Annotated in this window: 54 protein-coding genes and 2 tRNA genes; 35 read left to right on the top strand and 21 right to left on the bottom strand. The window is 70.2% G+C overall.

The window, feature by feature from the left end; genetic code table 11:
• The first annotated feature begins 36 nt into the window (after positions 1–36).
• From IW249_RS01915 to IW249_RS01860, 12 genes are all read left to right on the top strand, one after another.
• Positions 37–1,203 carry an inositol-3-phosphate synthase gene (locus tag IW249_RS01915; protein ID WP_196919226.1) on the top strand — a complete coding sequence of 389 codons (1,167 nt, stop codon included), beginning with the start codon at positions 37–39 and terminating at the stop codon, positions 1,201–1,203.
• Positions 1,187–2,041, top strand: a complete 855-nt coding sequence (locus IW249_RS01910) for an SCO3242 family prenyltransferase (RefSeq protein WP_196919225.1) — start codon at positions 1,187–1,189, stop codon at positions 2,039–2,041. The genes IW249_RS01915 and IW249_RS01910 overlap by 17 nt, the downstream gene beginning before the upstream one ends.
• Positions 2,038–3,006: a sugar phosphate isomerase/epimerase family protein gene (locus IW249_RS01905; RefSeq protein ID WP_231392377.1), complete on the top strand. Its 969-nt coding sequence runs from the start codon at positions 2,038–2,040 to the stop codon at positions 3,004–3,006. The genes IW249_RS01910 and IW249_RS01905 overlap by 4 nt, the downstream gene beginning before the upstream one ends.
• A 55-nt stretch (positions 3,007–3,061) precedes the next feature.
• The gene (locus IW249_RS01900; protein ID WP_196919224.1) at positions 3,062–3,670 is read left to right on the top strand and encodes an EboA domain-containing protein; all 609 of its coding nucleotides are present in this window, start codon (positions 3,062–3,064) and stop codon (positions 3,668–3,670) included.
• Positions 3,671–4,528, top strand: a complete 858-nt coding sequence (locus IW249_RS01895) for a TatD family hydrolase (protein ID WP_196919223.1) — start codon at positions 3,671–3,673, stop codon at positions 4,526–4,528.
• On the top strand, positions 4,528–5,727 hold the full coding sequence (eboE, locus tag IW249_RS01890) for a metabolite traffic protein EboE (protein ID WP_196919222.1): 1,200 nt from the start codon (positions 4,528–4,530) through the stop codon (positions 5,725–5,727). Before IW249_RS01895 ends, eboE begins: the two co-directional genes overlap by 1 nt.
• Positions 5,724–7,139, top strand: a complete 1,416-nt coding sequence (locus IW249_RS01885) for an alkaline phosphatase family protein (RefSeq protein WP_196919221.1) — start codon at positions 5,724–5,726, stop codon at positions 7,137–7,139. Before eboE ends, IW249_RS01885 begins: the two co-directional genes overlap by 4 nt.
• Positions 7,136–8,203: a polyprenyl synthetase family protein gene (locus IW249_RS01880; RefSeq protein ID WP_196919220.1), complete on the top strand. Its 1,068-nt coding sequence runs from the start codon at positions 7,136–7,138 to the stop codon at positions 8,201–8,203. The genes IW249_RS01885 and IW249_RS01880 overlap by 4 nt, the downstream gene beginning before the upstream one ends.
• Positions 8,204–8,422: 219 nt before the next feature.
• Positions 8,423–11,278, top strand: coding sequence for a PQQ-dependent sugar dehydrogenase (locus IW249_RS01875; RefSeq protein ID WP_196919219.1), 2,856 nt, complete (start codon positions 8,423–8,425; stop codon positions 11,276–11,278).
• Positions 11,279–11,353: 75 nt separating this feature from the next.
• Entirely contained in the window at positions 11,354–13,456 is a 2,103-nt protein-coding gene (locus IW249_RS01870; RefSeq protein WP_196919218.1) for a ThuA domain-containing protein, read from the top strand.
• 217 nt (positions 13,457–13,673) lie between these two features.
• Positions 13,674–14,177 (top strand): sensor histidine kinase, encoded by a 504-nt coding sequence (locus tag IW249_RS01865; RefSeq protein ID WP_196919217.1) that lies wholly within the window; start codon positions 13,674–13,676, stop codon positions 14,175–14,177.
• A 212-nt stretch (positions 14,178–14,389) separates the two neighbouring features.
• Positions 14,390–15,397 (top strand): sugar phosphate isomerase/epimerase family protein, encoded by a 1,008-nt coding sequence (locus IW249_RS01860; RefSeq protein WP_030488695.1) that lies wholly within the window; start codon positions 14,390–14,392, stop codon positions 15,395–15,397.
• 64 nt (positions 15,398–15,461) lie between these two features.
• Here the strand turns inward: IW249_RS01860 and IW249_RS01855 are convergent, their stop codons facing one another.
• Positions 15,462–15,869 (bottom strand): hypothetical protein, encoded by a 408-nt coding sequence (locus IW249_RS01855; RefSeq protein ID WP_196919216.1) that lies wholly within the window; start codon positions 15,867–15,869, stop codon positions 15,462–15,464.
• 261 nt (positions 15,870–16,130) lie between these two features.
• Between IW249_RS01855 and IW249_RS01850 the strand changes: the two genes are divergently transcribed.
• The 6 genes from IW249_RS01850 to IW249_RS01825 all read left to right on the top strand — a co-directional run bounded on the left by IW249_RS01850 (position 16,131) and on the right by IW249_RS01825 (position 21,637).
• Positions 16,131–16,203, top strand: a tRNA-Asn gene (locus IW249_RS01850).
• Between the two features lie 157 nt (positions 16,204–16,360).
• Positions 16,361–18,478, top strand: coding sequence for an MMPL family transporter (locus IW249_RS01845; protein ID WP_196919215.1), 2,118 nt, complete (start codon positions 16,361–16,363; stop codon positions 18,476–18,478).
• A complete protein-coding gene (locus tag IW249_RS01840; RefSeq protein WP_196919214.1) occupies positions 18,468–19,706 on the top strand; it encodes an FAD-dependent oxidoreductase in 1,239 nt (412 codons plus the stop codon). The genes IW249_RS01845 and IW249_RS01840 overlap by 11 nt, the downstream gene beginning before the upstream one ends.
• Positions 19,707–19,827: 121 nt before the next feature.
• Positions 19,828–19,904: transfer RNA gene (locus tag IW249_RS01835), tRNA-Ile, on the top strand.
• Between the two features lie 313 nt (positions 19,905–20,217).
• Entirely contained in the window at positions 20,218–20,730 is a 513-nt protein-coding gene (locus tag IW249_RS01830) for a hypothetical protein (protein WP_196919213.1), read from the top strand.
• Between the two features lie 373 nt (positions 20,731–21,103).
• Positions 21,104–21,637, top strand: coding sequence for an SUKH-4 family immunity protein (locus tag IW249_RS01825; protein ID WP_196919212.1), 534 nt, complete (start codon positions 21,104–21,106; stop codon positions 21,635–21,637).
• 551 nt (positions 21,638–22,188) lie between these two features.
• Here the strand turns inward: IW249_RS01825 and IW249_RS01820 are convergent.
• Positions 22,189–22,497, bottom strand: coding sequence for a hypothetical protein (locus tag IW249_RS01820; RefSeq protein ID WP_196919211.1), 309 nt, complete (start codon positions 22,495–22,497; stop codon positions 22,189–22,191).
• Between the two features lie 5 nt (positions 22,498–22,502).
• On the opposite strand from IW249_RS01820, the gene IW249_RS01815 reads away from it, so the two are divergent.
• Positions 22,503–22,769 (top strand): Scr1 family TA system antitoxin-like transcriptional regulator, encoded by a 267-nt coding sequence (locus IW249_RS01815; protein WP_196919210.1) that lies wholly within the window; start codon positions 22,503–22,505, stop codon positions 22,767–22,769.
• A complete protein-coding gene (locus IW249_RS01810; RefSeq protein WP_196919209.1) occupies positions 22,759–22,947 on the top strand; it encodes a DUF397 domain-containing protein in 189 nt (62 codons plus the stop codon). Before IW249_RS01815 ends, IW249_RS01810 begins: the two co-directional genes overlap by 11 nt.
• Positions 22,948–23,346: 399 nt before the next feature.
• Here the strand turns inward: IW249_RS01810 and IW249_RS01805 are convergent, their stop codons facing one another.
• The 3 genes from IW249_RS01805 to IW249_RS01795 are packed head-to-tail and all read right to left on the bottom strand — an operon-like array spanning position 23,347 to position 26,160.
• Positions 23,347–25,260, bottom strand: coding sequence for a GGDEF domain-containing phosphodiesterase (locus IW249_RS01805; RefSeq protein ID WP_196919208.1), 1,914 nt, complete (start codon positions 25,258–25,260; stop codon positions 23,347–23,349).
• Complete coding sequence (locus IW249_RS01800; protein WP_231392867.1) at positions 25,247–25,867, bottom strand: RNA polymerase sigma factor; 621 nt, start codon at positions 25,865–25,867, stop codon at positions 25,247–25,249. The genes IW249_RS01805 and IW249_RS01800 overlap by 14 nt, the downstream gene beginning before the upstream one ends.
• The gene (locus IW249_RS01795) at positions 25,867–26,160 is read right to left on the bottom strand and encodes a hypothetical protein (protein WP_196919206.1); all 294 of its coding nucleotides are present in this window, start codon (positions 26,158–26,160) and stop codon (positions 25,867–25,869) included. The genes IW249_RS01800 and IW249_RS01795 overlap by 1 nt, the downstream gene beginning before the upstream one ends.
• A 446-nt stretch (positions 26,161–26,606) precedes the next feature.
• On the opposite strand from IW249_RS01795, the gene IW249_RS01790 reads away from it, so the two are divergent.
• Positions 26,607–26,864 (top strand): hypothetical protein, encoded by a 258-nt coding sequence (locus IW249_RS01790; protein ID WP_196919205.1) that lies wholly within the window; start codon positions 26,607–26,609, stop codon positions 26,862–26,864.
• A gap of 64 nt (positions 26,865–26,928) precedes the next feature.
• Here the strand turns inward: IW249_RS01790 and IW249_RS01785 are convergent, their stop codons facing one another.
• Positions 26,929–27,741, bottom strand: a complete 813-nt coding sequence (locus tag IW249_RS01785; protein WP_196919204.1) for a DNA ligase-like domain-containing protein — start codon at positions 27,739–27,741, stop codon at positions 26,929–26,931.
• A 220-nt stretch (positions 27,742–27,961) separates the two neighbouring features.
• Complete coding sequence (locus IW249_RS01780) at positions 27,962–28,603, bottom strand: hypothetical protein (protein ID WP_196919203.1); 642 nt, start codon at positions 28,601–28,603, stop codon at positions 27,962–27,964.
• Positions 28,604–28,724: 121 nt separating this feature from the next.
• Here IW249_RS01780 and IW249_RS01775 point away from each other — a divergent pair, with 121 nt between their 5' ends.
• Entirely contained in the window at positions 28,725–29,435 is a 711-nt protein-coding gene (locus IW249_RS01775; RefSeq protein ID WP_196919202.1) for a cytidylate kinase family protein, read from the top strand.
• A gap of 7 nt (positions 29,436–29,442) precedes the next feature.
• Here IW249_RS01775 and IW249_RS01770 read toward each other — a convergent pair whose 3' ends face one another.
• The gene (locus IW249_RS01770; RefSeq protein ID WP_196919201.1) at positions 29,443–29,859 is read right to left on the bottom strand and encodes a hypothetical protein; all 417 of its coding nucleotides are present in this window, start codon (positions 29,857–29,859) and stop codon (positions 29,443–29,445) included.
• Between the two features lie 327 nt (positions 29,860–30,186).
• On the opposite strand from IW249_RS01770, the gene IW249_RS01765 reads away from it, so the two are divergent.
• On the top strand, positions 30,187–31,065 hold the full coding sequence (locus IW249_RS01765; RefSeq protein ID WP_196919200.1) for a nucleoside/nucleotide kinase family protein: 879 nt from the start codon (positions 30,187–30,189) through the stop codon (positions 31,063–31,065).
• Positions 31,066–31,100: 35 nt separating this feature from the next.
• Here the strand turns inward: IW249_RS01765 and IW249_RS01760 are convergent, their stop codons facing one another.
• The 6 genes from IW249_RS01760 to IW249_RS01735 all read right to left on the bottom strand — a co-directional run bounded on the left by IW249_RS01760 (position 31,101) and on the right by IW249_RS01735 (position 35,132).
• On the bottom strand, positions 31,101–31,682 hold the full coding sequence (locus tag IW249_RS01760; RefSeq protein ID WP_196919199.1) for a dihydrofolate reductase family protein: 582 nt from the start codon (positions 31,680–31,682) through the stop codon (positions 31,101–31,103).
• Positions 31,683–31,747: 65 nt separating this feature from the next.
• Positions 31,748–32,587, bottom strand: coding sequence for a helix-turn-helix domain-containing protein (locus IW249_RS01755; protein WP_307788494.1), 840 nt, complete (start codon positions 32,585–32,587; stop codon positions 31,748–31,750).
• Between the two features lie 55 nt (positions 32,588–32,642).
• Positions 32,643–33,347 carry a TMEM175 family protein gene (locus IW249_RS01750; protein ID WP_231392376.1) on the bottom strand — a complete coding sequence of 235 codons (705 nt, stop codon included), beginning with the start codon at positions 33,345–33,347 and terminating at the stop codon, positions 32,643–32,645.
• A 140-nt stretch (positions 33,348–33,487) separates the two neighbouring features.
• On the bottom strand, positions 33,488–33,847 hold the full coding sequence (locus IW249_RS01745; protein WP_307788493.1) for a hypothetical protein: 360 nt from the start codon (positions 33,845–33,847) through the stop codon (positions 33,488–33,490).
• Positions 33,848–34,042: 195 nt separating this feature from the next.
• Positions 34,043–34,495, bottom strand: a complete 453-nt coding sequence (locus IW249_RS01740; RefSeq protein WP_196919196.1) for a hypothetical protein — start codon at positions 34,493–34,495, stop codon at positions 34,043–34,045.
• 16 nt (positions 34,496–34,511) lie between these two features.
• A complete protein-coding gene (locus IW249_RS01735; RefSeq protein ID WP_196919195.1) occupies positions 34,512–35,132 on the bottom strand; it encodes a dihydrofolate reductase family protein in 621 nt (206 codons plus the stop codon).
• A 378-nt stretch (positions 35,133–35,510) separates the two neighbouring features.
• On the opposite strand from IW249_RS01735, the gene IW249_RS01730 reads away from it, so the two are divergent.
• From IW249_RS01730 to IW249_RS01700, 7 genes are all read left to right on the top strand, one after another.
• Complete coding sequence (locus tag IW249_RS01730; RefSeq protein ID WP_196919194.1) at positions 35,511–38,276, top strand: AfsR/SARP family transcriptional regulator; 2,766 nt, start codon at positions 35,511–35,513, stop codon at positions 38,274–38,276.
• A gap of 93 nt (positions 38,277–38,369) precedes the next feature.
• Positions 38,370–39,089 carry a hypothetical protein gene (locus tag IW249_RS01725; protein WP_196919193.1) on the top strand — a complete coding sequence of 240 codons (720 nt, stop codon included), beginning with the start codon at positions 38,370–38,372 and terminating at the stop codon, positions 39,087–39,089.
• A gap of 43 nt (positions 39,090–39,132) precedes the next feature.
• Entirely contained in the window at positions 39,133–40,017 is an 885-nt protein-coding gene (locus tag IW249_RS01720) for a hypothetical protein (protein WP_196919192.1), read from the top strand.
• A 93-nt stretch (positions 40,018–40,110) separates the two neighbouring features.
• Entirely contained in the window at positions 40,111–40,419 is a 309-nt protein-coding gene (locus IW249_RS01715) for a histidine kinase (protein ID WP_196919191.1), read from the top strand.
• A gap of 98 nt (positions 40,420–40,517) precedes the next feature.
• Positions 40,518–41,048 (top strand): SigE family RNA polymerase sigma factor, encoded by a 531-nt coding sequence (locus IW249_RS01710; protein ID WP_196919190.1) that lies wholly within the window; start codon positions 40,518–40,520, stop codon positions 41,046–41,048.
• Positions 41,045–42,472 carry a hypothetical protein gene (locus IW249_RS01705; RefSeq protein ID WP_196919189.1) on the top strand — a complete coding sequence of 476 codons (1,428 nt, stop codon included), beginning with the start codon at positions 41,045–41,047 and terminating at the stop codon, positions 42,470–42,472. The genes IW249_RS01710 and IW249_RS01705 overlap by 4 nt, the downstream gene beginning before the upstream one ends.
• Positions 42,473–42,572: 100 nt before the next feature.
• Positions 42,573–43,790, top strand: coding sequence for an Imm21 family immunity protein (locus tag IW249_RS01700; protein WP_196919188.1), 1,218 nt, complete (start codon positions 42,573–42,575; stop codon positions 43,788–43,790).
• 521 nt (positions 43,791–44,311) lie between these two features.
• Here the strand turns inward: IW249_RS01700 and IW249_RS01695 are convergent.
• Positions 44,312–44,896: a hypothetical protein gene (locus IW249_RS01695; RefSeq protein ID WP_196919187.1), complete on the bottom strand. Its 585-nt coding sequence runs from the start codon at positions 44,894–44,896 to the stop codon at positions 44,312–44,314.
• 70 nt (positions 44,897–44,966) lie between these two features.
• Here IW249_RS01695 and IW249_RS01690 point away from each other — a divergent pair, with 70 nt between their 5' ends.
• Positions 44,967–45,461 (top strand): hypothetical protein, encoded by a 495-nt coding sequence (locus IW249_RS01690; protein ID WP_196919186.1) that lies wholly within the window; start codon positions 44,967–44,969, stop codon positions 45,459–45,461.
• A 26-nt stretch (positions 45,462–45,487) separates the two neighbouring features.
• Here IW249_RS01690 and IW249_RS01685 read toward each other — a convergent pair whose 3' ends face one another.
• Entirely contained in the window at positions 45,488–46,675 is a 1,188-nt protein-coding gene (locus IW249_RS01685; protein WP_196919185.1) for an NAD(P)/FAD-dependent oxidoreductase, read from the bottom strand.
• A gap of 82 nt (positions 46,676–46,757) precedes the next feature.
• Entirely contained in the window at positions 46,758–47,702 is a 945-nt protein-coding gene (locus IW249_RS01680; RefSeq protein ID WP_196919184.1) for an RNA polymerase sigma-70 factor, read from the bottom strand.
• 193 nt (positions 47,703–47,895) lie between these two features.
• On the opposite strand from IW249_RS01680, the gene IW249_RS01675 reads away from it, so the two are divergent.
• Together IW249_RS01675 and IW249_RS01670 are read left to right on the top strand one after the other, a co-directional pair.
• Positions 47,896–51,396 (top strand): S8 family serine peptidase, encoded by a 3,501-nt coding sequence (locus tag IW249_RS01675; RefSeq protein WP_307788492.1) that lies wholly within the window; start codon positions 47,896–47,898, stop codon positions 51,394–51,396.
• Positions 51,397–51,562: 166 nt separating this feature from the next.
• Entirely contained in the window at positions 51,563–52,156 is a 594-nt protein-coding gene (locus IW249_RS01670) for an HD domain-containing protein (RefSeq protein ID WP_196919183.1), read from the top strand.
• A gap of 6 nt (positions 52,157–52,162) precedes the next feature.
• Here the strand turns inward: IW249_RS01670 and IW249_RS01665 are convergent, their stop codons facing one another.
• From IW249_RS01665 to IW249_RS01650, 4 genes are all read right to left on the bottom strand, one after another.
• Positions 52,163–53,383, bottom strand: a complete 1,221-nt coding sequence (locus IW249_RS01665; RefSeq protein WP_196919182.1) for an MFS transporter — start codon at positions 53,381–53,383, stop codon at positions 52,163–52,165.
• A 75-nt stretch (positions 53,384–53,458) separates the two neighbouring features.
• Complete coding sequence (locus tag IW249_RS01660) at positions 53,459–53,938, bottom strand: hypothetical protein (protein ID WP_196919181.1); 480 nt, start codon at positions 53,936–53,938, stop codon at positions 53,459–53,461.
• 9 nt (positions 53,939–53,947) lie between these two features.
• Positions 53,948–54,421, bottom strand: a complete 474-nt coding sequence (locus IW249_RS01655) for a GNAT family N-acetyltransferase (RefSeq protein WP_196919180.1) — start codon at positions 54,419–54,421, stop codon at positions 53,948–53,950.
• A gap of 10 nt (positions 54,422–54,431) precedes the next feature.
• A complete protein-coding gene (locus tag IW249_RS01650) occupies positions 54,432–55,034 on the bottom strand; it encodes a TetR/AcrR family transcriptional regulator (RefSeq protein WP_196919179.1) in 603 nt (200 codons plus the stop codon).
• A 137-nt stretch (positions 55,035–55,171) separates the two neighbouring features.
• Between IW249_RS01650 and IW249_RS01645 the strand changes: the two genes are divergently transcribed.
• Positions 55,172–56,191 (top strand): aldo/keto reductase, encoded by a 1,020-nt coding sequence (locus IW249_RS01645; RefSeq protein WP_196919178.1) that lies wholly within the window; start codon positions 55,172–55,174, stop codon positions 56,189–56,191.
• Positions 56,192–56,247: 56 nt separating this feature from the next.
• Positions 56,248–57,042, top strand: coding sequence for a class I SAM-dependent methyltransferase (locus IW249_RS01640; protein ID WP_196919177.1), 795 nt, complete (start codon positions 56,248–56,250; stop codon positions 57,040–57,042).
• The last annotated feature ends 310 nt before the right edge of the window (positions 57,043–57,352 follow it).

The raw sequence follows: 57,352 nt of genomic DNA, 5'->3' as shown, positions 1-57,352 counted from the left end.
GGTACCGACGGTTCCTCGCGAAGGGGAAGGAGCACCATGCGAACAGGTGTCTGGCTGGTAGGAGCGCGCGGTTCCGTCGCGACCACCAGCATCGTCGGGGGGCTCGCGCTGCGGGCCGGCCTGGCCGGGCCCACCGGCTGCGTCACCGAGCTTCCCGAGCTGCGCGGCCCAGCCCTGCCGGCCTTCGCCGATCTGGTCTTCGGCGGACATGACCTGGCCACCACCCCGCTGTGCAAGCGCGCCGAGGCCCTCGCTGACGCCGGTGTCATCCCCTGGCGGCTGGTCGCCGCGCTCCGCGACGAACTGGGCATGGTCGAGCAGGAGCTGCGCCCCGCGCCGGTCGGCGACACCCAGGCCGACCGGGCAGCCGCCGTGGTCCGCGACCTGACCAGCTTCCGCGAGCGCCACGAACTGGACCGGGTGGTGGTGGTCAACGTCTCCGCCACCGAGCCGGCCCCTCGACCGCACCCCGGGCACGCCGACCCGGCCGCGCTGCGCGCCGCCCTCGACGGGCCGGACGAGGTGCTGCCGGTCAGCTCCCTCTACGCGTACGCGGCAGTGCTCGCCGGCTGCCCGTACGTCGACTTCACCCCGTCCACCGGGCTGCGGCTTCCGGCGCTGGCCGCGCTGGCCGAGGAGGCCCGACTGCCGTACGCCGGGCACGACGGCAAGACCGGGGAGACCCTGGTCAAGTCGGTGCTCGCGCCGATGTTCGCGATGCGCAACCTGGCCGTGGGCTCCTGGTCCGGGGTCAACCTGCTCGGTGGTGGCGACGGCGCCACCCTCGCCGACCCGGCCGCGAACGCGGCGAAGGTGCAGAGCAAGCAGCGGGTGCTCGGCGAGACGCTGGGCTACGTTCCGCAGGGCGGCACCCGGATCGAGTACGTCGAGGAACTGGGCGACTTCAAGACCGCCTGGGATCTGATCACCTTCAGCGGGTTCCTCGGCACCGGCATGCGGATGGAGTTCACCTGGCACGGCTGTGACTCGGCGCTGGCCGCGCCGCTGGTGCTCGACCTGGCCCGACTCACCGCCGCCGCGCACGCCGCCGGGCAGGTGGGTCCGCTGGCCGACCTGGGCTTCTTCTTCAAGGACCCGCTGGGCACGCCCACCCACTCGCTGGGCGAGCAGTGGGCCCGGCTGACCGCCTTCACCAGGCACCTGCACGACGGCGGGGACAGTGACCATGACAACGTTGGCTGATCTCGCCGAGCTGGTCCGTGCGCCGGCCGCGCTCTCGGTGCCCGGTGACGTGATCGCCGGGGCCGCGGCTGCCGGAGCGTTGAGCCCGCGTACCCCCGGCCTGGCCGGCGCCTCGGTGCTGCTCTACTGGGCCGGCATGGCCGCCAACGACTGGGCCGACCGGCGCCTGGACGCCGAGGAACGGCCCGAGCGGCCGATCCCCAGCGGGCGGGTCACCCCGGCCGCCGCTGTCGGTCTCGCGGCGGGCCTCACGGCCGCCGGCGTGGGCCTGGCCGCCGCCGTGGGCGGTCGCCGCGCCGCCGCGCTCGCCGTGCCGCTGGCCGCCACCATCTGGGGGTACGACCTGCTGGCCAAGAACACCGCCGCCGGTCCGGCCGTGATGGCCGCCTGCCGGGGGCTGGACGTGCTGCTCGGCGCGTCCGGTGGCCGGATGACCCGGGCGTTGCCGGCGGCGGCCACCGTCGCCGCGCACACCTGGACGGTCACCGCGCTGTCCCGCCGGGAGGTCACCGGCGCCGACGCCACCCTGCCGATGCGTACCCTCGCCGGCACCGCGTTGGTCGCCGCCAGTGCCGCCGTCGCCGCCCCTCGGCGGGTTGCGGTGCTGCCCGCAGTGCTGGCCGGCTGGTACGCCGCCCGCTACGGCGCGGCCCAGGCCGAGGTGGTCCGGGACCCGTCGGCCGGGCGGGTCCGCGCGGCCGTCGGCGCCGGGATCACCGGGTTGCCGGCCCTCCAGGGGGCCCTCACCGCACGGGGTGGAGCGGGTCTGCTCGGGGTGGCCGTCGCGGCGGCCGCGCCGCTGGGTCGACGGCTGGCCCGGAAGGTCTCCCCGACATGAGCGTCCCCGAGCCCCGGCCCGGTGCGCCGGCCGCCGACGCCACCACGCTGCGCCTCGGGTACGGCACGAACGGCTTCGCCAACCACCGCCTCGACGACGCGCTCGCCGTCATCGCCGACCTCGGCTACGACGGGGTGGCGCTCACCCTGGACCACGACCACCTGGACCCGTTCGCGCCCGGGCTCACCCGCCGGGTCGCCGCTGTCGGTCGACGGTTGGAGTCGCTGGGCCTGGGGGTGGTCATCGAGACCGGGGCCCGCTACCTGCTCGACCCGTGGCAGAAGCACGCACCGACGTTGCTGCACGACGACCCGACCCGGCGGATCGAGTTCCTGCGCCGGGCCGTGCGGATCGGCGCCGACCTGGGCGCGGAGGCGGTCTCGTTCTGGGCCGGTGTCCGACCCGAGGCGGTGTCACCGCAGTGCGCCTGGGACCGGCTGGTGGCCGGCTGCGCCACAGTGGTCGACGCGGCCGACACCGCCGGTGTCACCCTCGGCTTCGAACCGGAGCCCGGCATGCTGGTGCAGGACATCGCGGACTGGCGTCGGCTGCACGCCGCACTCGACAACCCGGCCCGTTTCGGCATCACCCTCGACATCGGCCACTGCCGGTGCCTGGAGCCCTGGCCGGTGCCGCAGTGCGTCGCCGAGGTGGCCGACCACCTGGTCAACGTGCAGATCGACGACATGCGCCGAGGCGTGCACGAGCACCTGGAGTTCGGCGTCGGCGAGATCGACTTCCCGCCGGTGCTGGCCGCCCTGGCGGCGGCCGGCTACCAGGGGCTGGTCGCCGTGGAGCTGCCCCGTGACTCGCACGCCGCACCGGCCGTGGCCGCCCGGTCGATCGAGTTCCTGCGCGCCGCCGCGGCCACCGATCACGACAGTGTCCGCACCCTTTGCTCTGCACCCGCCGAGGCGACACCTGCCGAGGCGACACCCGCCGAAGAGGCCCCGGTGCATATGTAGGTGCAGAGCAAAGGGTGGCGGGGCACCGGGGAGCAGCACCAAGGGAGGAGACGGGATGACACCGGATTCACTACGGGCCGCGCTGCGAGGCGTACCCGATCCCGATTGGCTGGACACGGCGCTGCGCCGGGTCAGCACCGAGCCCACCGCGATCACCCGGCTCTTTCCCGCCGTCGGCCGACGCTGCGGTCGGGGCGCTCTGCCCGACGCCCCCGGCTGGACCGCCGACGACGCGGCCCGGGTGCTGCTGCTCACCAGCCTGCCCGGCGAGCACGCGGAGTACGCCGAGCGCCTCTACCACCACGGTGACGCTGCCGAACGACGAGCCGTGCTGCGCGCACTGCCGCTGCTGCCGATCGGCGCCGACGGGGTTCCGTTGCTGCACGACGCGATCCGGACCAACGACACCCGGCTGGTCGCCGCCGCGCTCGGCCCGTACGCCCGGCACCTCGACCAGGCCGCCTGGCGGCAGGCGGTGCTCAAGTGCGTGTTCAGCGGCGTCCCCCTGGCCGGCGTGGCCGACCTGGACAGCCGGGCCGACAGCGAGCTGACAGCGATGCTGGCCGCGCTGGCCGCCGAACGGCACGCCGCCGGCCGGGACCTGCCCGCCGACGCCACCGACCTGCTCGACCGGCTCACCGCCGCACTGCCCCGGGAGGCGTGAATGCGCATCTTCGACCCCCACATCCACATGACCTCACGCACCACCGACGACTACGAACGGATGGCAGCCGCCGGAGTACGCGCGGTGGTCGAGCCGGCGTTCTGGCTGGGTCAGCCGCGCACCAGCGCCGCCTCGTTCACCGACTACTTCGACTCGCTGATCGGCTGGGAGCCGTTCCGGGCCGGGCAGTTCGGGGTGCGCCACTTCGCCACCATCGCGCTGAACCCGAAGGAGGCCAACGACCCGCGCTGCCGCCCGGTCCTCGACCTGCTGCCCCGCTACCTCGACAAGGACGCGGTGGTCGCGGTCGGCGAGATCGGGTACGACTCGATGACCCCCGAGGAGGACGAGGCGTTCGCGGCGCAGCTCGCCCTCGCCGTGGCGTACGACCTGCCGGCGCTGGTGCACACCCCGCACCGGGACAAGGCGCGCGGCTGCGAGCGGACCCTGGCCGTGGTCGCCGAGTCCGGCATCGACGCGGGACGGGTGGTGGTCGACCACCTCAACGAGGTGACGGTGAAGCTGGTCCGCGACAGCGGCTGCTGGCTGGGTTTCTCCATCTACCCGGACACCAAGATGACCCCGCAGCGGATGGTGGAGTTGCTGCGGGAGTACGGCACGGAACGGATGCTGGTCAACTCGGCGGCCGACTGGGGACGCTCCGACCCGCTGCTGACCCGGGCCACCGGCGAGGCGATGCTCGCGGCCGGCTTCAGCGACGACGACGTCGACAAGGTGCTGTGGCGAAACCCGGTGGAGTTCTACGGGCAGTCGGGGCGGCTCGACCTCAGCGACCTGGACGTCGCCGCCGCCGTGGACCCGCAGACCGGCAACTCGATCCTGCGCGGCGGCAGCTGATGCGGCTGCGACATGCCGGCGGCGAGGCCGTCCACCTCGGCTACTGCACCAACGTGCACCCCGCCGAGGACCTCGCCGGCATCCTCGGTCAACTGGACATCTACGCGGTGCCGGTCCGCGAGGCGCTCGGCAGCGACCTGCTCGGGCTCGGCCTGTGGCTGGCCGCCCCGGTCGCCGCCGAACTGGCCGCCGACCCCACGCTCCGCCGGCGGTTGCGCACCGAGCTGGACGCGCGGGGGCTGGAGGTGGTCACCCTCAACGGCTTCCCGTACGCGGCCTTCCAGGCGCCGGTGGTCAAGCAGGACGTGTACCACCCGGACTGGACCACCGAGCAACGCCTGACGTACACACTGAATCTGGCCCGGGTGCTCGCCGACCTGCTGCCCGACGACGCCGCCCGGGGTTCGATCTCCACCCTGCCGCTGGCCTGGCGTCGACCGTGGGACACCGGCCGGGCCGACGCGGCCCGACGCCGGCTGGACCAGTTGGCCGCCGGCCTTGCCGACGTGCAGCGGGACACCGGGCGTGAGGTGCGGATCGCCTTCGAGCCGGAGCCCGGCTGTGTGGTGGAGAGCACCGGTCAGGCGGCCGCGCTGTTGTCCGGGATGGACACCGATCGGCTGGGTGTCTGCCTCGACCTGGCCCACCTGGCCTGCGCCTGGGAAGAGCCGGCCGAGGCGCTGGAACGACTGCGGGCGGCCGGGCTGCCGGTGGTGAAGGTGCAGGTCTCCGCCGCCGTCGAGGCCGCCGACCCGGAGGGCGGGGCCGAGGCGTTGCGCCGCTGGGTGGAGCCACGCTTCCTGCACCAGACCCGTAGCGCCGGTTGCGCCGGTCTGGCCGACCCGGCCGACCCGGCGTACGCGGCCGACGACCTGGACGAGGCACTGGACCGGGCGCTACCGGGGCCGTGGCGGGTGCACTACCACGTGCCCCTGCACGCTCCACCCGAGGAACCGCTCGGCTCGACGGTGCCGGTGCTCCGCGCGGCCCTGAGAGCGCTCTTCGACGGCCCGACCGCCGGCTGTGACCACCTCGACGTCGAGACGTACACCTGGGGGGTGCTGCCGGCCGCACGACGGCCCGGCACCGACGCGGAGCTGGCCGCCGGCATCGCCGCGGAGCTGGCCTTCGCCCGGGACGAACTGGTCGGCCTCGGCCTGACCACAGAGCGAACCGTGAGCATGGGAGTGACGCGATGAGTCGGCGACTGGTGGTCCTCGACGTGGTGGGGTTGACGCCCCGACTACTGGCGCACATGCCTCGACTGCGGGGGGTCGCCGACGGCGGCTTCCGGGCCGAGCTGGGCACGGTGCTGCCCGCCGTGACCTGCTCGGTGCAGTCGACCTTCCTCACCGGCGAGGCGCCCAGCGGGCACGGGATCGTCGGCAACGGGTGGTATTTCCGGGAGCTGGGCGAGGTGTTGCTGTGGCGGCAGCACAACGCGCTGGTCGGCGGGGACAAGCTCTGGCAGGCCGCCCGTCGGGCCGAACCCGGCTACACAGTGGCAAACGTCTGCTGGTGGTACGCCATGGGCGCGGACGTCAACTGGACGGTGACGCCCCGCCCGGTCTACTACGCCGACGGACGCAAGGAGCCGGACTGCTACACCGACCCGCCGGAGCTGCACGACGCGCTCACCGGGCGGCTGGGCACCTTCCCGCTCTTCACCTACTGGGGGCCGACCGCCGGGTTGCCGTCGTCGCGGTGGATCTGCCAGGCGGCCGAGCAGATCCTCGCCGACGTGTCACCCGACCTGACCCTGGTCTACGTCCCGCACCTGGACTACGACCTGCAACGCTTCGGCCCGTCGTCGGCCCAGGCCGCCGCCGCGGCAGCGGAGCTGGACACGGTGCTCGGTCCACTCCTGGACGCCGCCCGAGCGCGGGACGCCACAGTGGTGGTGTTGTCGGAGTACGGCATCACCGACGTGTCCCGCCCGGTGGACGTCAACCGACTGCTGCGCACCGAGGGCCTGTTGCGGGTGCACACCCAGGCGGGCATGGAGTACCTCGACCCGTGGACGTCGAAGGCGTTCGCGGTCGCCGACCACCAGATCGCGCACGTCTACGTCAAGGATCCGGCCGACGTGCCGGCGGTGGCGAAGCTCTGCGCCGGCCTGCCCGGCGTGGCCGAGGTGCTCGACGCCGAGGGCAAGGCCGCACACGGTCTGGACCATCCGCGCGCCGGTGAGCTGGTGCTGGTGGCCGAGCCGGACGCCTGGTTCACCTACTACTACTGGCTGGACGACGCCCAGGCACCGGATTTCGCCCGGCTGGTGGAAATCCACCGCAAGCCCGGTTACGACCCGGCCGAGCTGTTCTTCGACCCGGCCAACCCCGGTGCCGCGAAGGCCCGCGCCGGGGTGGCGCTGGCCCGCAAGAAGCTCGGCATGCGGTACCTGATGAGCGCTGTCGGCCTGGACGCCGGCGCGCGGGCGGTGCGGGGCTCGCACGGGCGGCTGCCGGACGACCCGGCGGACGGCCCGGTCCTGCTCTGCTCCGACCCGACGGCGGCGCGGGACAAGATCGCGGCGACCGAGGTCAAGGCACTGCTGCTGGAGCTGGCCGGCCTGAGCCCGGGCGGCGCGGTCGGGTCGGGGGAGGGCTCATGACGGTCACCGTCGCGCCCACCGACGCCAGCGGCCTGCGGGCGCGCTTCGACGCGGAGCTGGCCGGGTTTCTCAGCCGGCAGGGCCCGGACTGGCCGGACGGGGCGCCGCGGGGCGTGTTCACCGCGCTGCAACGGTTCGTGCTGGCCGGTGGCAAACGGTTGCGGCCGCTCTTCTGCTACTGGGGCTGGCGCGGCGCGGGGGCGGCCGACGGCACCCCCATCGTGGTGGCCGCGGCGGCCCTGGAGCTGTTCCACGCGTTCGCGCTGATCCACGACGACATCCTGGACGGCAGCGACCGCCGCCGGGGTGAGCCGTCGGTGCACCGGCTCTTCGCCGACCTGCACGCCCGCTCGTCGTGGCGCGGCGACCCCGAGGCGTACGGCCGCAACACCGCGCTGCTCTGCGGGGACCTCTGCGCGGCCTGGTCCGATCAGATGTTCCACGAGTGCGGGCTGAGCACCGAGCAGGTGCACCGGGGCTACGGCGTGTTCGCGCTGATGCGTACCGAGGTGATCGCGGGGGAGTACCTGGACCTGGTCTCGGGCGTGGGTGACGGCTCGGTGGCCAGCGCGCTGACCGTGATCCGGATGAAGGCCGCCCGGTACACGGTGACCCGGCCGTTGCAGATCGGCGCGGCCCTGGCCGGCGCGGGGCCGGAGCTGATCGCCGCGCTCGGCGAGTTCGGTGACCCGCTGGGTGACGCGTTCCAGCTCCGCGACGACGTCCTGGGCGTGTTCGGTGACCCGGCGGTGACCGGGAAGTCGGTCCTGGACGACCTGCGTGAGGGCAAGCCCACTGTCATGATGGCGCTGGCCCGCAGCGAGGCCGACCGGCCGCAGACCCTCCGGCTGCGCGAGCTGTTCGGCAACCCGGCCCTGGACGCCGAGGGCGCGGCGGAGCTGCGCGACATCATCGAGGCGACCGGTGCGCGGGAGCGAATCGAGCAGATGATCCGGGTCCGGACCGAGGCCGCGCTCGCCGCCCTGCAGAACGCCATGGTGGCCGACGAGGCCCGCGCGGCCCTTGTTGCGCTGGCCGGACAGGCGATCGACCGACGCGCCTGACCGGCGACTTTCGATCAAATCGACAAAAGTTGATGCTGAACCGCCGGAAGGTATGGACACATCGACACGTGCGACTTAGTGTCGTGACCAACACGACAATGTTTCGTCGAGGTGAACCGGCGGCGCGGTAACCCATCGACCCCCCCATCACCGCTACGGCATCCGGCGCGACGGCGCGCGCCCGGCCTGGCAGTCACACGTCAGGAAGGGACAGCACAGATGTCCATGAAGGCCGCTCCCAGACAACGGTCCCGACGATGGTTCTCCGCCGGATCAGCGCTGCTGCTGGCGGTCGCCGCCGGCACCGTCACCTTCGCCGCCGGTTCGGCCCCCGCCCAGGCGCACACGATCGTCGCCAGCGACTTCCAGCAGGTCGAGCTGGCCCGCGGCGTGACCGACATGGGTGAGCCGATGTCGCTGGCGGTCCTGCCGGACCGCTCGGTCCTGCACACCGCCCGCAACGGCACCCTGCGCCGCACCGACGCCAACGGCACCACCTCAGTGGTCGGCACCCTGTCGGTCTACACGCACGACGAGGAGGGGTTGCAGGGCGTCGGGGTCGACCCGGGCTTCGCCAGCAACCGCTACATCTACCTCTACTACGCCCCGCCGCTCTCCACCCCCGGCGGCGACGCGCCGGCCACCGGCACCGACTTCTCGGCCTGGAACGGCGTCAACCGGCTCTCCCGGTTCACCCTCAACTCGGACTTCACGCTCAACCAGGCCAGCAAGGTCGACGTGCTCGACGTCCCGGCCAGCCGGGGCGTGTGCTGTCACGTCGGTGGGGACATCGACTTCGACGCCGCCGGCAACCTCTACCTGTCCACCGGCGACGACACCAACCCGTTCGAGTCGTCCGGCTACTCACCGCTGGACGAGCGGACCAACCGCAACCCCGCGTACGACGCGCAGCGCAGCGCCGGCAACACCAACGACCTGCGCGGCAAGATCCTGCGGATCAAGGTGAACGCCAACGGCACGTACTCCATCCCGTCGGGCAACCTGTTCGCCCCCGGCACGGCCAGGACCCGGCCGGAGATCTACGCGATGGGGTTCCGCAACCCGTTCCGGATCAGCGTGGACAAGGCCACCGGGGTGGTCTACGTCGGTGACTACGGGCCGGACGCCGGCTCCACCAGCTCCACCCGCGGGCCGTCCGGCCAGGTGGAGTTCAACCGGGTCGCGGCACCGGGCAACTACGGCTGGCCGTACTGCACCGGCACCAACACCAGCACCGAGACGTACAACGAGTTCGACTTCGCGACCAGCGCCAGCGGCGCGAAGTACAACTGCACCGGCGGGCCGACCAACAACTCGTTCCGCAACACCGGCCTGACCACCCTGCCGCCGGCCCAGCCGGCCTGGATCCGGTACGCCGGCGACGCCGGCACCCCGACCGAGTTCGGCGGTGGCTCCGAGTCGCCGATGGGCGGCCCGGTCTACCGGTACAACGCCTCGTCGACCTCCACCACCAAGTTCCCGCAGTCGTTCGACGGGCAGTTCTTCGCCACCGAGTTCGGCCGGGGCTGGATCAAGCCGATCCACGTCAACTCCGACGGCTCCCGGGGCGCCATCGACACCTTCCCCTGGGTCGGCAAGCAGGTGATGGACTCGGCGTTCGGCCCGGACGGCGCGTACTACGTCCTCGACTACGGCACCGGCTACTTCAACGGTGACGCCAACTCGGCGCTCTACCGCTTCGACTACGTCGGCGGCGGCAACCGGGCGCCCACCGCGAAAGCCAGCGCCAACCGCACCTCCGGGGCGGCCCCGCTCGCGGTGACCTTCTCCTCGGCCGGCTCGTCCGACCCCGAGGGCGGCGCGTTGACCTACTCGTGGGCGTTCGGCGACGGAACCACCTCGACCGCCGCCAACCCGACGAAGACCTACAGCGCCAACGGCACCTACACCGCCACGCTGACGGTGCGCGACCCGCAGGGCGCCACCGGCAGCAGCAGCGTGCAGATCAGCGTCGGCAACACCGCGCCCACGGTCACGATCAACAACCCGGGCAACGGTCAGCTGTTCGGCTTCGGGGACACGGTGCCGTACAGCATCACTGTGACCGACCCGGAGGACGGCACCATCGACTGCACGAAGGTCAAGATGACCTACGTGCTCGGGCACGACCAGCACGGGCACCAGATCACCTCGAAGACCGGCTGCTCGGGCTCGATCACCATCCCGGTCGACGGTGAGCACGACGACGCGGCGAACATCTTCGCGATCTTCGACGCCGAGTACACCGACGCCGGTGGGCTGACCACGCACACCCAGCACACGCTGCCGCCGCGGCACCGCCAGGCCGAGTTCTACGGCACCTCGTCCGGGATCAACGTGTTCAGCAAGACCCCGGCCGAGGGCGGCAAGACCGTCGGCGACATCAACAACGGCGACTGGATCGCGTTCCAGCCCTACCGGTTGGGCAACGTGACCTCGTTCAACGCCCGGGTCTCCTCGGCGGGCGCCGGTGGCACCCTCCAGGTCCGGGCCGGCTCGGCCACCGGCACCTTGCTCGGCTCGGCCACGGTCCCGGTGACCGGCGGCTGGGAGACCTTCACCACGGTCACCGGGACGATCAGCAACCCGCCGACCGGCACGACCACGCTCTACCTGACCTTCGCCGGGTCGGGCACCGGGGCGCTCTACGACCTGGACGCCTTCACCTTCGTGACCGGGACGCCCCCGGCCGGTGGGGCCGGGGCGATCAAGGGCCTCGGTGGCAAATGCCTGGACGTGCGCAACGCCGCCACGGCCGACGGCACGCAGATCCAGATCTACACCTGCAACGGCAGTGCCGCCCAGACCTGGGCGGTCACCCCCAACTCCACGATCAAGTCGTTGGGCAAGTGCCTGGACGTGTCGGGTGGTGCCACCGCCGACGGCACCAAGATCCAGCTCTGGACCTGCAACGGGACCGCCGCGCAGAACTGGGCCGCCCAGGCCGACGGCACCCTCCGCAACACGTCGTCGAGCAAGTGCCTCGATGTCTCCGGCAACAGCTCCGCTGACAGCACGGTGGTCCACCTCTGGACCTGCACCGCCGCCGCCAACCAAAAGTGGACCCTGCCCTGAGCTGGCGGGAGGGGCCCCTCGACAACGCCTAGTGTGGGGCGAGGGGCCCCTCCTAACCACAATTAGGAGAGCGATATGCGCAGACGCCTGCGACCCGTCCTCGGTGCGGCCATGGCCGCACTCGCCGTCATCGCCTGCACCACCCCGGCCACCCCGGCCAGCGCCGCCGACGCCCCGTACGACGTGCTGGTCTTCTCCAAGACCGCCGGTTTCCGGCACGACGCGATCCCGGTCGGCATCCAGACCATCCGCGACCTCGGGGCGGCGAACAACTTCACAGTCACCGCCACCGAGGACGCTGCCGCGTTCACCACCAGCAACCTCAACCAGTACGAGGCCGTCGTCTTCCTCAACACCACCGGTGACGTGCTCAACGCCAGCCAGCAGACCGCCTTCGAGTCGTACATCGGCTCGGGCCGCGGGTACGTGGGTGTGCACGCCGCAGCCGACACCGAGTATGACTGGCCGTTCTACGGCAACCTCGTGGGCGCGTGGTTCGCCTCGCACCCCGCCATCCAGCAGGCCAACATGAAGGTGGAGGACCGGGGGCACGCGGCCACCGCCCACCTTCCGCAGACCTGGACCCGCACCGACGAGTGGTACAACTACCGCACCAACGCCCGGTCGAGCGCCCACGTGCTGGCCACCCTGGACGAGTCGTCGTACTCCGGCGGCGGCATGGGCGCCGACCACCCGCTGAGCTGGTGCAAGAGCTACAGCGGCGGCCGGTCCTTCTACACCGGGGCCGGGCACACCCAGGCGTCGTACGCGGAGTCGGGGTTCCGGAACCACCTGCTCGGCGGCATCCGGTACGCCTCCGGTCGGAGCAAGGCCGACTGCCGGCCCGAGACCGGCTACACCCCGCTGTTCAACGGCTCGACGGCCGGTTGGTCCCAGGCCGGCCCGGGCAGCTTCACCAACGCCGACGCCACCCTGACCTCGGTCGGCGGCATGGGGCTGTACTGGTACAGCGCCAAGCAGTTCACCAACTACTCGCTGAAGATGGACTGGAAGCTGGCCGGTGACGACAACTCCGGCGTCTTCATCGGCTTCCCGCCGTCGAGTGACCCGTATTCGGCGATCAACAACGGCTACGAGGTCCAGATCGACGCCACCGACGCGGTCGACCGCACCACCGGCGCGATCTACACGTACAAGGCCGCCGACATCGCCGCCCGCGACGCGGCGCTCAACGCGCCGGGGGAGTGGAACACCTACGAGCTGCTGGTCGAGGGGGAACGGCTGCAGGTCTTCCTCAACGGAGTGAAGATCAACGACTTCACCAACACCGACCCGGTCCGCTCGCTCGCCGGCCACATCGGCATCCAGAACCACGGCACCGGTGACGACACCTTCTTCCGCAACATCCGGATCAAGGAGTTGGGCACCACCCCGCCGCCCACCGGCACGATCCAGGCCGAGACCTTCAGTTCGGCCAACGGCGTCTCCGCGTTCACCAAGGAGGGCGCGAACGGCGGGCAGACCGTCGGTTACATCGACCCGGGTGACTGGGCCGCGTACAACGGGGTCAACCTGACCGGGGTCACCTCGTTCACGGCCCGGGTCGTCTCCGGCGGCGCGGGCGGCACCATCCAGGTGCGCACCGGCTCGGCCACCGGCCCGGTGCTCGGCTCGGTCGCCGTGCCCAACACCGGCAGTTGGACGACCTTCGCCAACGTCTCCACGGCACTGTCCAACGTCCCGTCCAGCACCCAGAACCTCTACCTCACCTTCACCGGCAGTGGCACTGGGCTCTTCGACCTGGACGATTTCACCCTGGTCAAGGGCGGCGGCACCCCCGGGGTCGGCCCGATCAAGGGTCTCGCCGGCAAGTGCCTGGACGTGCGCAATGCCGGCACCGCCGACGGCACCCAGATCCAGATCTACACCTGTAACAGCAGCACGGCGCAGACCTGGACCGTGTCCGGCTCGACGATCAAGGCGCTGGGCAAGTGTCTGGACGTCTCCGGCAGCGGCACCGCCAACGGCACCAAGATCCAGCTCTGGACCTGCAACGGCAGCGGCGCGCAGAACTGGGCTGCCGCGTCCGACGGCACCCTGCGCAACCCGTCGTCGGGCAAGTGCCTGGACGTCTCCGGCAACAACTCCGCCGACAGCACCATCGTGCACCTCTGGACCTGCCTCAACGCGGCCAACCAGAAGTGGACCCTGCCCTAACCAACCCCCTGACGCGTCGTCCCGCCGGCTCCACCCCGCCGGCGGGGCGCCGCCCCCGCGCCGCCCCGCGCTGCACCCCACCCCCGCCCCGTCGATCTTGCACTTTCTGTCGGGATGAATGCCGCAATGCCGGCGTTTCGTCGACACAAAGTGCAAGATCGGCGGGCTGGGGGGCGGCGCGGACCGGCTTGCAGCTTGCTGCCGTACCTTGACCTGCATGGGGTTGTTCGCGCAGTGGCGTGGGACGGTGCTGGCGCGAGGCCATCAGCTGCTCGGTGCGCTGGGCCGGGCCGACGAGCCCGAGGACCCGTCCGAGCCGGCGCCCAGCCTGAACCGCCTCGGCGCGTTGGTGGAGGGCTTCACCGCCGGTCAACCGGTGCGGTGGACCGTGGCCGGGCAACCCCGGCCGCTGCCCGGCCCGGTCGACGTGGTGGCGTACCGGATCATCGAGGAAGCGCTGACCAACGCGTGCCGGCACGCGCCCGGCGCACCGGTCGGGGTCCGCCTGCGCTACGACGCCGCCGGCATCACCATCGAGGTCCGCGACGAGGGCGCCGGTCCCGCCCCGGCCGGCGGCGGCACCCAGACCGCCGGTCGGGGTCTACTCGGGGTACGCAGGCGCGCCGAGCGGCTCGGCGGCACGTTCTCCGCCGGCCCCCGGGCCGGTGGCGGCTTCACCGTGCGGGCCGTCCTGCCCGCGCCCGAGGAAATGATCGGATGATCGGCCGACCGTGGGGCTTCCCCGAGGGGGCACTGCGGAAATAGGGTGGGGGTCGGCGACCGTGCTGGTGGCCGGTGACCCGGTGGGAGGCGCAACCCGCCGGGCTCAGGTGTGTTCCGCACCCACCGGTGACCGCTCGGGTGCCGCGCACGTCCGGTCACCCTCGCCCCGGTCCGCACAAGGAATCCCCATCACAACAGGGGAGAAGGACAATGGCGCGACCCATCACGCTCTTCACCGGCCAGTGGGCCGACCTTCCGTTCGAAGAGGTCTGCCGGCTCGCCTCCGAGTGGGGCTACGACGGTCTGGAGATCGCCTGCTGGGGCGACCACTTCGAGGTCGACAAGGCGCTCGCCGACGACTCGTACGTCGAGCGCAAGCGGGAGACCCTCGCGAAGCACAACCTTGAGGTCTTCACGATCTCCAACCACCTCGTTGGTCAGGCGGTCTGCGACCACCCGATCGACGAGCGGCACCAGGACATCCTGCCCGGCCGCATCTGGGGCGACGGGGAGCCCGAGGGGGTCCGTCAGCGGGCCGCCGAGGAGATCAAGGACACCGCGCGGGCGGCGGCGAAGCTCGGGGTGAAGACGGTCGTCGGCTTCACCGGTTCGTCGATCTGGCACACCCTCGCGATGTTCCCGCCGGTGCCGCCGTCGATGATCGAGCGCGGCTACCAGGACTTCGCCGACCGGTGGAACCCCATCCTCGACGTGTTCGACGAGGTGGGGGTGCGGTTCGCGCACGAGGTGCACCCCAGCGAGATCGCGTACGACTACTGGACGACGAAGCGGACGCTGGAGGCGATCGGCAACCGGCCCGCGTTCGGGCTGAACTGGGACCCGTCGCACTTCGTCTGGCAGGAGCTGGACCCGGTGAACTTCATCTTCGACTTCGCCGACCGGATCTACCACGTGGACTGCAAGGACGCGAAGGTGCGTACCGGCGACGGTCGGCGTGGCCGGCTCGCCTCGCACCTGCCCTGGGCCGACCTGCGCCGCGGGTGGGACTTCGTCTCCACCGGCCACGGCGACGTGCCCTGGGAGGACTGCTTCCGCGCGTTGAACGCGATCGGCTACACCGGCCCGATCTCGGTCGAGTGGGAAGACGCCGGCATGGACCGGCTGGTCGGTGCCCCGGAGGCGTTGCAGTTCGTCCGCCGGCTCGCCTTCGACGCACCGAGCGCCGCCTTCGACGCGGCGTTCAGCAGCAAGGACTGACCGCACGTCGGACAGACCACGGGCCGGTCGCCCTGCGGCGACCGGCCCGTCGACGTGCGATTGGTCAGAGCGTGCTGGCGTTCGTGCCCGAGCCGGACGGCTTGGTGCGGGGGTTGTTGGTGGACGACGGCGACCCGGAGGTCGTGCCGACCGTGCTGGTGCCCGCCTTGGCGCCCACGGTGGCGGGCGTGCCGGCGAACGCGTCGTCGGCGGCGGTCAGCTCCTGCTTGCCGGTGCTGCCGTTACCGTTGCCCAGCTTCTCGCCCAGTTTGGTCTGGCCGAGCTTGTCCTTGCCCTCGCTGTAGAGCTTGTTGGCCTGGGCCTGCGCGACCCCGGCCGCCTCCTGGACGGTCGGGTGGTCGAGCACCTTGCGGCCCCGGACCACGAGCTCTTCGTACTTTTCCCGGCCGGCACGGGCGCCCAGGACGAATCCCGCAGCCAGCCCGCCAAGAAACATGATCTTTCCGCGCATGGCGGCTCCTTCCGTACCTGACGCGCCGTCACCCCGGCGAGTTGCCCCGTCGGAAGGCGACCTGTTCGCGCCTGCGTCCTCTGTCCGCAGCTAACTACCCATCCTGCTCTCCGCTCAAGCATGCTTGTGCCGGGATGGCGATTTACCCCTATTGTCAATGCGACAGCGGGGAGGGAACCCACTGGACCACCACCCGGGGATGTCCTGTACTCTTGTCCCGTCGCACGGCGTCGGGGAGATCCGAAGTCGCGCGGAGCACGATCCCCTGTAGCTCAATTGGCAGAGCAGCCGGCTGTTAACCGGCAGGTTATTGGTTCGAGTCCAATCGGGGGAGCTTTTCCACGTACGCCCGTCAGCCACCGGCCGGCGGGCGTTTTCGTGTGCGTGACCCGGTTTCACCCACCCTCGACCTGCTTGCCCGGCAGGATGGTCGATGTCGACTGAGGCTACCGCTGCGTCGATTGATGCGTCGATCCTTGGGGTGAGTGCGGATGTCCGGACGAGGCGGCAAGGCCACGCTGATCGCGGTGGCGGTCGTGCTGGCCTGGTTGGTGATCGGCGGCGTGTCCGGCCCGTACGCGGGGCGCCTCAGCGAGGTCGCCACCAACGACAACGCGGCCTTCCTACCCACCGACGCCGAGGCGACCCGCGCCCAGGACCTCGCCGGCGAGTTCGTCGACCGGCAGACCATCCCGGCGCTTGTCGTCTACGAGCGACCCGCCGGGATCACCGACGCCGACCGGCAACGGGTCAGCGCCGACGCCGCCCGATTCGCCCAGATCCCCGGCGTGGTCACCCCGCTGCCCCCGCCCATCCCGAGCGACGACGGCCAGGCCCTCCAGGTCGTCGTACCCGTGGACGACGCCGAGGGCGAGGAGATCGGCGCGGTCGTCGAGCAGCTCCGCGACATCACCGGCGGTGACCGGGACGGGCTCACAGTGGACGTCTCCGGGCCGGCCGGCCTGCTCGCCGACCTGATCAAGGTCTTCTCCGCCATCGACGGACCACTGCTGCTGGTCACCCTGGTCGTGGTGCTGGTCATCCTGCTGATCGTCTACCGCAGCCCGGTCCTCTGGATCTTCCCGCTGCTCGCTGCCGGAATGTCGTACGCCCTCGCCTCGGTCTTCGTCTACCTGCTCGCCGACGCGGACGTGGTCAAGCTCAACGGACAGGCCCAGGGCATCCTCACCGTGCTGGTCTTCGGCGCCGGCACCGACTACGCGCTGCTGCTGATCGCCCGCTACCGGGAGGAGCTGCACCGGCACGACCGCCCCTGGGGCGCCATGAAGACCGCCTGGAAGGGCGCCGCGCCGGCCATCATCGCCTCCGGCGGCACTGTCATCGTCAGCCTGCTCTGCCTGCTGCTGTCCAGCCTCAACTCCAACCGGGCGCTCGGCCCGGTCGCCGCCATCGGCATCGCCGCCACCCTTCTGGTGATGCTCACCTTCCTACCCGCGCTGCTGGTGCTCGGCGGACGGTGGGCGTTCTGGCCCCGCCGTCCCCGAGCCGACCAGGCCGACCCGCGGGCCGAACACGGCATCTGGAGCCGCGTCGCCGGCTTCGTGGCCCGGCACGCCCGCCCGATCTGGCTGACCACCGCCGTCGTGCTGGCCCTGCTGACCCTCGGCCTCACCCAGCTCGGCGCCACCACCCTCGGCCAGTCCGACCTGTTCACCCAGCGCACCGACTCGGTCGACGGCCAGGAGGTGATCGCCCGGCACTACCCGGCCGGCACCGGCAGCCCGGCCACCATCTTCACCACCGAACAGACCGCCCGACAGGTCGCCCAGGTGGCGACGGACGTACCCGGTGTCGCCGACGTCCGCCCCCTCACGGCCGGCCCGCAGACCGGCCCACCCGACCCGAACGCCGCCCCCAAGGTCGTCGACGGGCGGGTGCAACTGGAGGCGACCCTGGCCGACCCACCCGACAGCGACGGCGCCGAGCGGACCATCCGCGAGCTGCGGGTGGCCGTGCACCAGGTGCCCGGCGCGGACGCGGTGGTCGGCGGCTTCACCGCGATCAACGTGGACACCTCGGACGCCGCGAAGCGCGACCAGAACGTCATCATCCCGGTCGTGCTGGTGGTCATCGCCGTCATCCTGGCGCTGCTGCTGCGCGCCCTGCTCGCCCCGGTGCTGCTGATCGCCACAGTGCTGCTCAGCTTCGCGGCGACCCTCGGCCTCTGCGCGCTGCTGTTCCGCCACGTCTTCGACTTCCCCGGCGTGGACTCGTCGTTCCCGCTGTTCGCGTTCGTCTTCCTGGTCGCGCTCGGCATCGACTACAACATCTTCCTGATGAGCCGGGTCCGCGAGGAATCGGTCAAGCGCGGCACCCGCGCCGGGGTGCTCGCCGGCCTCGCCGTCACCGGCGGGGTGATCACCTCCGCCGGCATCGTGCTCGCCGCGACCTTCTCCGCCCTCGCCGTCCTGCCACTCGTGGTGCTCGTCGAGTTGGGTACGGCGGTCGCCATCGGGGTACTGATCGACACCATCATCGTCCGGTCGCTGCTGGTGCCCGCACTCGCGTACGACATCGGGCCGAAGATCTGGTGGCCGGGCCGGTTGTCCCGGGCGAACGGTGAGCGGGAGGCGCGCGGTGCTGGCTGAAACCGATGTGGTCATCGTCGGCGGCGGCCTGGCCGGCCTCGCCGCCGCCCGCCGGCTGCACCGCGCCGGCGTGCCCTGGCGGCTGGTGGAGGCCGAGGGCCGGCTCGGCGGCCGGGTTGCCACCGACGTGGTCGACGGTCACCTCATCGACCGGGGCTTCCAGGTGCTCAACACCGCCTATCCGCGGCTCGGCACGCTGCTCGACACCGACCAGCTCAACCTCGGCTACTTCACCTCCGGCGTGCTGGTCCGCAAGGGCGACAACCTGCTGCGGCTGGTCAATCCGCTACGCGAGCCGACCAGCGGGCCCGGCACCGCACTCGCCGGCGTCGGCTCCCTGCTCGACCGGCTGCGCTTCGCCGCGCTCGCCACCGGCTGCGCCACCCTCCCCGCGTCCCGACTGCTCGCCGCACCCGAAACCACGACCGAGACGGCGCTGCGCCGCGCCGGCCTCTCCGACGCCATCATCGAGGAACTGCTGCGACCGTTCCTGTCCGGCGTGTTCATCGACCGGGAACTCTCCACCTCCAGTCACGTACTGGCGATGGTGCTGCGCTCCTTCGCCCGCGGCCGGATCGGCCTGCCCGCCGAAGGGATGGCAGCGCTGCCCCGGGCCATCGCCGCACCGCTGCCCGCCGACCTGCTCGACCTGGACACCCCGGTCGCGGAGGTCACCCCCGGCCGGGTCCGCACCCAGGCCGGCGACATCAGTTGCCGGGCCGTCGTGGTCGCCGTCGACCCACCCGCCGCGTCCGCGCTGCTGCCAGCCCTGGCGACGGTACGCATGCACAGCTACACCACCTACTACCACAGCGCCCCCGAGCCGCCGCTCACCGAGCCGATCCTGCTCGTCGACGGCGACCGACGCGAACTCGTCGCCAACAGTGTGGTGCTCAGCAACGCCGCCGCGACGTACGCGCCCGCCGGACGGCACCTCATCGCCACCTCGGTGGTCGGCCCCACGGCCCCACCCGAGCCGACCATCCGGGCCGAGTTGACCCGGCTGTACGGGCGCTCCACCGCCGACTGGACCCACCTCACCACAGTGGCCATCCCCGACGCGCTACCCGCCGCACCGCCACCACAGGGACGGCTACGCAAGCCGGTGGCGCTGGGGGAGGGCCTGTTCGTGGCCGGTGACCACCGGGACAGCCCATCGATCCAGGGCGCTCTCACCAGCGGCTGGCGCGCCGCCGGCGCCGTGCTCGACGAGCTGCGCGCCGGCTGACAGTCGTACCCGAGCACGCTGTTATATTCCTGTTGCCCATCGTGCTGGTGCAGGCGTGGGCGCCGGCCGGCTCGGTGCTGGCTGCTGATCGCCGAGCGGGATAAGATCCGGCGCGGTGTTCGGGGCGGTAGCTCAGCCGGTTAGAGCAGGGGACTCATAATCCCTCGGTCGCGGGTTCGAGTCCCGCCCGCCCCACCAGCCGTTTTCCCCGCTCAGCCATGCTGGCGACGAGCCGGGCGCACCGCATCGAGGTCTGGGCTGACACCCTCAGTCCGCACTGAGTCCGCAGCCGCACGACCCGCCGCCCGGTCGAGGCGGTCCGCCACCTGGTCCAGGTCGTCCTCGAAGAGGTCCGCGTACACGTCCAGCGTCATGGCCTCACTACCAGCGTGCCGGCAGTGCCTGCCTCGAAGATGAGTGCCGCAGACCGTGGGAGTGGCCACAGCAATAGGGCGTCGACGCTGCCCGATAACTTGTCTGCGGTCTACAGCGCGGGTGAGGAGTGTCGGCCATGGGCATTTGGGACGCTAGAAATGACGAGGAGCGTGATCACTGGCGCTTCATCCCGCTGGTCAGCGTGGGACCGCTCCGGTTTGGGATGAGATGTGACGAGGTGGTCGACGTACTCGACCCAAGTCGGCCGGGCGTCTTCACCGTCGGTTCGGGCCTGCCTGCGTGCGCCGAGATTCCATTCGCCCATCTCGGTGTGAATACCTACTACGAGAACGGGCTACTGTACTGCGTTGCGATTGACGCGCTCACCGGCCCACAGGTAACGCTCAACGACGAGACGCTGGTCGGACGTGTGCCCTCGGAAGTGGAGCAGTGGGCGTGTGACCATGCGAAAACGCACGGGCTAGAGCTGCGTTATACACACGCAGCAGATCCGGAGCTAGCCGACCTCGGGTTGATCATCCGCGCCCAGCGGGCAGGCGACGTGGTTCTTAGCCGGCCGGTCTTTCTCCAAGAACGGGCAAAGGTGACGTGGGATTACGTGCCCACGAGCGAGTGGTCCTACTTCTAGATCGAGCCAAGTTTTTAGGCCAGGGGAGCGGTCCGCATCTAGTCCGCAAGAGCCCGAAGAACGACGGTGGAGCGGTGAGAGACGTCGAGAGGCACTTCCGCTGGCAAACCCATGTGTGCACAGGTCGGCGTCGCGGACATTCTGATCTCATAATCCCTCGGTTGCGGGTTCGAGTCCCGCCCGCCCCACCAGCCGTTTCCCTGGTCAACCATGCTGTCGATGGCCGGACGCACCGCATCGAGGTCCGGGTCGACGCCCTCGGTCCGCACTGAGTCCGCAGCAGCACGACCCGCCGCCCGGTCAATGATCGGATGCCTGGCCGCCACAACGAACGCTGGTTGCTTGGAACCGTGGCCGGACTACCCTCGTTGGCGTGCCCGTTGATGATCTTCCGTTGCCTCCCGCGTTCGGGGCGGTCACGGCCTGGGCCGGTACTGGGCGGGTGGTGCGTGCTACCGAGCTGGACGTGGCGACGTGGCGGCTTCCCGAGCCGCAGAAGGCCGCGCTGGTCTCCTCTGGCGTACCGCTGATCGATGACCTCGTGAGCGCGGTGTCATTCCACGCAGAGCCGACGATGTACCGGTTGGCGAACGCCGATGACCTGGACTGGGTGTACGGTGCCGCGCCGGGGACCGGTGAGGTGCAGATCTGGTCGTCGGACGGCAGCACCGGGTTCGTCAACTCGACGATCACCCACTGGCTGTGTTCGCTGCACATGGTTGGTAGCTGGCTGACCAGCTCAACCGTCGTCGACCGCTGGGACGAGGACGGACAGGCCGAAGACGAAGCACTCGCGGAGCTCGCCGACCTGTTGGAGCGAATCAAGGCCCTTGACCCGCCCGCGTTCGGGGACGGCGACCATACAACCCATTTCTGGCCCGCAGTGCTCGACCGATGGCTCTACTGATCGACGTAGCTACCCCCGGTAGCTCGGAGGACGATCTGCTGGGCTGCTTGGGCGGGCGTGAGGTGCGTGGTGTCGACGACCTCGGCCTCGGCATGCAGCCACGTGCGGGCCGCCTCGGCGTAGGGCTCAAGGTATTTGAGGCGTGGTACCTCCGGCCCACCAGCCATTTTCCCTGCTCAGCCGTGCTATCGACGACCCGGACGCGCCGCATCGAGGTCCGAAGCGACGTCCTCAGTCCACAGCAGCACTACCCGCTGCTCGGTCTAGTCGGCCCGCCACCCGGCCCAGATCTCCTCGAACAGGTCCCCGTCTTGCTCAGCGACGGAGCAAGACGCATCGCGGATCGCTCTGCACCCACGGACTGGCCGGAAGTCCTCGCCCCCACGGTGTGTGAGGCTCCCGGCGGAGATGGCTCTGCGGCCCGTCGTGTGGCAGCAGGAGCGGGGACGCTCGACCGGGGCTCTGTTGTCGGTGGGCGATGGACGCGTCGGCCTATTCGCCTGATGCTGGTCGCGGTCGACAGTGAGTAGCGTCGCTGTATGAGTGGCATTTCAGCGGCGTGGGGGCTGCTGGCTGTAGTACTGGCAGTCGGACTTGCTGCCGCCGGTCTGCTGTGGCGTCGTCGCAGGCATGCGGCTCAGCCGCAGGACCGTGCGGAAGTGATGCGGGCAGCGCGGGTTGCTGCTCGCCAGATCGAGCGCGACAGGCGTCGAACCCAACGCGGCACCCTCCGCGGCAAGGGTGGCGGCGGAAACGAGAAGATTTCGCACGATGCCGCACATGGCAGTGACGGTGGAACGCCCGGCGGCATCTGAATCCTGCAACCACGGACGGGCCAGTGCGACGAAGCCGTACGCCATGACCGATGAGCCGGCTGCCGAACGTGACGATCCAGGTGCTGCGCTTCGAGGCCGGTGCCCACCTGGCGGACAGCAGCGGCTTCGCCCTGCTCAGCTTCGAGCGGGACGAGCCGCCACTGGGCTACATCGAAACCCTGGCTGGCGAGCTGTTCCTTGAGTCGAGCCGCGACCTGGCGCGGCTGTCGGCGGCGTACGACAATCTGAGGAGGCTGGCGATGTCACCCACCGAGTCGATCAGGTTCATCAAGGAGCTGAGCAAGCATGGAACGTAACGCCTGGCGCAAGTCGAGCCGTTCCGGCAACAACGGCCAGTGCGTCGAGGTGCGCTACCGGCGCGTCCAGGTCGACGTTCGCGACTCCAAGGCGCCCGATGCCGGGACGCTGAGCTTCGAGCCCGCCGCCTGGAACGCGTTCGTCGACACGATCAAAACGAACGCCGGCCGCCCCTGAGCGGGAGGGGAAGGCATTGACGGCTGCCGTAAACAGGGTGGTGCCGCCAGCCTCTCCGGCTGGGCTCCGGCCTGCTGGCGATATCGGCCTAGCTGCCCGGCAACACTGGCCGAAGGCAGACCTCACGTCTTAGCTGGGCTTGATGGCGTGCGATTTGCACGAGCAGCTGAATCAGCCGGTGGGCATCGCCGAGGTTAGTGGCCTGGAAGGTGACCGTCCGACCGCCGTCGACGCCGGCCACACCCGGCGCCAGAACGTCGAGGTCGATTATGTAGGGCTTACAGATCGACCTCGACGTCTAACCGCCCAGCCATCTTCGTCGGGGGACCGATGCGTGACGGGTGATCGCATCGACGGCACCGTGGCGCAGCCGCGTTGGCTCACGTCTCTGGCTCCTACTCAGCCCATGGCGGTCTGCTGCGGCGGGAGCCGCAGTTCGAGTTCAATCGTCCGCACCGGCTTCTCGGGGCTCACCGCAATCGGTTCGGGTCGTCCGGTCTTGTAGCCCTGGGCGAAGTCGACTCCACACCTCTTCAGAAATTCGAGCGTCTCCTCGTCCTGGACATATTCAGCAGCAACACGGATGCCGAGCGTGTGGCACAGCTCCACCAGCTTCGAGACGACGGCCTGGTCGGCGGGCGATCGGCAGAGATCGACGATGAAGACCCCGTCAATCTTTACCAGGTCCACCGGCAGGTACTTCAGGTGAGCGAGGGCGCCGTATCCCGTACCGAAGTCGTCCAACGCGAGGTGGCAGCCGATCTCCCTGATCCCCGTTGCGAAGGCGAGGGCCTCGTTGCGGTTCTCGATGAGGGTGGTTTCGGTGATCTCGAAGGTCAGGCATTCCGGCTTCACCCCGTGTCGGCGGATCGCCTCGGTCACATAGGTGAGCAGCCCCGGGTCGGCGAGGGACTTGCCGGATATGTTGACCTGGTAGTGGGAGGTCTGGGCGCCGCGGCCGATCAGTTCGAGGGCATGGTCGATGACCCACTTGTCCACGGTGAGGATCTCGCCGACGCGCTCGGCCATGTCGAGGAAAGCCCACGGTGCCACGGACTGGCCGGTATCGCTCCGAACCCGCAACAGGATCTCGTGGCGAGTGACCTCGTTGAGGCGGAGGTCGACAATGGGCTGAGCGTAGAGGGCGAACCTGTTGGCAGACACCGCCTGTCGTACCTGTGACCGGCATCTGTCTATCCGGTCCCTGGTCGCCACCGGCTCACTGAGGACGGTGGTCGGGACGCCGTCGCTGCGCGCGTCACGGGCCGCGTGTTCGCCGTCGACGAGCAGGTCGAACCCGGTTGCCGACACCCCGCTGCCGAAGAGCACCAGGCCCGCCGACGTGTTGAGGCGCAAGGTCTTGTGCTGGACGCTGAACAGGTGGCGTCGGAACGTGTCGACGATCCGAGCCGCCAGGGCCTCGGGAGCCTCCGTGTGCCCTTCGGCCGGAGCGAGGAGTACGCCCCACAGGCCGGGGCCGACCAGACCGCACGTCACCTCGTCGCCCACGATCGTTCGCAGGTGCTGTGCGATCTCTGCCGTCAGGTCGTCGTGGTTCTCGTCGGTGAGCGCGTCGGGTGGCCGGGTGGTGGGTTCGGTTGCCACAACGATGAGTGCTCCGCCAGTGGTGCGACGGGCTCGGTCGACCTCGTCGGTCAGGTAGCTGCGGGTCGGCAGTCCGGTGACAAGGTCCAGCGCGGCCAGGTCGGCGCACAGCATTTTGCTGCGAGTGGCGAGCCTGCGACGTTCTTGCCAGGCAAGTTCGAGCGCGGTGGCATCTGCGCCGGTGGCGATGATTCCCGATGGTGTGCCGTCGGTGGTGAGAATCTCGATGTGGCAGTGCACGTGGCGGACGGTGCCACCCGGCTGGATCACCCGGAACGTGACCTCCTCGGGGCGGCGGCGGTCCCATGCCGTCCGCACAACCTTGCGAACCGTCTCCACGTCTGCGGGATGGACGAGGTTGGCAAGCCTTTCGGGCGTGAGGCGCAGTGTTCCCGGAGCATGCCCGAAGATCATCGCCATCTCATCCGACCAGATGAGGCGCCCGAAACCATCGGACTTCCCTCCACCGGTCGTCCAGGTGATCGTGCCGAGCTTCGCCAGCTGCGCGGCACGGGCGACTCTGGTCGCCTCGTCGACAACCGCGGTCAGCGGATCGACGAGGTCGGCGTCGACAATGATCTCGTATCCCTCGGCGACGGACAGGTCGTACTCGCCCTGCGCCTTTCGCGCCACGCGGCGTGCACGGGCGAGTTCCAGAGGACTCGGCTGGTTGGTCTCGGCCAACGTCAGAATGTCATCGAGGTCCACGGCTGCCTCCCTGGCGCCGGCGGCCTTCCGAGTCCGTGTAGCCGGCTTCCTCGGCCAGCTCACGCAGGCGTTTCCTGGCAGCGAGCTTGTAGGAGCGGATGCTGGATTCGGCCAATCCGAGGATGCGCGCGATCTCCTGGTTGGAGAAACCCTCACGAGACATCTGGAACACCTCGGCCTGCCGCGACGGAAGGTGGTGCATCCAGTTCCTCAGCGTCTCCTGTGCCTCCCATACGTCGGCGATGTCGGTGTGCGGTGCCGGGGGCAGGTCCTCCGGCGCCACGGCGGCTTCGCGCTGACGTCGTTGCAACTCCTTGCGGATCTTGTTTCGGGCCGTGATGATCACCCAGCCGATCGGCTCCGTGTAGGTGCGGATCTTGAACCACTGGACGCGTCCGTGCAGGTACGCCTCGTTGAGAGCGTCCTGAACCACCTCGCGATCCCAGCACGCCGCCCGGAGAATTCGCTCCACCGTGTGGTAGCTGCCCTCGGCGAAAGCGGCGAACTCCTGATCGTGCTCTGCCTTGAGGCGCGTGGCCTCCGCCCTGCGCGCCGCTTCACCGTCGACCGGCTCCGGTGTCAGGGCGGCGGTGCCCTCCACCCCCATCACGCGGCCTCCCTGGTGTCGTCGCGCCGCGTCGCGTCGCGGCTGCCCAGCTCCACCTCGCGATGCCCGTCCCGATCACGCTCCACGATCCGCACGACATCGTGCTCGGCCTCCGCCAGCCTGATCAGCCAGGTCGCCCGGGCGGCGGTTCGTGTCGACGCCTCACGCTCCTCGTGCAGACGTGTTCGGTGCGCAACGTATGCGCGTGCCAACCCTGCCGCCGTTCCGGCGATGGCAAGAGCCAAGGCCAACGCTCCGTGATCGGAGACGGCCGTCGCCAGCGTTTCGTTCATCGTTTCCCCTCGTCATCCCCGGTTAGCTAATTACTATCCGTGGCGAGGGGCGAATGTAGATGTCTCACCGTCCACAATATTCTGCTTGATCAGTGATCAAGCATTTGAACTGCTAACACTTCCCAAAGTCATGCTACCGGCACGTCCAGCGAGGGGGAGCTGCTCCGCCCTCACGCCCTATGATCTGCTCGCGTGACTACTGTGGGTGAAATTGCGATCACCTAGGCCGGGTACTTGAGGGTGGATCCCGCAGCACCGGACTCAGGACTGAGAGCTACCAGTGCGGTCCTTGGGCCGACAGGGCAGGCAGCGTTCCTCGTGCCGACGCCGCAGTTCCGGGACAGGGCCTTGCGGGCTCGATTCGCCGACGATGCGAGAGTCCGAGCGAACTGGGGCGACAGCGACCACAGCGAGGCGCTCGCTCTGCGGCTGGCTCGCGATGAACTGTGGGAGTTGGCGGCGAGCTGGACATCGCCTCGCCACAGAAGGTGGCGGAGGCGTTCCTCGGCGGCCTTCCGGAGGGCGTACGCCGGGAACGACACCACTACCTGCACCTGCTGAAGGCGTTGACCGAGCAGGACGGCCGTCGGAGGTGGCACAACCTGGGCGTCTTCCTCACCGAGAAGGATGCCCAGGAGGCCAAGCGACTGGTTGAGCCCCACGTGACGATGTGCGACATCGAAATGATCTCAGTGGTGCTGTAGTAAGCGTCTGCTCTCTGTCCTGCCGTCTTACAAGAAACCCTGGCGCCCTGGGTGTGACGACGGATCACGCGCTGCGGGGGAAATCCTTACGCTTGATCTTGGCCCGCCGGCCATCCGGGTGGTGGAACACGATGCCCTCGGCCAGATGGCCCGGGGCGAATCGGCTCTCCAACGCGGCTAGATAGTCCTGCAGCTCGGAATAGCTGCGGGGCGCGTCCAGCAGGGCGGGCACGTGGAGGTTGAACGGCACACATGTGTGCTCTTCCAGGCCAAGTGGGTTGCCTTGAACGCGGGGACCGAGCGCCTCGCACGGGTGCTCGCCGTCGGGCCAGTCCGACACGTCGGTGTGGCGGGCAGCGACCAGAATCCACTTGTCCTCCGCGGCGTGATCGTCGGTGTCGACATACCACCCATCGACGATGCCCTGCTGCTTCTGCGCCTTGCTGGGGTTGCGGCGCTTCTCCACTCGCACCAACTGTCCAGAGCGGACGGTGAGGCGCACGTTGGAACCGTCGAGCTTCTCGGTTGGGGAGCCCTCGCCGTCGAACACCCAGGCGCAGTCCGGCCTGGGGCGGTCGACGACCCGGAAGTGCTCGTCGCGTTCGAACAGCGTGGGGATCTTCTCCATGACCTGTGCCCCTCTCCTGACCTTCCCGATCAGTTCGTCGGCGGTGACGACCCCGTCGACCAGACCGCTGGCCAACGCACGAACCAGATCGGCCACGGCCACATCGGCCTCGACGGCGACGTGCTTGAGCGCCCTCTTCTCCTCTGGCGAGAGCCAGGCGACCAGGCGCGACCAGCCCTCCGGTGGAGTCCATCGGGCGAGCTGGCCGGGGGTCTTGCGAGGCCGTCCGGGCCGTCTGACCTCATCCATGGCGGAGAATTTATGGGCTGGATGATGTTGTGTCAATTGGCATAACAGGAAATAGGCAGAGTGGATCACGAGAGGCGCCCGATGCCGGCATGCTGCGCTACGCGCCCCCGCCTGAGACTCGTTCGTGGACACGATCAAGACGAACGCCCGCCGCGCCTGACCCGGCAGGACGGCGACATGGTTGATGGCACCCGCGAACGGCGCGGCTGTGCGCTGAGTGTCAGCGTGTCCGGCTGACGGACGAGACCTTCGGGTCCGCGGAGTAGCGGCGGACGACGTCGGCGGCGTCGCCAGCGGTGGCACCGGGATCGAACAGCACCTCCAGGCACGGCGCTTGCGGCCCTTCTGACCCGAAGCCCGCAATCACGTTGTTCGGGTCGAAGCGGTGGCTCTCGCGCACCAGCTCCTCAGCGGACTGCCCCTCCCGCACGCAAACCACCGCCTCGGGCTGCCTCCCACCCCAGGCCAGTGCTGGAGCCGACACGCCGATGGTGAGCACTACTGCCGTCCCCACGCCGAACACTGTCGTCCGGCCAAGCCCTGGCCGGCTGATCGGCGAGATCACCGCCGTCAGGGCGGACAGCACGTAAACCCAGAGAGCCCGCTTGTCGGCCGAGTCATGGAGAGCCAACACGATGACGCCGGCACCGACGGTCTGTGCGATCAGGCTGATCAGCCGGAACCCTGGCGAGTCGACCAACGCCGCTGGTACTGCAGCAAGCGCACCCAGCAACAGGAAGAGAATGACAAGCCCGTACGCACTCCATTCACGGCGCGCGTCCAGGGCGAGCAACACCAGAGCAGCCAGGTGTCCGCACACGACAAGCGGCGGCCGGAGGTGCGCCAGGAACCGTACGACCATCGGCAGACCCTACGTGATGTGACCGACGTCGATGGAGGTGCTAATCCGGGCCGACAGGCTAGCCAGTTCGCAAGAGATCGACAGACAGTGGGGGAGCGATGTGGGACGAGAATCGGCAGACATGGTTCAAGGCACCCGCGAGGAGCTGCTCCACCGCCTGGCTGAGGCAGTCGGGTCCGTCGCCGTGGCGCACCCGACGCGGGTTGCCGTCGACGGGCCACCCGCCGCCGGCAAGACCACCCTCGCCGACGAGTTGGCCGTCGTCCTACGTGATCAGGGCCGTGACGTCATCCGCGCCACGATCGACGATTTCCTCTTCCCCCGGCCCCAGCGCTATCCGCGCGGCGAGTACTCGGCCGAAGGCTGCTACTACGACACCCACGACAACGAGGCGCTGAAGCGGGTTCTGCTCGATCCGCTCGGCCCGGGTGGAGATCGACGCTTCCAACACGCGGTCTACGACCGGACCGCGGATGCCGCGCTGTCGCCGCCGGTCACGACTGCCCCAGCCGACGCTGTGCTCGTCTTCGACGGCGTCTTCCTCCTGCGCCCGGAACTGATTGATCGGTGGGACCTGCGCATCTTCGTGTCGACGGCACTTGAAAGGACCGTGGATCGTGCCGTCATCCGGGAGGAACGGGTGTCAACTCGGGCGGACGTCGAGCGGCGTTGGCGCGAGCGTTACATCCCCTCGCAGCAGCTCTACTTCGCTACGGCCCGCCCGACCTGGCACGCCGACATCGTCGTGCACAACGACGAGCCCCAGCGGCCGTTCTGGGAGAGGCCCGAAGAGGAGGTCCGCTCTCCGAAGCCCCCGGCAGCCGGTGAGTGAGCAGCGCCTACGGGTGGTCCACATACTCGCCAAACGGCTCGATGGACCCATCCCAGCCGTTCCAACCCTGTTGGGTGATCTGCCCGTCCGCGTAGGTGTATGACCAGCGGGCGCCGTCCTCGCCCTTGATCTGGACGGTTCCCGAGCGAACGAACGGCGCAATCGCGACGTAGAAGGCCGTCGCCTGGTCCGACCACTTGGGGTCACCCGCGTCGTCGTACCCGAACTCGATCCAGTCGCCGTCGCGAACGATCGTGGCCCTGGCCGGATCCGCCAGATCAACCAGGGTGCCATCCGGCGGAAACTCATCCGGCCTGTACCAACCACCTGGTCCAACCAAAGCGGCCTGGACAGCGGCGACCGCAGCGGCGTCCTCCGACTTCGGGAGGTTCAGACGGCCTGAGGGCATCACCGTGTATCCCACGGCCCGCACCCTACAACGGTCGATGCCCCCACGGCGCGTGGTCCGTCGAGATCGTGGGGTGGTCCGGTGGGACGTAAGCCGGCGAGGTCCTGGTGCAGGGCGCGGCCCGCGTGCCAGGTCTCGATCCTGGTGTGGGTGCTCACAGCGGCGGCTGCGGCGTGGACCATGCGGTAGGAGGTCAGGAGTGAGCCGTAGTAGCCGGCGGTTGAGCCGTCCGGGCCGGTCGGCCAGTTGTCGCTTATCGAGAACGCGAGGTCATCGAGGATCTCCGCGATGACGTCGGGTGGGCCGGTGGGCGCGACTCTCGGACCCGGATGGAGTGACGCCATGACGACGGCGGTCATGACGCTGGTTGCCAGGTGCGAGTCGGCCCCGAAGTACATGCCCGCATACGGTGCCTGGACCGGCCGGGGTAAGAAGTTCCGCTCCCTCTCCTTGATCCTCACCGGCCGCCGACAGAAGAACAAGACTGTTTCTTTGCCCGCGATATCGGCAGTCTCTGGTGGCATGGCCGCCGACAACCACCGTGTAGATCACGCTCGCCGCCTTTCGCATGTTCGATGGCTCGCCGGCGGCACCGGGTCAGGCAAAAGCACTCTCGCCCGAGCCCTGGCCGAGCGCTACGACGTGCTGATCTACGACGGCGACCGCGCGGAACGCGACTACGTCAGCCGGTGCACTGCGCACGAGCAGCCGTACCTCTGGGCGTTGCTGCAAGCTCCGTTGGCGCAGAATTGGAGCGGCCGCAGCGCTCAGGAGATCTTCGAGTCGATGCCGAGCCTGCACGGCGAGACGTTCGGGTTCGTCGTCGACGACCTACTCGCGCTGCCCACGGAACGTCCGGTCTTGGTGGATGATTTCCGGACTCTGCCCCGTGAGGTTGCTCCGTTGCTGACGTGGCCAGAGCAGGCGGCCTTCCTCCTGCCAACGCCGCAGTTCCGGGACGGGGCGTTGCGGGCTCGATTCGCCGACGATGCGAGAGCCCGAGCGAACTGGGGAGACGGCGACCACAGCGAGGCGCTCGCTCTGCGGCTGGCGCGCGATGAACTGTGGGACGCAGAAGTCCGGCGCCAGGCGATCAAGCTGCGTCTGCCGGTGATAACCGTTGATGGATCGTGTGAGGCCCACGACCTTGTCGATGACCTGGCAGCCCGGTTCCGTCTCGACCATCGGCAGCTCGTCGGACCGCCCATCTCGATTTCATAATCCCTCGGGCGAAGGGCGGCGTCCGCTCAGATCGGTCAGCGGCGCACCCGATAGCTCAGGTGAAGCACCCGGTTGCCCTGAATCACCACGTCAGGATCCTCCAGCAGGTGCTGCGCGTCGACCGACCCGAAGTAGCGCTTGCCGGACCCGAACACGACGGGTACGACGTCCATGCGCACCTCGTCGACCAGGCCCGCGGCAAGCACCTGGCCGCCGACGTCGCCGGCGGCGACCTCGACGATGCGGTCACCCGCCAGCTCCTGCGCCTTGGCCACGGCCGCCTCGACGCCGTCGACGAAGTGGAACGGCGCCTCGGGGGCCCAGCCCTCGGGCTTCGGCCGGTGCGTCACCACGACCACGTGGTCGACCCCGCCGGGAGGCTTCCCGTCCCAGCCGTCCGTCATGTCGAAGACGTGGCGGCCGACGATTGTCGCCCCGATCTGGTCCCAGTACGGCCGGGTGTAGTCGTAGGACGTCTGTGACACCTTCAACGCACCGCTGTCGTCCAACGCCACGTCACCGCTGAGCAACCAGTCGAACAGTGGTCCGGGCTGGTCGTTCTCGTCCGCGATGAAGCCGTCCACCGACACCGAGCTGTACATGACTACCTTGCCCACGGGCACTCCTCTGCTGGGGGGTGCCCTCACATTAGGGTTTCGTGGGCTGTCGCTCTTGTAAGGAATCAATCGGCCGGCAGCGGCCAGCCGTCCAGCACGTGGCCGGGATGTTCGCGCAGGAACCGCCGCCTGACGTCGACATATCGCGTCGGCGTGAGGCCGGTGAAGGCCCGGAACTCGTGGCCGAAGTGGGCCTGATCGAAGTAGCCCGCGCTACTGGCGAGGTCGGCCCAGTCGACCGGTTCGGCAGGGTTGATCGACAGCACGGTGGCGGCGAAGCGGTAGGTCCGGGCCAACCGCTTCGGCGTGACGCCGATGACCTCCTTGAACCGCTGTGCCAGGTGAGTGCTGCTGACAGCGGCGGAAACCCTCAGGTCGTCGATGGCCACCGCCCCGCTGGTCGCCGCGATGACGCGGCTCGTATGTCGGACCAGCCCCAGGCCGGCCGTATCGCCCAGCCGTCGCATCAGCTCATCCTCGAGCAGCGTCAGCATCTCGTGCAGTCCCTCGGCCATGGCCAGCCGGTCGCGCAGCTCGGCAATGGCGGGCCGGCCCCAGACCTGCTCCACCGTCACCGGCTGGTCACGCAGTTCGGATGCGGGCATCGGCAGGAACGGCGCCAGCCCCCATGGCTTGAAGTGCACGCCGACGGACCGGGTCCGGAGGGGGTAGCCGAAATCGAATGCGCGGGTGGGCGTGGTGACCACGCAGCCGTCGGCGTACTCGGCCGCCTCGGCGTCGGTGCCGGCACGAATGAGGAACGGCGCCCCGAGGTTGATGATGAGCAGCGCCGCCGGACTTGCCGGCAGCGTCAGGCGGGCGTACGGCGGCGCACCCTCCAGGTAGTAAAGGTCGTCGATCAGCCCGTCCAGCGGCGGTCGCGGCACTCTGGACACGTACTCCACGCGCACAGTATCGCCGGCATCGCGCGCCGGGATGGTCCAGCCACGCTGCAACCAGCTATGGGTCGCCGAGACTCTGCTCGCGAGTGCGCTTGATGCTGGCGACCTCGCCTTTGATCGGCAGCCAGTAGAAGGGGATGAACGCGGTGACCACCACGAGGCCCACGACCGGATGAAGGGCGCCCAGCGCGGTTCCGGCGGCGATCCAGATCGGCGCGGGGCGGAAGCGTCTGCTGATCGCCCGGGCGGTGTCGTTGTCTGTGGTGGAGGTCAGCAGGCGACGGCCAGATCTGGCGTATTCCCAGATCACATTGAAGAGGATGGCGGCCAACTCGTAGGTGGCGCCGTAGAAGATGAGTGCAGTTCGCTTGCCGTGGCCGGACTCGAACGCGTGGGCCAGGAGGGACGAGGCGAACGGCAGGAACGCGATCACCATCAGCAGCAGGGTGTTGAGCAGGAGCAGCATGCGGTCGGCGGAGCGGATGTGGTCGAACATGACGTGGTGATTCACCCACATCTGCCCGATCAGCAGGAAGGTGATGGCGTACGCCACGTACGAGGGCCACAGGTCGATGAGGCCGCGGAGCAGGTGTTCGGTGTCCTCCGGCGGCTGGATCTCCAGGACGAGCAGGGTGACGGCGATGGCGATGACCGCGTCGCTGAAGATGACCGCCCGCTTCGGATCTCGTTCCGCACCGATCGGGTTGCGAGATCTGGTTGCGCCCTTCGTGGGGGCGCCGCGAGCCGCGCGGAACCAACGCATGAGCCTCCCCCAACGGTGAGAGCACCCGGGTACCCCACCGCAGGTAGGGCTGCCTGCGGTGGTCATCGAGACGCCTTCCGGTGCCGCCGGTTTCCCGCCGTCGCGTGAGCCAAACCGGCTATGGAAACTGCCCGCGACGATCAGGTGGCGGGGGTGGTGGCAACGACCTCGCGGACTGCGCGCTCGTACTGGCTCCGCTCGAATACGAATGGGCCGAAGTCCCCGTAGTCGCGCTCACGGCGGTAGATCTGGGAGAAGCCGCGCCAGATCACCGAGTGCTCTGTGGTGATCACCTGGGCTTCCAGCGGCCAGCAGCCGACCTCACCGCAGTCGCAACCGAGGAGTGCGATCACGCCGTTCTGCGACCGGTAGGCGAACTCCGGTCGTCCGCTGAGGTAGGCAGCCAGATCACCGACCTTGAAATGATCGAGAACGATCCCGGCATACGCGCCGGGCACATCGTGGCCGGCGGCGTGCTCGAAGCCCGAGACCAGGTCCACCAGGCTCACCTTGTCGACGTACGGCAACAGCTCGCGCGCCGGGTCGGGGCCGTAACCCCACGGACGGACCTCAAAGCGAACCTTGCGTATGAGTGGCTGGGCTGGCACAGGGACAAGTCTGCCGCAGACCGCCGTCTGGTCGTGCAGTCCGCATCTGGTCCGCAGGAGGTCGACAGACAGAGCGGTCGGTGGGCGTCAGCCGATGTTGAGCAGCAGAACCTGGTCGTCGCGGAGGTCGGAGATGCAGTCGCGCAATACCCTCAAGGTGTCCAGACCGGCCGCGCCGCTCTCCTCGAAGTCCACCCCCATCTCCTCGAAGTGGGCGACCAAATCTTCCTCGCGGTGCTGGGCGGGGTCGAGCTGATCCGGTAGCCCTGGGGCTGGAGTGATGAGCGTGGTCAGGCCGTACGCGCTGTTGATGGCCTCCGACTCGGCATTGAACTCCGACTGCTCCACGTCGATGCCGCGCTCCTCCAGATAGGTCAGGACGTACAGCATGCAGTAGCCGGACCAGTCGTACTCCTGCCGCGTCTTGCTCCCGTGTTCCGCCAGGTAGGTGCGGAACGACGACGGCGATGTGCGGGCCAGGCGGGCCAGCTCGGCGATGCTGTCCTTGGGGACCACTGTCAGTGAGGCGATAGCAGACAACGCATCCTCCGGCGGGTCAGGAGAGCACGCGGTAGGTGACGTGCAGGACCGTGCTTGCCGCCCGCGCCGTCACCTGTTCGAGCTTCAGCGGCGGGACACCCTCGAACAGCCGCACACCGGTGCCGAGGGTGAGCGGCACGATGTGCAGCCGCAGTTCGTCGACCAGACCGGCGGCGAGGTACTGGTTGATGGTGGTCGCGCCGCCGTGGATCAGGATGTCGCCGCCAGCGGCGGACGCGCGGGCCCGCGCGAGCGCCGACTCGATCCCGTCGGTGACGAAGTGGAAGGTGGTGCCGCCCGCCATCGGCTGCGGCTCCCGTGCGTGGTGGGTGAGCACGAACACCGGCTTGTGGAACGGTGGGTCGTCACCCCACCAGCCGTTCCACTGCCGATCCCACTCGCCACGCACCGGGCCGAACATGTTGCGCCCCATGATGACCGCCGAGGCCAGTGTGGTCTGGTCGAGCTCGGCCTGGTTCTCCTCAGCGGCGTCGAACATCCAGGCGTGCAGCCCACGGCCCCAGCCGTCACCGCCGTCGTCGCCGAACGGGCGTTCCTCGCTCTGGTTGAGCCCGGCCGAGTACCCGTCGACGGAGATGGTCTGGTCGACGATCACCTTGCCGTTACGTGTGGTCACAGCGCTCTCCATTGGCGACTCGTGGGCGAAGGGCCAGCCTACGGCCACCCCTGAACGGGCTGCGCTCGAACGAACATGAAAAGCAGCGCGGCGGCCATCACCACGGGGGCCAGGGCGCACGCGACACTCACCACCACCACCGTGACCCGAGAGCTGGGGTCGGTCTCGGTCTCGCGTTTCGGGAAGGCGTACACGCCGACCAGGAGGAGCACGACGCGACGCGCCGCAGCCGTGGGCCCATTGGCGCACCTCCCTGCCGTAGTGCGCTAGACGGTAGCTCCCGGAGTCCGTTTCTGGTGCCCCGTGGATCGTGTCCATTACGCGACGAATAGATCGAGTTTGCTGCGCTGGGGACGTTAGTTTGATTCGGTGATGTCGATGACTGGCACGGGCGTGCGCGTCAGGCTGCTCGGGCCGGTGGAGGTGGTCGTCGCCGGCAGTCCGCAGGCGGTGAACGGTGTGCGCCGCAAGGCGGTACTGGCGACGTTGGCGCTGCACGCGGGCCGGGTGGTCAGCGTCGACCGGCTCCTCGACGTGGTCTGGGGCGACCAGTTGCCGGCCACCGCGGCGAACACGTTGCAGCGTCACGTGTCCTACCTACGCGGGGTGCTCGGCGAGCCCGGATCGATCGTGGCGCGCCAGCCCGGTTATCTGCTCGACACCGGGCCGGATTCCACGGATGTCCAGGCCGCCGAGCGCCTCATCGAGCTGGCCCGGCGGTCGACGGACCGCAACGAGCAGGTGAAGCACCTGACGGCAGCTCTGGCACTGTGGCGGGGCCCACCGCTGGCCGACGTGGCCGGGTCGCCCTGGCTCGAGGAGCAGGCGGAACACCTGGCCCGCCTGCGGTTGGAGGCCGAACGGTCGCTCGCCGAGGCCCGGCTGTCCGTCGGTGAGCACGCCGGGCTCATCCCCGGATTGGAACGGCTGGTCCGACAGCACCCATTCGACGAGCACCTGCACGCGCAGCTGATGCTCGCCCTGTACCGCGACGGTCGGCAGGGCGATGCGGTCGCCACGTACCGGCGGCTGCGCGACAACCTGCGGGAGAACCTCGGCATCGACCCGGGGCCCCGGCTACGGGACCTGGAGTGCGCCATCCTGCGCCAGGACACCGCGATCGCCGCACCCGCCCCGCTTGCGGCGACGCCGGTCGCGGCGCAACTACCTCCCCCCGTACCCACCTTCACCGGACGCGACGCGGAGCTCGCCGCCCTCGACGCGCTGGTCGACCGGGGCGGCGCCGTCGTGGTGTCCGGGACCGCCGGCGTCGGCAAGACCGCGCTCGCCGTGCACTGGGCGCACCATGTGGCCGACCGTTTCCCCGGCGGGCAGCTCTACGTCAATCTGCGCGGCTTCGACCCGGGGGCCACACCGACCGAACCGGCGCGAGCGCTGCACGGCTTCCTGGAGGCGCTCGGCGTTCCGGCAGCACGGATGCCCAGCGACCCGGACACGATGGTGAGCTTGTACCGCACGACGGTGGCGGGCAAGAAACTGCTGGTGGTGCTGGACAACGCGCGGGACGCCGAACAGGTCCGGCCGCTGCTGCCCGGCTCGCCGGACTGCCTCGCGATCGTCACCAGCCGCGACCAGCTCATCCCGCTGGTCGTCACGGAAAGCGCCCAGCCGGTACCCCTCGACCTGTTGAGCCCCGGCGAGGCCCGCGACATGCTGGTCCGCCGGCTCGGGGAGCGCCAGGTCGCCGCCGAACCCGGCGCGGCCGACACCATCGCCGACCGGTGCGCGCGGCTGCCCATCGCCCTGGCCATCGTCGCGGCCAGAGCCGCCACCAACCGGCACTTCTCGTTGGCCGCCGTCGCCGGAGAGCTGGGCGACCTGGACGCCTTCCGCGCAGGCGACGAGGCCACCGATGTCCGGGCGGTCTTCTCCTGGTCGTGTCGGACGCTCAGCCCACCCGCGGCCCGGCTGTTCCGGCTGCTGAGCCTGCATCCCGGCCCGGACGTCGCAGCCCCGGCCGTGGCCAGCCTGGCCGGCGTCGACGGCCAGGCGACCGGTCCGCTGCTCACCGAGTTGACCCGGGCGAACCTCTTCACCGAGCACACCTACGGGCGCTACGCGTTCCACGACCTGCTGCGCGCGTACGCCGCCGATCTCGCCGACGAGGCTGAGCCGCCGGCCGAGCGTCGTGCCGCCATGCACCGGCTGCTCGACCACTGCCTGCACACCGCCCACGCCGCCGACCTGGCGCTGCACCCGCACTTCAGCGCGATCAGCCTTCCGCCACCGCGGGCCGGCGTGACGCCGGAACGCCCGAAGAGCCGGTCGGCCGCAGCGGCGTGGTTCACCACCGAGGTCCCCGTCCTGCTCGCCGCCGTACCGCTCGCGGCGCGGTCCGGCTTCGAGGGGCACGCCTGGCGGCTCGCCTGGACCATGGCCGGCTTCCTGCACCGGCAGGGGCACTGGCAGGACTGGCTCGGCACGCAACAGATCGCCCTGGCCGCCGCGTCCCGCATCGGGGATCAGGCGGGGCAGGGCCACGCGCACCGCAGCCTCGGTCTCGCCTGCTCCCGGCTCCGACGGTACGACGAAGCCGACGACCACCTGCGGCGCGCGCTCGACCTGTTCACCGACGTCGGCGACGACGCCGGACGGGCGCACACCTGCCTGAACCTCGGCCAACTGGCGGAGCGGCAGGGGCAGCACCAGCAGGCGCTGCGTCACTCCCGGCGGGCACTGGCCCTGTTCCGGGGCACCGGAAACCGGGCCGGGCAGGGGTACACCCTCAACGCGGTCGGCTGGCAGGAAGCATTGCTCGGCAACTACCACAATGCCCTCGAATCGTGCGGCGAGGCGCTGCGGATGTTGCAGGAGGTGGACGACGTCCAGGGGCAGGCCGACACTTGGGACAGCCTCGGCCACGCCCACCACCAACTCGGGGACGACCGGCGCGCGATCGCCTGCTACGAGCACGCCCTCGAACTCTTCACGCAGGTCAACGACAGGTACGCCGAAGCGAGCACGTACGTCAACCTCGGCGGCAGCCACCGGGCCCTCGCCGACCTCGCCGCCACCCGTGCCGCGTGGCGCCGAGCCCTGACCATCCTCGACGAACTCGGCGATGCCGACGCCGACTCGATCCGCGCCGACCTCCAAGAGCTCGACGCCACGCGGCTGCACTGACCGCCTCGCTTTCAGCGCCGTTTCCGGGGCGCTTCAGCGCGGCCCGGCACTCTTCGGACACCAGTTTCTTCCGCAGCAGGAATGGAGCGTTCGATGAGTCTTTTGGCACACCGCCTCGCGGTGATCGGGGTGGTCAGCGGGACGGTGCTGGCCATGTCCTCCGCCGCCGTGGCCCAGACCGACAAGCCGCCGCAGAAGGGCGCCGACTGCGTCGTCCAGCACGTGGACGACCGCGGCAAGATCCTCCGCACCGAGACCGCGTCCGAGGGCCGGGAGTACGGCGCGTTCCGCTGCGTCGCCGGGCAGTGGACGTTCGCCTGGGCGCCGTTCGGCGCGGACGACATGATCACGGCCGACGAGATCCAGATCAACCCGGCCGGTGACGCTTCGGTCCGACGGTTCACCGGCCCCGCCCTCGGCAACGACCTCACGGTTGGCGAGATGACCGGCATCGCCCAGGCCATCAGCGGCAGCCGTGAGGTGCTGATCGACCGCGCGATCGTGGCTGTCGACGACGGAAAGGAGCGAACTCCGGCGCAGGTCGCGGCGCTGCTGGCCGGCAAGGACGACACCGGGGTACGGGTGCTGGACATCATCGACAAGCCGAATGCCGCCATGTCGACGAAGGACGTCATCGACGAGGCCGGCGGAACCCCCGAGACGACAGTCGTCTACTTCAGCATCTGGGGCGCGATCAAGTCGGCGATCGCCTGGATCGTGGACACGATCGGCGACATCGGTGAGTGGATCGACGACCACTGCGACCTGGGGTCCCCCAACGACTTCGGCGACATCGTCACGTGTCGCTGGTAGCCCGTCCCACCCGGCCGACACCGATCACCGAGATGAGGACAGGATGACAACTCTGCGGGACATCACCAGACGCGCCACCATCGTCACGACCGCCCTGATCGTCGGGCTGACCGCTTCGTACGCCCCGTCGCAGGCCGCCGAGGGTGACGCCCGGACGACGATCACCGACCACCCCGGTGCCCCGGGCACCATGCTTCAACAGTTCGAGGACCTGACCGGCCGGCCCGTCGGCGACCTGGACAAGGTGCTGGCCGTCGACACCGGCGGCCGGAACCTCACCGGCGACCAACTCGCAGCACTCGCCACCGGTAAGCAGGTCGACGGGGTGAAGGTCGTGGGCACGATCCCGGGCAGCCGTGACGTCCTCGACACCACCATGGCCGACCTCGCCGACGGGGCGTACGACGGCCGGGGCGACGGCGGGACGGCGACGTCCCTGCTCTTCGCCTCGTCCACCCCCGACGGGCGGGAATGGTGCCTGACCATGTGCGTCGCCTCGGGCAAGTCCATCTGGGAATGCCTGCTGTCGCGCCGTACGGGCGACCTGATCCTCACCCTGAACCTCGCCGGCAGCACCACGATCGGTGGAACGAAGGCCGCCTTCGAGAAGGCCAACGGCGTCGCCGTCGAGGGCCCGTACACGGTGGACACGCTGATCGGCGACGGCGAGCCCTCGGCGGACGAGATCAAGACGCTGCTCGACGGCAAGGACATCCAGTCGATGCGCCGGGTGGCGACAGTGGACCGACCGGACCCCGGCTGGGCACTGGCCGACATCGCCGAGAACTCCGGCGTCGTGTACGCGAAGACCAAGGCCCACATCTTCACCCTCAACCTGCCGTTCCTCGGGAAGCTCCTCGTGGTCTGCATCTCGCAGGATGGCGGGAAGACCTGGAAATGCTCGGCCCGCCAATGGGACGGGTTCTAACCGGTAGACCGTCCACGGTCCCGCTCCGCATCGACCTCATGGGTCGACGCGGAGCGGGATTCCGCGCTTGAGCGAGCCGCTCATACTCACATGATGATCAGCAGCGACCCCCGCGTCCCTTGGCCGCCTCGGGCGTCCCACCCGGCAGACAATTCAACACTGCCGCTCTACATGGTCCTTTTCTTCCTCCTGGGCGTCTTTAGCTTCGCGACCTACGGGCTGAGCGACGGCGAGGGAGCGCTCATTCTCGCGAGCATCATCTCGGGAGTGTTCTTCGCGTGCTTCCTGATCCTCTTCGCGATCTACTGGGTTGGATACCTGCTCAAAGGACACGCCAGTTGGCTGGCCGAGCGCCAGGCTGATTCCGATGGGCCGTCCACGGGTCACCAACCGGAGGCGTGAGCCCGGCGAGCGATCTTCCACTCAACCCCGGACGCCGCAGGTGGCGTCTCACTCTGCGTCCGCACTTAGACGCGAGGTGGACGCGACCTGGAGGTGGCGTGAGTCGGCACGACGACGACGAAGAGTTTCGGCTGTTCGTCCAACGGCAGTGGGGGTCGCTGCTCCGAACGGCCTACCTGCTGACCGGTGACCGGGGGACCGCCGAGGACCTGACGCAGTCGGCGTTGGAGAAGACCCATCGGCGCTGGGGGCGGGTGCTGCGCAGGGACGCGCCCGAGGTCTACGTACGCCGGGCGATGGTCAACACGGCGATCTCCTGGCGGCGTCGGCGGCGGCCGTTGGAGGTGCCGCTGCTGACCTTCGACAGCCAGCCGACGCATGACGCGTACGTGCAGGTGGAGCAGCGGCAACTACTCCTCGCCGCTTTGCGGCGGTTACCGCCCAGGACGCAGGCGGTGCTGGTGCTGCGCTACTTCGAGGACCTCAGCGAGGCGGACACCGCCAAGGTTCTCGGCTGCTCCGTCGGCGCGGTGAAGAGCCAGGCGTCGCGCGGGTTGGCCCGGCTGCGGAGCGACTTCGCCCCACCCACCGCTCAGTCCCCGGTTCGGATCGAGGAGGAACTGGCATGACCGAGAGCTTCGCTCAGTCGACTGTCGGTCCCGCGCTGCGGCACGCCGCGCGCGGCGTCGACGTACCCGAGGACCCATGGCCCGGGTTCGCCCGCCGCGAGCGACGGCACCAGCGGACGCGGCTGGCCCGGACGGCGGTGGCCGCCGCGGTCGGGGTCGCGCTCGTCGGGGTCCAGACCAACGTGGTTCCGCTGCCCGGATGGGCCCCTGGCATCGCGGTCGCCGCCACTCCGACGGCGCTGCTCGACGCGCCAGCGCGGGGGGCGCTGGCCGGGGACCAGGCCTGGCTGGACGCACTGCGGGCGCGGATCAGCACCGATCCGCCGGTGAGACTCGACGCCCCGGTGGGTGCCTGGAAGATCGGCGACCGTGACCGGATCCGTCTGATCTACGGCAGTGACCAGCCGGGCCACCGGGTCGCGCTGGTCGCCGTGCCGCTGCGGTTCGGCCTGCTGACCAGGCAGGCACTGGTCTGGTACGTGGGCCCGGCCGGGGCCGGTGCCCAGCAGATGCGCTACGGCGGCCACAGCGAGGGTGACGACCCGGTGATGACATTGATGCGGGCCTACCCGGACCGGGCCGGGTTCGCGGTCGCCGTGGGTCCGGCCGAATCCACAGTGACGATCAGTGGCGAACCCCGGTACACGTCGAGGGGGACTGTGGAGTACCAGGACATCGCCAGGGCGGACGGGGCAGGTGTCGGGTTCGCCGTCCTGCCTCGCGAACCGCTTCCGCACGAACCCGTCGTCCGGGTCAGCCGCGGCGACCGGGTTTTCTTCCAGGGCGGTCTGGGCGGCGGCCCGTACGCCGGGCTCGATCCGACCGGGCCGGAGATAGACGCCCTGCTCACGGGCGCTCGCCAACCCGCCCTCGGTACGCCGCTCGACGAGGCCAACCTGCGCAACTTCGTCCACACGGCACTTCAGGACAGCCACCTGCCGGCCGTCGGCACGACGGTACGGGTGCGGTGGTCGGGCCGCGATCACGGCCAGGCCGCCGCGCTGCTCACCCTGCAACCGGCCGGCGGCGGAGTGATCGCGTACGCCATGCACGGCGACGACCGGACCGGTTGGTGGACCGACCTGCGGTTGCTGTTGCCGGCGGAGGGCGTCGACAAGCGACCGATCGGCTGGCGGGTCCGGACCGAGGACGGCGCCCGGCCTCCCACAGGCCAGGTGCGGGTGATCGCCCCGCCGGACGCGGCCCGCGTCACGGTGACGGTCGGCGGCGCACCCCCGGCCACTGTCACGCTCGACGGGTCGAACGCCGGCACCACCCGGGTATCGCCGGATGAGCCGGCCACTCTCACCGCGTACTCCAGAAATGGTGGTGTCCTCGGGACCACGCCGTTGCCTCCGGTGGAGACGGCCAGCGACGCCGGAGGTCTGCCGGGCGACAGCCCGGCCACCCGGGTGACACCCTGACGCAGCGGCACGCGGGCCGAGCCGTCCCAGGACGGCTCGGCCCGGGCCGGTCTCTAGGATCGACAGCCTTGACGGAGAAGACGGTCCACGGGAGCGCGTGGTGACGATCGAGGCAGAACGGCCAGCTGACCGGCTCGCCGACATCGTCGAGCGGGCCGAGGCCGTCCTCGTCGACTTCGACGGTCCGATCTGCCGCCTGTTCGGCAGCAGGGCCGCGCCGCGCATCGCCGCCGACCTGCGTCAGCTGATCGTCGGCCGGGGCGTCGTCCTGCCCGACGAACTGCGCGACGGGGACGACCCGCTGGAGCTGTACCGCGCGACAGCTGTGTTCGCGCCCGAACTGGTGGGCGTCGTCGGTGCGGCACTGGCGGCGGCGGAGATCGAGGCAGCGGCATCCGCGGAGACGACGATCGGAGCCTTCGACGTGGTCGCGGCATGCCTGGCGACCGGGCGTCCCCTCGCCATCGTCAGCAACAACTCCGCCGCAGCAATCGGCGCCTACCTCGGGCGCCGCGACCGGGCCCGCTACTTCGCCGCCGTCATCGGTCGGGGCGAGCACCCCGATCTGCTGAAGCCCAACCCGGCGCCCGTTGTGCAGGCCCTGCAAGAGCTGAAGGTCGCACCCGATGCCGCTGTTCTGGTCGGTGACGCGGTCACCGACGTCGAAGCCGCCCGAGCCGCCGGTGTCGCCTGCATCGGGTACGCCAACAAACCCGGCAAGGCCGAACGTCTCGCCGCCGCCGGTGCCGACGCGGTCGTGACCGACATGACCGACCTGGCCCACGTCCTCGCGCGTACGCGCACGCCGGTCAGTCTGCTGCCGTGGGTCGATTCGGGCGGCGGGCCGCTCATCGTTGTGCCGACGACAGCGCTCGGCGAGTGGAAGGGCGCGTCGGACGACGACGATGACTCCTGGGGTGACTACGACCGGGCCTGCCGGGTCGACGGTCACGTGGGGGTGATTGAGGTCGGTGCCGACCAGGCGCTCGTTCTGGCCGACGAACCGGCCTCCACCACGTACCTCCCGGACCGGCGGATCTTCGTGCGGTGGCTCTACGCGGCCTCGGAGGCAGAGGTCGTCCGCCTCGTTCCCCGGGCGGTCGAGATCGCCGACTGGGAAGACGCGGGTACGTGGACGACCAGCGGGCCAGCCGAGTTGTTCGACTCCGCCTACAGCGGCGACGGGCTGGAGCACACCACCCACCTCACCGCGGACCTGGCGCGTGGCACGTACCTGATCCGCACCGCGTTCGTGCAGCCCGACAAGAGGACGGCGCTGATGCTGGTTCACCTGGTCGCGCGGAAGCAGCCGATCTGAGCGCCCCGAACAACTCCGGACAGACCCGTGAGCAGCCCGGACAGGACGCGGCTGTACGGAACAGGCATCGACCGTAGCGGACGCCGAGCTGGCGTCAATACGCTGATGTCCGGTCACCCGGGACGCTGGCCAGCAGGATTGGGTGACGAGTTTCGCCGATACGTGGGGGCCCCAACGATCCGTCAGCGCTGTCGCCTATCCAGACGGCAGCACACACCCCTTGAGAGGGAGACTTCATGCGAATCCGTCGTGTTATCTACGCAACGGCCCTCGGCGCCATCCTGGCCGTCACCTGGATGGCCGCGCCAGCTCAAGCCGGTTGGGGTCACGGCTGGTAATCAGCTTCGGGCGAATGCGGGCGGGCCGGCGCCCAGCGGGACTCCGGCCCGCCCGACAACGCCACGCGGCCGGACTTCTGCCGCGTCGTGTCGTCGGGGTGAGGTACATCGCCTGCCGGTATCACTACGGGGACAGGTAGCAGTGACCCCGGGCTCAGCAGACGAGCCGATCAAACCGTCCGGCTACGAGTCGAGCCTGGGCTCGCACATGAGCAGGGCGTCTTCCTGCCAGGCGCTTCCGACGAGAGCGACCGGGTAGCGCACCTCTCTGAGCCGCTTGTCCTCGGTCTCGACGGAGAACCGCATCGACAACGGCTCCGGCTGGAACGCGGTCGAGCAATCCAATTGCAGGTCGACGAGGATCTGGCCGATGCCGCCCGGGCGTACCTGCCGGGCCTGACCGATCGCGCGCACCTGGACGCCCAGCCTTTCCGCATGGACGGCGCGAATCGTGATCGGCGCGGGGCCGGTGTTGATCATTGTCAGCTGCCCGTTCAGCCGGACGGTTCCCCTGGAGTTCGAGCCTCCCGAATAGCCCGACTCGGGTAGGGCCACGAGGGCGACCACAGTGGACCGCTCGCGCTGTGCGCGGGAGTCTCGCAACTCGCCGACACCGATGCCGCCGAGCACCACACCGATCACGAAGGCGGCGACGAGTTGAAGGAGCGTCTTCCGACTGTTCGCGACGTTCCGCTGAGTGATGCCACTGCGTTCGACCGGCTCATGACCGTGTTCGTCGAGATCGATCAACACTTGTTCCGCCGCCATTGCGACAGCCTAGGGCTGGCTCACGGCCGGTCAGGAGGCGGCCGTGCGGACCTCTGACACAATGCGATCCGTGGATGGGGAGCAGCAGGAGCGCGCCGTCTTCATCGCTGAAGCCGAGTTGCTCGAACAGCGGCACGACTCCTGGGCTTCACTTCAGCGGAGGCAAGCCGCGTTTTGGCAACGCTGGAACACCCTGACCACTGTCTCGTCGGCGGTCCTCGCAGGCGCGTCGGGGGCGGCCGGGCTGGCTTCCGCCGAGCTGGGCACGGCAGCTGCGCTCGCGGCCCTGGTGGCCGCCGGCCTCGCCTCGGTAGCCAGCAGTTCCGGGGCCGCCCACCGCAGCGAAGTGGCGTTCACCTCCGCTGCGGCCAACCAGTCCCTGGCCGACCAGGCCAGGGCCTTCCGGACCATCTGGGCGCCACACCAACCGCTGACCGATGTGCGAGCACGGTTTGCCGAGCTCTCCCATCAACGTGATCAGGCGGTCACCAGCGCAGCGTTGAAGTTGGGCAGGCGGTCGTTGATGCGGTATCTCCAGAGGAACGCGCCCTCGGTAAGCCCGTGAGGACGCGGCTGTGCCTCAGCCACCTGTCAGGACGCGGCCGTGCGGATCTCCGTTCGGGTCGGGACGACGCGGTGGCGGCGCACCGGGTAGAGCACCGGGTGGGAGATGCTCCAGGCGGCGCCCGTGCAGACGAACTCCTTGTACCGGGCCGCCAGCTTCCCGGTGAGCTGGGCCGGCCTGGCCCGGTCGTCGGCGGTCACGTACTGGATGATGCCGTCGCGGCGGCCGAGGCTGATGCACTGGTTGAAGTAGCGCAGCGGGGCCTTGGGGAACTTCGCCCGACCGGTCAGCCGTGCGGCGATGGCGTCGGCGGCCTGCCAGGCCATCGGGATGCCCGACGCGCAGGACATCCGCAGTGGCTTGCCGCCCGGCCCTTCGGCGATCGCGGCGTCGCCCACCGCGTACACCTCGGGGTGTGAGACCGACCGCATGCTGGCGTCGACAATGATCTGCCCGGTGTCCGCGACCGCCAGGGTCGTGGCGGCGGCGATGGGGTGCACGGCGAAGCCGGTCGTCCACACTGTCACCTGGGCCGGGATCTCCCGGCCGTCGCGGGTCACGGCACCGGCCGCCTCGACCCGCGCGATGTCGGCGTGCTGGTGCACGGTGATGCCGAGCCGGTCGCAGACGCCGCGCAGGTGCTGCTGCGCCTTGCCGTTGAGCCAGTCGCCGAGCCCGCCACGGGCGGCGAGCGCGACGTCGAGGTCCGGTCGGGCCTCCGCGATCTCGGTGACCGCTTCGAGGCCGGTGAGTCCCCCGCCGACGACGAGCACGGTCCCGCCGGCCGCGAGGTGGGCGAGGCGGTCGCGCAAACGCAGCGCCGAGGACCTGCCGGCGATGTCGTACGCGTGCTCGGCCACCCCGGGAACGCCATGGTCGGCGGTAGCGCTACCGAGGGCGTAGACGAGTGTGTCGTAGGCGATCTCGTCGACGCCGTGGTCGTCGGCGAGCGCGACGGTCCTGCGGTCGACGTCGACGGCGGTGACCCGTGCCAGCCGAGGCGTGACTGCGGTGCCGGCGAAGACCTCGCTTAGCGGGCGGCGCTTGAGGTCCTGCCCGGTGGCGAGTTGGTGCATACGGACCCGCTCGACGAAATCCGCGTCGGCGTTGACGACGGTGATCTCGGTGTCGTCGGCGTGCAGCCGCTTGGCGAGGCGCCCGGCGGCCATGGCTCCGGCGTACCCCGCTCCGAGGACGACGATGCGGTGCTTCATGGTGGCACTCCTGTCTCGGTGGTGGTCGCTTCCTGAACCGGACAGCGACGCGATTCCTGACAGGAGCCGGCTATGAGCTGGATCACCAGACGTGCAGGGTGGGCTCCTCGTGCTCGGAGGCCGACCACTGCCGGGTGGCGCGGGCGAGCTTGTCGGGGTTGACCTGGTTGTGGATGGCTGTGACACCCTCGGGCGTCACCTCCACTGACATCACGCCGATGACCCGGTCGTCGATCACGACCACCACCGCGGGGGCGCCGTTGGCGGTGGTGACGTACATGGCCGGGCTGCCACCGACCAGGTCCCGTTTGACGTCGGCCGGTTTGAAGAGGCCACGCAGGAACTTCGCCACCGCCAGCGCGCCGACGATCGGCGCGGACCGGGCCGGGATCTTGCCGCCGCCGTCGGCGGTGCTCGTCGCGTCGTCGGTCAGCAACGCCACCAGTCGCTGGATCTCGCCGTTGTTGGCGGCCGTGAGGAACTCCGCGACGATCTTCCGCGCGGCGGTTTGGTCGACCTCCGCCCGGGCCCGCTCCGCGGTGACGTGCTGCTTGGCACGCCGGTAGGTCTGCTGGCAGTTCGACTCGGTGATGCCGAGGATCTCGGCGATCTCACCGTGCGAGTAGCCGAAGGCCTCCCGCAGCACGTACACCGCGCGCTCGTTGGGCGACAACCGCTCCAGCAGGGTGAGCACCGCCATCGAGACCGATTCGCGCTGCTCGGCGGTGTCGAGCGGGCCGAGCATCCGGTCCCCGGCGAGGACCGGCTCGGGCAGCCAGGTGCCCACATAGGTTTCCCGCCGGGCCCGCGCCGAGGTCAGCTGGTTGAGGCACACGTTGGTGAGGACCTTCGTCAGCCACGCCTCGGGCGTCTCGACGTGCTCCCGGTCGGCGCCCTGCCAGCGGAGGAAGGTGTCCTGGACGGCGTCCTCCGCGTCGCTGGCCGAGCCCAGCAGGCGGTAGGCGATCGCCTCCAGGCGGGCCCTGGAGTGCTCGAACAGCTCGACCTCGTCCGGACTGAGCGGCATGGCTAGACAGTATCCACGCGTGTCGCGCCGCCTGTCGCCGAATTGACGTGACGCAACGTGGCCAGGACGGCCCGATTGTGCCGTTACGCGATCTCTAGAACCTTGGTGCCACCCGCTTCCCTACTGCGCAGGAGTCGCGTTGCTCGTCAATTCGATATTGGCCGTACTGACGGCCGCCACGATGGGCGTCCCGGTGCCCATCACACCGGCCGCGGCTGCGACCGCCCCGACCGCCGGGTCGCCGTCGCGTACGGTCACGCTCATCACCGGCGACCGGGTGACCGTGACCGGCACGGCGGTGACCCGGGTGGAGGCCGCCGCAGGGGTACGCATCAGCACCTTCGGCGGCGAGACGTACGCCTATCCGGACGCCGCGCTGCCGTACGTCGCGTCGGGCCTGCTCGACAACGACCTGTTCAACGTGACCCGGCTCATCGCCGACGGTTACGACGACGCGCACGCCGACCGGCTGCCGCTGATCGTCGAGTACGCGGCCGGCGCCCGGGCGCTGCCGAAGAGCGCCGCCGAGGTACGCCCGCTGGCGAGCATCGGTGGCGCGGCGATCACCGTGGCGCGCTCGCGGGAGTTCTGGTCGACGGTCGCCGCCCCGGGGACGTCGATGCGGGGCGGTGTCTCGCGGATCTGGCTGGACGGCAAAGTACGTGCCGCGTTGGCGGAGAGCACCGCGCAGATCGGTGCGCCGCAGGTGTGGGCTGGCGGGGACACCGGCGTGGGCGTGGACGTCGCAGTGCTCGACACCGGCGTCGACCGGGAACACCCGGATCTGGCCGGCCGGATCGAGGAGGCGGCGAGCTTCGTTCCCGGCGAGGAGGTGACCGACCGGCACGGGCACGGCACCCACGTGGCGTCCACCATCGCCGGTACCGGCGCGGCGTCGGGCGGTGCCGAACGGGGTGTGGCGCCGGGCGCCGACCTGCACATCGGCAAGGTGCTCAACGACCAGGGCGAGGGCCAGGACTCCTGGATCATCAGCGGCATGGAGTGGGCGGCCCGCACCGCCCGGGCCCGGGTGGTCAACATGAGCCTTGGCGGCCGTCCGACCGACGGAACCGACCCGCTCAGCGCCGCAGTCGACCGGCTCAGCGCCGAGACCGGGACGCTGTTCGTGATCGCGGCCGGCAACAGCGGACCGGACGTCGTGACGGTCGGCGCGCCCGGCGCGGCCGCGTCGGCGCTTACCGTCGGCGCTGTCGACGCGCAGGACCGGCTGGCGGTCTTCTCCAGCCGTGGCCCGCGCCACGGCGACAACGCGCCCAAGCCGGACATCACCGGGCCGGGCGTCGACATCCTGGCCGCCAGGTCCCAGTACGCGGCCGAGGGCGAGGGCGCGTACCAGACAATGAGCGGCACCTCGATGGCCTCGCCGCACGTGGCGGGGGCGGCGGTCCTGCTCGCCGCAGCGCACCCGGAGTGGACCGGCGCGCGCCTCAAGGACGCGCTGATGAGCACCAGCAAGGGCACCCCGCGGCATCCGCTGGAATGGGCCGGAAGCGGTCGCGTCGACGTGGACGCCGCCGTGCGCGCGACGGTGTTCGCGACCGGCACCACCTTCGCCGGCCTGCGGTGGCCGTACTCACCGGGGCAGCAGGCCGAGCAGACGATCACCTACACGAACACGGGAGATCGGGCGGTTACGCTCGACCTGACGGTGGCCGGACAGGCGTTCACGCTGCCGCGACGGCAGGTCACCGTGCCCGCGCGGGGAACCGCCACGGCACCGGTGATCGCGCCGCTCGACCCGATGCCGGACGGCACGTACGCCATCGGATCGGTGACCGCCACCGGGCCGGACGGCATCTCCCTGCGCACCGTCGTGGGTCTCAACCGGGAGGCCAAGCACGCGAACCTCACCGTGACCGGCAAGGGCCCGGACGGCAAGCCGCTGAGCGGCGTCCTGATCGTGAAGGACGTGCTGCACGACACCGTCCCGAAGGTCTTCGAGGTGGACGCCGGCGGAACGCTGAAGGTGCGCCTCCCCGCGAGCACCTGGGCGATGTGGATGTACGCCGACGTGCCGGGCGCCAACGGACCGCACTCGCTGGGCCGTGCCGTGCTGGTCGCGCCCGAGGTGGTCCTCGACAGCGACCGCGAGGTGGTCCTGGACGGCCGCAAGCTGATCCAGGCCCGCGCGGTGACCCCGTCGCGGAGCAGCCTGGCGCAGCTGCGCGTCGACCTGTTCCGTTCCCACCCCGGCAGGTACCCGTTCGGCGACGACTACGTGGTGGGCCCGCAGTACGACAGCATCTGGGCGACGCCGACCGGGCGGAAGGTCGTCCAGGGTGACTTCACCTTCGGCACCCGGTGGAGTTCCACGCAACCGCCGCTGTCGCTCACCGTGGCCGGCGAGCGCTTCGACGATCTGCTGCCGCAGTCCGGTTCGGCGAAACTTGCCGAGGGCGTCTATCGGCGGGGCGCGGTGCTGATCCCGACGGGTGGATCGTTCGCTCCGGCGCGCGGCAAGGTGGCGGTCGTCCGGTACGTCGACGTTCCGACCGCGATCGCGCAGGCGGACGCCGCCCACCAGGCCGGCGCGACGATGCTGCTCATCGTGAACACCGGTGGCGGTCGGTTGGACGCCTGGTGGGAGGTGGGTGACCCGAGTACGCCGCTGCCGGTCGCCGCCATCGCCCGCGACCAGGGGGAGCGCCTGCTGTCTCTGCTCGGGCGGTCGACGGTCAGCGTGGAGTCGCACCCTGAGCCGCGCTACGTCTACGACCTCAACCGTTGGCACACCGGCGCGATCCCCCCCGACCTCACGTGGCGACCGCGCGAGCGTGACCTGGCCCGGGTGGAGCAGGACTTCCGCAGTCGCAGTGCCGGCACGGGTGTGCTGACCCGCGGCGACGCCCACCCCGACCGGCCCGGCTCCGCCCTCATCGGGCCGATCCTGCCCATCCCGGCCCAGGGCCGGCGCACCGACTGGGTGTCCGGCGGCGCATGGCGGGAGCAGGCCGGTGTGCCCGAGATGACCATCCTGTCGGACACGCACACGTATCCGATCGGTCGCACCACGAACACCTCCTGGTTCGCGCCGGTCGGTCGGCCACGCCTCTTCGACGACGGCCCGTTCCCAGCACCGTCGCGGATCGGTGACCTCGTCGGCGTCTTCGGCCTCCCCGCCTTCGGCGATGGCGACCCGCACCACCAGGGCATGCTTGCCCAGGGTGCCACCCAGACGACTGCGCTCTACGAGGGCGGCACCGAGCTGGCCAAGGCCGACGGGGACTCCCTGGTCGCCGAGGTCGGTACGGCGGCGAAGTCCCTGCGGATGGTCGCGCACACCTCCCACCACGGCAGCGTGACGCCGTACAGCACCCGCACGGACACCGAGTGGACCTTCCGTTCACCCGCGCCGAACCTGGAGCACGTGGAGCCGACCCCGCTCGACCTGGTGCAGCTCGACTACCAGGTGACGACCAACCTGTCCGGGGTGGCGTCGCGGCATGCCCGCCTTGAGGTCACCGCGACCCGGATCGACGGCAGGCCACTCGGTGCGGCAGCCAGCGTCGAGGTGTCCTACGACGACGGCCGCACCTGGCGCGAACTCGGCCGCGCCGGCACCCTCGACGCCCCGAAGTCGGCCCGGTTCGTCAGCGTCCGGGCGACCGCCACCGACGCCGCGAAGCACGGCTCCGTCACCCAGACGGTGATCCGCGCGTTCGGCGTCCGCTGAGGTGATCCCGGCCCGGCCCAGTCCACGGGCCGGGCCGGGGTCAACCCGTCCCACCGCTCGCGCCATGATCAGGTGATGAAAAGTAGCTTTGAGCGCCGTTCCTGACCTGTTTTCCATCACATGATCAACGGATCGCATGGCGGCGGTTGGTCGTATCCTTGCCGGGGTGACGTCCGATTCGTTGCGCCGCGCCCTCACCGCACCCGCGGACCCGCCGCTGCGGCCCCTGCCCGACCGGGTCGTGGCCCTGCTGGAGGCGCTGGACGCGCCGCCACGCCTCGCCGCGCACCTGCGGGCCGTGCACGACGTCGCCGCGCAACTCTCCGACGCGCTGGCGCACCGGTTCCCGCAGCTCTCGTTCGACAGCGAGGCGGTGCTCTTCGGTGCCGCCACCCACGACATCGGCAAGGTCCGGCACCCGGAGGAGCTGTCCGGGCCCGGGTCCGCGCACGAGCCCGCCGGCTACGAGCTGCTGCTTCAGCACGGCGTCGCCGAGTCGTCGGCCCGGTTCGCGCGCGACCACGCGTCCTGGCACCGGGACGGCATCGACGTCGACGACCTGCTGGTCAGCGTGGCCGACAAGGTGTGGAAGGGAAAGCGGGTCACCGACCTGGAGGAGTTGCTCGTGGACCGGCTGGCCGGCGTCACCGGCCGTGAGCGGTGGTCGGTCTTCCTCGACCTGGACGACATCCTCGACCAGATCGCTGCCGACGCGGACCGCCGGCTCGCCTTTCAGGCAACCCATCCGGTACGCGGCTGACCCTGGTCAGCGGCTCGCCGGACCCGTTCTCGCCGTTCGGCGCGGCGGGGGCACGGTCGGTGTCTCGTCGGACGACGTGGACCGGCGGTAGAACGTGGCCGCTACCACGGCTGTCAGGCAGATCGCCGCGGCGGCGACGAGCGGCGGGCGGGCGCCGAGGTGGACGGCCGCTGAGCCGAGCGGGATCGCCGCGACGAGGGGACCGAACATCGCGGTGTTGGCCGACGCGGAAACTCGTCCCAGCAGCGCCGACGGTGTGTGGGTCTGCACGGCGGTCACCGCCGCGACCAGGGTCCAGGGCAGCCCGACGCCGGCCACCACCGCCCCGACTACAGTGGCCGGCCACCACGGCAGGCAGCGCGCCAGGCAGCCGACCGCGAACAGCGCCGTCCCGGCGACACCGACGGCACCGGCACCTTTCGCCGCGATGAGCCGGCCGACGATCAGGCCGCCGAGGATGGAACCGGCGCCCTGCGCGCTGGCCAGCACCCCCAGGAACGTCGTCGGCAGGCGCAGCTCGGTGACGACGACCGCGTAGATCCCCGCCGTGGTGAAGCCGGACATGGCGATCGACACCGCGGCGAGCACGACCGGCAGCCGTGTGGCCCGCTGTCCGAACAGGACCACCAATCCGGTACGCGGGCCGCCTCCGCGTTCGGTGGACTGGTCAATGGGTGTCCGGGTCAGGCGGAGCACCGCGTACAGGATGGCGACCAGGACCGGCATGGCCGCGCTGAGGACCGCGACCGCGTGACCGCCCCGCCACGCGTAGAGGCCAGCCCCGGCCAGGGGAGCGACGAGCTTCATGCCCTCCTGGGCGCTGGAGCGCCACCCGTTGACGTGGCCGAGTTCGGTCGGTGCCAGCGCCGCCGGCAGCAGCGCCGTCTCGCCGGCGTCGATCAGCACGTAGCTGACGCCGTAGGCGCACGAGACGGTGAAGATGAGCCAGGTCTGCCCCGGCCCGCGTACGGCGAGGAGTGCCAGCAGGGCGGCGGCCAACATGAGGTTGACGGCGATGACCAGCGGCCGTCGGGGCGCGAGGTCGAGCAGACCGCCCAGCCACGGGCCGGCGAGCACCGGGGCGTACACGCAGAGCCCGGCGAGGGCGGCGAGGCTGGTGGAGTCGGTGAGGTCGAGGATCCAGATGCCGGCGACCAGGGACATCGCGCTGCTGCCGAAGCCGGACAGCAGGGAGATCGCCACGAACAGGCCCGCGTTGCGACGCATGAGCGCTCCGAGTTGAGTCGAGGTGACTCACACTCTCAAGCCTGAGTCGCGCCCAAGCAATACCGCCGCGTACGGTCAACGGACCGTTGACAAGGTGATGTCGAGCTTGGTCGCGACGGTTCGAGCGGGCGCGGGCAGTCGCTCACCCGCCTCGGCGAGATCGATGGCGAGGTGCACGGCCAACTCGTACAGCGAGCCCGGGGCGGCGTCCAGCGCGGCGTCCACAGTGCTTCGCACGAGTGCCGCTCGACGAAAGCGGCTGTCCCACCGCTGATCGGCGCCGATCCACCGGCCGAGGTCGGCCACCGCCGCCCGCAGCGCCGAGATCTGCGGAGGCAGCCGGAGGTCGAGCTGCTGCCGCCGCGACCACCGCGCCGCCACCAGCCGTTGTCGACGCTGCTCGGCGGCCTGCCGGCTGCCGAGGCCGAGTGCCGTCGCGATCTGGGCCCACGTCGCACCGTCGTGGCGCGCGCGGTCGACGATCTCCAGCTCCTGCTCGTCCAGGCGGGCGCGGGTAGCGCGAACCTCTGCCAACCGAGCCAGCTCCGACGTCATCTGTCAACGTTACATTGACACCGTCGGAGCCTCGCTGGTGATCTTCCCGGGTGCGCGGATCATGAACACGTCCACCGGATCCTCGGTATCGAGCGTGAAGCCGTGCCGCTCGTACAGCCGCCGGGCCGGGCTGCCCCGCAGCACGTTCAGCCGCACCGGCGTGCCGGCGCGGTCGCACCGGTCCAGCAGGTCGCGCAGCACTGCCGTGCCGATGCCGCTGCCCTGTAGCCGCGGGGCCAGGTAGAAGTGCTCCAGCCAGTGGGCGTCCGCGTCGGGCCGCAGCGCCACGCAGCCGGCGAACGCGCCGTCCACCTCGACGACCCAGGTGTACGCCGGTGCGAACCCGTCGCGCAGGCGCTGCCGCACCCGCTGTTCGTCGTACCGCCCGAGCCGCTCCAGATCGGCCCGCAGCACCACAGCCCGCAACTCGGCCACCGCCTCGACGTCCGCCATCGAGGCCTGCCGAAGCTCCCAGTCCGCCATGATCAATAAGCTATCGCGGCCCGGCGCTCTGGCGTTGGCGCAGGCCCGCGACGAGGAGTTCCACCATGCGGCGCGCGTCGTAGCGGGGTTCGCAGGCGCCGATGCAGAGGTTGCCGACACCGCGCAGCAACTCGAAGGCTGTCACGTCGGGAGGGATCTCGCCGGCTGCGGCAGCGGCGTCGAGCAGGTGGGCGCACACCGGCACGAGGCGGTCCAGGAAGTAGGCGTGCAGGGTCTGGAAGGCCGCTTCGTCGGACTGGAGCGCCTCGGCGAGGCCGTGCTTGGTAACCAGGAAGTCGACGAAAAGGTTGATCCACTGGGCGAGGGCGGCGTGCGGTGTGCTGCTGTCGGCCAGCAGCCTCGGGCCGGCCTCCGCGCATGCCTCGACCTGGTGCCGGTAGACGGCGACGATGAGGTCGGCGCGGGTCGGGAAGTGGCGGTAGATGGTGCCCACACCGACGCCGGCGCGGGCGGCGATGTCGCGTACGGGCGCGTCCACGCCCGAGGTGACGAAGGCGGCGGCGGCGGCTTCCAGCAGTGTCGCCTCGTTGCGCCGGGCGTCGGCCCGCTTCCGCGGCGTCGACCGTCCTGTTCCGCTGTCGATGTCGGCCACCGCGCCGTTACCCCCATCACTCCACTTGGCAAACGGAACACTGTTCCGTATCTTTCTTAGCGGAACCTGGTTCCACTTACCCCAGGATGCCAGAACCTGTGGGCCAGTGCCACAACACCTTCCGTGGAGGAACAACCATGCAGTACCGCACCCTGGGGCGCACCGGCGTCCAGGTCAGCACCCTCGTGCTCGGCGCGATGAACTTCGGCAAACTGGGGCACACCACCCAGGGCGAGGTGACGGCGATCGTCGACGCCGCGCTGGAAGCCGGAATCAACCTGATCGACACCGCCGACATGTACAGCCAGGGCGAGTCCGAGCAACTGGTCGGCGCGGCCATCGCCGGCCGCCGCGACGACATCGTGCTGGCCACGAAGGCCGGCATGCCGATGGGCGACGAGCGCCATCAGCGCGGCAGCTCGCGCCGCTGGCTGGTCACCGAGTTGGACAACAGCCTGCGCCGCCTCGGCGTCGACCATGTCGACCTCTACCAGATCCACAGGTGGGACCCGACCACCAGCGACGAGGAGACCCTGTCCGCGCTGACCGACCTGCAACGGGCCGGAAAGATCCGCTACTTCGGCTCCTCGACGTTCCCCGCGTACCGCATCGTGCAGGCCGAGTGGGCCGCGCGGGAGCACCACCTGAGTCGTTACGTGACCGAGCAGCCCAGCTACTCGATCCTGCAACGGGGGATCGAGGCCCACGTCCTGCCCGTGACCGAGCAGTACGGGCTCGGCGTGCTCGCATGGAGCCCGCTCGCCTCGGGCTGGCTCTCCGGTGCGATCCGCGCCGGCCGGGAGATCACCACCAGCCGCTCGGCGCTCCTGCCCGCCCGCTTCGACCTCAGCGTCCCGGCCAACCAGGCCCGGCTGCACGCCGTCGAGCAGCTGGCCACCGTCGCCGACGAGGCGGGGCTCACCCTGATCCAGCTCGCACTCGGGTTCGTCACCGCGCACCCGGCCGTGACCAGCGCGATCATCGGCCCCCGCACCATCGACCACCTGCACGCCCAGCTCGCCGCCGCGGACACCGTGCTCCCGGCCGACGTGCTGGACGCGATCGACGCGATCGTCGCACCCGGGGTCGACCTTGCCGCAGCCGAGAAGTTCGACACCCCGCCCGCCCTGCTCGACCCGGCGCGGCGGCGTCGCTGAGCCTTCGGGTGCCTGGTTGGCCTCGGTCAGCAGCTGGTCTGTCGTATCGTTCCGGAATGGCGCAGCCGGTGTGGGCGGACGGTGCCGCGTACGAGGCGTACGTGGGTCGGTGGAGCCGCCTCGTCGCTGTGGACTTCCTGCGCGGGTTGGCAGTGCCGCCGGGGCGGCACTGGGTCGACGTGGGCAGTGGCACCGGGGAGCTGACCTCGACGATCCTCACCACCACGGATCCCGTCCGGGTGATCGGCATCGACCCGTCGGAGGGGTTCGTCGCTGTCGCGCGTACCCGGGTCACCGACACCCGGGCGGCCTTCCAGGTTGGTGACGCGCGGGCGCTGCCACTGCCCGATCGCGTCGTGGACGTGGTGGTCAGCGGTTTGACGCTCAACTTCGTGCCGGAGCCCGCGCGGGCGGTGGCGGAGTTCGCCCGGGTGGTCCGGCCGGCCGGGGTGGCGGCTGCCTACGTCTGGGACTACGCCAAGGGGATGGCGATGATGCGGCACTTCTGGGCCGCCGCCGCCCAGCTCGACCCGGGCTCGGCGAAGCTGGACGAGGGGAACCGCACCACTGTGTGCCGACCCGACTCGCTCCGCGCGCTGTGGGAGCAGGCCGGGTTGCGGGACGTGTCTTCCTGGCCGGTCGACGTACCGACGACCTTCACCGACTTCGCCGACTACTGGACGCCGTTCCTCGGCGGTCAGGGGTCGGCGCCGGGGTACGTCGCGACGCTGGCCGAGACCGACCGGGCCGCGTTGCGGGAGTTGCTGGCCACCCGGCTTCCGGTCGAGCCGGACCTGTCGATCCGGCTCACCGCGCGGGCCTGGGCCGTGCGGGGCACGAGGCCCGAGTAGCCGTCGCCCCGAGCCTCACCGGGCGTTGTCGCAAGTCGGACAAGACGGTAAAGCCCCTGGTAGAGCACCCTTGGGGCAGGTGGAGGTAGACGGGTGGCGGGCCACATCCCGATCCTCCGGCCCGGCGCGGACAGCACCGTCCGCGTCGGTGCCGCTCTCACCCAGCCCGGCCCCGGAGCCGCGACTGTCACGGCACAGCTGCCGCGCCGATCGCGCGCACGACAGGCCGTGGCTGCCACCGACACCCCTGCGGGCGCCCGCAGCGGTGCCTCCGCCCATCGGGACAAGGACGTCAGCACCGTCGGCAGTC

The sequence above is a fragment of the Micromonospora vinacea genome (genome assembly GCF_015751785.1).
Lineage (GTDB): Bacteria > Actinomycetota > Actinomycetes > Mycobacteriales > Micromonosporaceae > Micromonospora > Micromonospora vinacea.
Note: the sequence above shows the minus strand (reverse complement) of the source record. Positions and strands in the feature narration are given on the sequence as shown.

Bases quoted from the DNA above. Each gene is read 5' to 3' on its own strand.
- IW249_RS01915 (WP_196919226.1), top strand. From the start codon at position 37: ATGCGAACAGGTGTCTGGCTGGTAGGAGCGCGCGGTTCCGTCGCGACC.
- IW249_RS01910 (WP_196919225.1), top strand. From the start codon at position 1,187: ATGACAACGTTGGCTGATCTCGCCGAGCTGGTCCGTGCGCCGGCCGCG.
- IW249_RS01905 (WP_231392377.1), top strand. From the start codon at position 2,038: ATGAGCGTCCCCGAGCCCCGGCCCGGTGCGCCGGCCGCCGACGCCACC.
- IW249_RS01900 (WP_196919224.1), top strand. From the start codon at position 3,062: ATGACACCGGATTCACTACGGGCCGCGCTGCGAGGCGTACCCGATCCC.
- IW249_RS01895 (WP_196919223.1), top strand. From the start codon at position 3,671: ATGCGCATCTTCGACCCCCACATCCACATGACCTCACGCACCACCGAC.
- eboE (WP_196919222.1), top strand. From the start codon at position 4,528: ATGCGGCTGCGACATGCCGGCGGCGAGGCCGTCCACCTCGGCTACTGC.
- IW249_RS01885 (WP_196919221.1), top strand. From the start codon at position 5,724: ATGAGTCGGCGACTGGTGGTCCTCGACGTGGTGGGGTTGACGCCCCGA.
- IW249_RS01880 (WP_196919220.1), top strand. From the start codon at position 7,136: ATGACGGTCACCGTCGCGCCCACCGACGCCAGCGGCCTGCGGGCGCGC.
- IW249_RS01875 (WP_196919219.1), top strand. From the start codon at position 8,423: ATGTCCATGAAGGCCGCTCCCAGACAACGGTCCCGACGATGGTTCTCC.
- IW249_RS01870 (WP_196919218.1), top strand. From the start codon at position 11,354: ATGCGCAGACGCCTGCGACCCGTCCTCGGTGCGGCCATGGCCGCACTC.
- IW249_RS01865 (WP_196919217.1), top strand. From the start codon at position 13,674: ATGGGGTTGTTCGCGCAGTGGCGTGGGACGGTGCTGGCGCGAGGCCAT.
- IW249_RS01860 (WP_030488695.1), top strand. From the start codon at position 14,390: ATGGCGCGACCCATCACGCTCTTCACCGGCCAGTGGGCCGACCTTCCG.
- IW249_RS01855 (WP_196919216.1), bottom strand. From the start codon at position 15,869: ATGCGCGGAAAGATCATGTTTCTTGGCGGGCTGGCTGCGGGATTCGTC.
- IW249_RS01845 (WP_196919215.1), top strand. From the start codon at position 16,361: ATGTCCGGACGAGGCGGCAAGGCCACGCTGATCGCGGTGGCGGTCGTG.
- IW249_RS01830 (WP_196919213.1), top strand. From the start codon at position 20,218: ATGGGCATTTGGGACGCTAGAAATGACGAGGAGCGTGATCACTGGCGC.
- IW249_RS01820 (WP_196919211.1), bottom strand. From the start codon at position 22,497: ATGGCGTACGGCTTCGTCGCACTGGCCCGTCCGTGGTTGCAGGATTCA.
- IW249_RS01815 (WP_196919210.1), top strand. From the start codon at position 22,503: ATGAGCCGGCTGCCGAACGTGACGATCCAGGTGCTGCGCTTCGAGGCC.
- IW249_RS01810 (WP_196919209.1), top strand. From the start codon at position 22,759: ATGGAACGTAACGCCTGGCGCAAGTCGAGCCGTTCCGGCAACAACGGC.
- IW249_RS01800 (WP_231392867.1), bottom strand. From the start codon at position 25,867: ATGGGGGTGGAGGGCACCGCCGCCCTGACACCGGAGCCGGTCGACGGT.
- IW249_RS01795 (WP_196919206.1), bottom strand. From the start codon at position 26,160: ATGAACGAAACGCTGGCGACGGCCGTCTCCGATCACGGAGCGTTGGCC.
- IW249_RS01785 (WP_196919204.1), bottom strand. From the start codon at position 27,741: ATGGATGAGGTCAGACGGCCCGGACGGCCTCGCAAGACCCCCGGCCAG.
- IW249_RS01780 (WP_196919203.1), bottom strand. From the start codon at position 28,603: ATGGTCGTACGGTTCCTGGCGCACCTCCGGCCGCCGCTTGTCGTGTGC.
- IW249_RS01775 (WP_196919202.1), top strand. From the start codon at position 28,725: ATGGTTCAAGGCACCCGCGAGGAGCTGCTCCACCGCCTGGCTGAGGCA.
- IW249_RS01765 (WP_196919200.1), top strand. From the start codon at position 30,187: ATGACGACGGCGGTCATGACGCTGGTTGCCAGGTGCGAGTCGGCCCCG.
- IW249_RS01750 (WP_231392376.1), bottom strand. From the start codon at position 33,347: ATGCGTTGGTTCCGCGCGGCTCGCGGCGCCCCCACGAAGGGCGCAACC.
- IW249_RS01730 (WP_196919194.1), top strand. From the start codon at position 35,511: ATGACTGGCACGGGCGTGCGCGTCAGGCTGCTCGGGCCGGTGGAGGTG.
- IW249_RS01725 (WP_196919193.1), top strand. From the start codon at position 38,370: ATGAGTCTTTTGGCACACCGCCTCGCGGTGATCGGGGTGGTCAGCGGG.
- IW249_RS01720 (WP_196919192.1), top strand. From the start codon at position 39,133: ATGACAACTCTGCGGGACATCACCAGACGCGCCACCATCGTCACGACC.
- IW249_RS01715 (WP_196919191.1), top strand. From the start codon at position 40,111: ATGATCAGCAGCGACCCCCGCGTCCCTTGGCCGCCTCGGGCGTCCCAC.
- IW249_RS01705 (WP_196919189.1), top strand. From the start codon at position 41,045: ATGACCGAGAGCTTCGCTCAGTCGACTGTCGGTCCCGCGCTGCGGCAC.
- IW249_RS01695 (WP_196919187.1), bottom strand. From the start codon at position 44,896: ATGGCGGCGGAACAAGTGTTGATCGATCTCGACGAACACGGTCATGAG.
- IW249_RS01685 (WP_196919185.1), bottom strand. From the start codon at position 46,675: ATGAAGCACCGCATCGTCGTCCTCGGAGCGGGGTACGCCGGAGCCATG.
- IW249_RS01680 (WP_196919184.1), bottom strand. From the start codon at position 47,702: ATGCCGCTCAGTCCGGACGAGGTCGAGCTGTTCGAGCACTCCAGGGCC.
- IW249_RS01665 (WP_196919182.1), bottom strand. From the start codon at position 53,383: ATGCGTCGCAACGCGGGCCTGTTCGTGGCGATCTCCCTGCTGTCCGGC.
- IW249_RS01660 (WP_196919181.1), bottom strand. From the start codon at position 53,938: ATGACGTCGGAGCTGGCTCGGTTGGCAGAGGTTCGCGCTACCCGCGCC.
- IW249_RS01655 (WP_196919180.1), bottom strand. From the start codon at position 54,421: ATGGCGGACTGGGAGCTTCGGCAGGCCTCGATGGCGGACGTCGAGGCG.
- IW249_RS01645 (WP_196919178.1), top strand. From the start codon at position 55,172: ATGCAGTACCGCACCCTGGGGCGCACCGGCGTCCAGGTCAGCACCCTC.
- IW249_RS01640 (WP_196919177.1), top strand. From the start codon at position 56,248: ATGGCGCAGCCGGTGTGGGCGGACGGTGCCGCGTACGAGGCGTACGTG.